This is a genomic window from Nonomuraea cypriaca, from assembly GCF_015645445.1.
In the GTDB taxonomy this organism is placed as follows: Bacteria; Actinomycetota; Actinomycetes; order Streptosporangiales; family Streptosporangiaceae; genus Nonomuraea; species Nonomuraea cypriaca.
In genome coordinates this window covers 1-54593 of the sequence record NZ_JADOGI010000018.1, presented here as the reverse complement: position 1 = coordinate 54593, position 54593 = coordinate 1, and the positions used below count along the sequence as shown (strand labels likewise).

The 54593-nt window shown below is 70.4% G+C and carries 55 protein-coding genes and 1 pseudogene (1 of these 56 running past the window's edge); 25 read left to right on the top strand and 31 right to left on the bottom strand.

Annotated features, from left to right (window positions below; all coding sequences use genetic code 11):
* The 3 genes in view from ITP53_RS08680 to ITP53_RS08670 are tightly spaced (at most 8 nt apart) and all read right to left on the bottom strand, a layout consistent with a single transcriptional unit that may run on beyond the window.
* On the bottom strand, positions 1 to 2376 hold the 5' portion of the coding sequence (locus ITP53_RS08680) for a DNA repair ATPase (RefSeq protein WP_195894816.1). It extends 2466 nt beyond the left edge of the window; only the first 2376 of its 4842 coding nucleotides appear in the window; it begins with the start codon at positions 2374 to 2376; its stop codon lies off the left edge, out of view.
* Between the two features lie 8 nt (positions 2377 to 2384).
* Positions 2385 to 4481 (bottom strand): flotillin family protein, encoded by a 2097-nt coding sequence (locus tag ITP53_RS08675; RefSeq protein ID WP_195894793.1) that lies wholly within the window; start codon positions 4479 to 4481, stop codon positions 2385 to 2387.
* Complete coding sequence (locus ITP53_RS08670; protein ID WP_195894792.1) at positions 4481 to 5032, bottom strand: hypothetical protein; 552 nt, start codon at positions 5030 to 5032, stop codon at positions 4481 to 4483. Before ITP53_RS08670 ends, ITP53_RS08675 begins: the two co-directional genes overlap by 1 nt.
* 150 nt (positions 5033 to 5182) lie before the next feature.
* Here ITP53_RS08670 and ITP53_RS08665 point away from each other — a divergent pair, with 150 nt between their 5' ends.
* Positions 5183 to 6106 (top strand): NADP-dependent oxidoreductase, encoded by a 924-nt coding sequence (locus ITP53_RS08665; protein ID WP_236050596.1) that lies wholly within the window; start codon positions 5183 to 5185, stop codon positions 6104 to 6106.
* Between the two features lie 39 nt (positions 6107 to 6145).
* Here ITP53_RS08665 and ITP53_RS08660 read toward each other — a convergent pair whose 3' ends face one another.
* Entirely contained in the window at positions 6146 to 7060 is a 915-nt protein-coding gene (locus ITP53_RS08660; protein ID WP_195894791.1) for an aminoglycoside phosphotransferase family protein, read from the bottom strand.
* Positions 7061 to 7150: 90 nt separating this feature from the next.
* Here ITP53_RS08660 and ITP53_RS08655 point away from each other — a divergent pair, with 90 nt between their 5' ends.
* Complete coding sequence (locus ITP53_RS08655; protein WP_195894790.1) at positions 7151 to 7984, top strand: hypothetical protein; 834 nt, start codon at positions 7151 to 7153, stop codon at positions 7982 to 7984.
* Between the two features lie 69 nt (positions 7985 to 8053).
* Here ITP53_RS08655 and ITP53_RS08650 read toward each other — a convergent pair whose 3' ends face one another.
* Positions 8054 to 8932, bottom strand: coding sequence for a 1,4-dihydroxy-2-naphthoyl-CoA synthase (locus ITP53_RS08650; protein WP_195894789.1), 879 nt, complete (start codon positions 8930 to 8932; stop codon positions 8054 to 8056).
* Between the two features lie 125 nt (positions 8933 to 9057).
* Complete coding sequence (locus ITP53_RS08645; protein WP_195894788.1) at positions 9058 to 9390, bottom strand: ArsR/SmtB family transcription factor; 333 nt, start codon at positions 9388 to 9390, stop codon at positions 9058 to 9060.
* An 86-nt stretch (positions 9391 to 9476) separates the two neighbouring features.
* On the opposite strand from ITP53_RS08645, the gene ITP53_RS08640 reads away from it, so the two are divergent.
* The gene (locus ITP53_RS08640) at positions 9477 to 9647 is read left to right on the top strand and encodes a DUF3073 domain-containing protein (protein ID WP_195894787.1); all 171 of its coding nucleotides are present in this window, start codon (positions 9477 to 9479) and stop codon (positions 9645 to 9647) included.
* Between the two features lie 137 nt (positions 9648 to 9784).
* On the opposite strand, the gene ITP53_RS08635 is transcribed toward ITP53_RS08640, so the two are convergent.
* The 6 genes from ITP53_RS08635 to ITP53_RS08610 all read right to left on the bottom strand — a co-directional run bounded on the left by ITP53_RS08635 (position 9785) and on the right by ITP53_RS08610 (position 14801).
* Positions 9785 to 11188: an LCP family protein gene (locus ITP53_RS08635; protein ID WP_195894786.1), complete on the bottom strand. Its 1404-nt coding sequence runs from the start codon at positions 11186 to 11188 to the stop codon at positions 9785 to 9787.
* 152 nt (positions 11189 to 11340) lie between these two features.
* Entirely contained in the window at positions 11341 to 11607 is a 267-nt protein-coding gene (locus ITP53_RS08630) for a DUF6510 family protein (protein WP_195894785.1), read from the bottom strand.
* A 1-nt stretch (position 11608) separates the two neighbouring features.
* Positions 11609 to 12331, bottom strand: a complete 723-nt coding sequence (locus tag ITP53_RS08625; RefSeq protein WP_328814315.1) for a ferredoxin reductase — start codon at positions 12329 to 12331, stop codon at positions 11609 to 11611.
* 1 nt (position 12332) lies between these two features.
* On the bottom strand, positions 12333 to 12932 hold the full coding sequence (locus tag ITP53_RS08620) for a sulfite oxidase-like oxidoreductase (RefSeq protein ID WP_195894783.1): 600 nt from the start codon (positions 12930 to 12932) through the stop codon (positions 12333 to 12335).
* Positions 12933 to 12984: 52 nt separating this feature from the next.
* On the bottom strand, positions 12985 to 13647 hold the full coding sequence (locus ITP53_RS08615; protein ID WP_195894782.1) for a response regulator: 663 nt from the start codon (positions 13645 to 13647) through the stop codon (positions 12985 to 12987).
* On the bottom strand, positions 13644 to 14801 hold the full coding sequence (locus ITP53_RS08610; RefSeq protein ID WP_195894781.1) for a sensor histidine kinase: 1158 nt from the start codon (positions 14799 to 14801) through the stop codon (positions 13644 to 13646). The genes ITP53_RS08615 and ITP53_RS08610 overlap by 4 nt, the downstream gene beginning before the upstream one ends.
* 227 nt (positions 14802 to 15028) lie before the next feature.
* On the opposite strand from ITP53_RS08610, the gene ITP53_RS08605 reads away from it, so the two are divergent.
* Together ITP53_RS08605 and ITP53_RS08600 are read left to right on the top strand one after the other, a co-directional pair.
* Positions 15029 to 15433, top strand: a complete 405-nt coding sequence (locus ITP53_RS08605) for a hypothetical protein (protein ID WP_207755683.1) — start codon at positions 15029 to 15031, stop codon at positions 15431 to 15433.
* On the top strand, positions 15430 to 16941 hold the full coding sequence (locus ITP53_RS08600; RefSeq protein WP_195894780.1) for a multicopper oxidase family protein: 1512 nt from the start codon (positions 15430 to 15432) through the stop codon (positions 16939 to 16941). The genes ITP53_RS08605 and ITP53_RS08600 overlap by 4 nt, the downstream gene beginning before the upstream one ends.
* Here ITP53_RS08600 and ITP53_RS08595 read toward each other — a convergent pair.
* Complete coding sequence (locus ITP53_RS08595; RefSeq protein WP_195894779.1) at positions 16934 to 17434, bottom strand: MSMEG_6728 family protein; 501 nt, start codon at positions 17432 to 17434, stop codon at positions 16934 to 16936. The genes ITP53_RS08600 and ITP53_RS08595 overlap by 8 nt on opposite strands.
* Positions 17435 to 17507: 73 nt before the next feature.
* On the opposite strand from ITP53_RS08595, the gene ITP53_RS57120 reads away from it, so the two are divergent.
* Complete coding sequence (locus tag ITP53_RS57120) at positions 17508 to 18011, top strand: hypothetical protein (protein ID WP_236050595.1); 504 nt, start codon at positions 17508 to 17510, stop codon at positions 18009 to 18011.
* Positions 18012 to 18038: 27 nt separating this feature from the next.
* Positions 18039 to 18389: pseudogene (locus tag ITP53_RS57115) on the top strand (molybdopterin cofactor-binding domain-containing protein); the annotation flags it as partial.
* Positions 18390 to 18402: 13 nt separating this feature from the next.
* Here ITP53_RS57115 and ITP53_RS08585 read toward each other — a convergent pair.
* On the bottom strand, positions 18403 to 18567 hold the full coding sequence (locus tag ITP53_RS08585; RefSeq protein ID WP_195894778.1) for a hypothetical protein: 165 nt from the start codon (positions 18565 to 18567) through the stop codon (positions 18403 to 18405).
* Positions 18568 to 18763: 196 nt separating this feature from the next.
* Between ITP53_RS08585 and ITP53_RS08580 the strand changes: the two genes are divergently transcribed.
* Positions 18764 to 19231: an ATP-binding protein gene (locus tag ITP53_RS08580; protein WP_195894777.1), complete on the top strand. Its 468-nt coding sequence runs from the start codon at positions 18764 to 18766 to the stop codon at positions 19229 to 19231.
* 167 nt (positions 19232 to 19398) lie between these two features.
* Here the strand turns inward: ITP53_RS08580 and ITP53_RS08575 are convergent, their stop codons facing one another.
* Positions 19399 to 20145 (bottom strand): SDR family NAD(P)-dependent oxidoreductase, encoded by a 747-nt coding sequence (locus ITP53_RS08575; protein ID WP_195894776.1) that lies wholly within the window; start codon positions 20143 to 20145, stop codon positions 19399 to 19401.
* A gap of 55 nt (positions 20146 to 20200) precedes the next feature.
* Between ITP53_RS08575 and ITP53_RS08570 the strand changes: the two genes are divergently transcribed.
* The 4 genes from ITP53_RS08570 to ITP53_RS08555 all read left to right on the top strand — a co-directional run bounded on the left by ITP53_RS08570 (position 20201) and on the right by ITP53_RS08555 (position 22659).
* Positions 20201 to 20554, top strand: a complete 354-nt coding sequence (locus tag ITP53_RS08570; protein ID WP_207755681.1) for an ArsR/SmtB family transcription factor — start codon at positions 20201 to 20203, stop codon at positions 20552 to 20554.
* Between the two features lie 67 nt (positions 20555 to 20621).
* Positions 20622 to 21248, top strand: a complete 627-nt coding sequence (locus ITP53_RS08565; RefSeq protein WP_195894775.1) for a TetR/AcrR family transcriptional regulator — start codon at positions 20622 to 20624, stop codon at positions 21246 to 21248.
* Entirely contained in the window at positions 21245 to 21922 is a 678-nt protein-coding gene (locus ITP53_RS08560) for a VC0807 family protein (RefSeq protein WP_207755680.1), read from the top strand. Before ITP53_RS08565 ends, ITP53_RS08560 begins: the two co-directional genes overlap by 4 nt.
* Positions 21919 to 22659 carry an SDR family NAD(P)-dependent oxidoreductase gene (locus ITP53_RS08555; RefSeq protein ID WP_195894774.1) on the top strand — a complete coding sequence of 247 codons (741 nt, stop codon included), beginning with the start codon at positions 21919 to 21921 and terminating at the stop codon, positions 22657 to 22659. The genes ITP53_RS08560 and ITP53_RS08555 overlap by 4 nt, the downstream gene beginning before the upstream one ends.
* Before the next feature lie 55 nt (positions 22660 to 22714).
* Here the strand turns inward: ITP53_RS08555 and ITP53_RS08550 are convergent, their stop codons facing one another.
* Complete coding sequence (locus ITP53_RS08550) at positions 22715 to 23695, bottom strand: threo-3-hydroxy-L-aspartate ammonia-lyase (RefSeq protein ID WP_195894773.1); 981 nt, start codon at positions 23693 to 23695, stop codon at positions 22715 to 22717.
* Positions 23692 to 24345 (bottom strand): helix-turn-helix transcriptional regulator, encoded by a 654-nt coding sequence (locus ITP53_RS08545; protein WP_195894772.1) that lies wholly within the window; start codon positions 24343 to 24345, stop codon positions 23692 to 23694. The genes ITP53_RS08550 and ITP53_RS08545 overlap by 4 nt, the downstream gene beginning before the upstream one ends.
* A 226-nt stretch (positions 24346 to 24571) precedes the next feature.
* On the opposite strand from ITP53_RS08545, the gene ITP53_RS08540 reads away from it, so the two are divergent.
* From ITP53_RS08540 to ITP53_RS08525, 4 genes are all read left to right on the top strand, one after another.
* The gene (locus tag ITP53_RS08540) at positions 24572 to 27466 is read left to right on the top strand and encodes a M36 family metallopeptidase (protein WP_328814314.1); all 2895 of its coding nucleotides are present in this window, start codon (positions 24572 to 24574) and stop codon (positions 27464 to 27466) included.
* 206 nt (positions 27467 to 27672) lie between these two features.
* Positions 27673 to 28683 (top strand): LacI family DNA-binding transcriptional regulator, encoded by a 1011-nt coding sequence (locus ITP53_RS08535; RefSeq protein ID WP_195894770.1) that lies wholly within the window; start codon positions 27673 to 27675, stop codon positions 28681 to 28683.
* A 46-nt stretch (positions 28684 to 28729) separates the two neighbouring features.
* Positions 28730 to 29302, top strand: a complete 573-nt coding sequence (locus ITP53_RS08530; RefSeq protein WP_195894769.1) for a TetR/AcrR family transcriptional regulator — start codon at positions 28730 to 28732, stop codon at positions 29300 to 29302.
* On the top strand, positions 29286 to 30413 hold the full coding sequence (locus ITP53_RS08525) for an alpha/beta hydrolase family protein (protein WP_195894768.1): 1128 nt from the start codon (positions 29286 to 29288) through the stop codon (positions 30411 to 30413). Before ITP53_RS08530 ends, ITP53_RS08525 begins: the two co-directional genes overlap by 17 nt.
* Before the next feature lie 9 nt (positions 30414 to 30422).
* Here ITP53_RS08525 and ITP53_RS08520 read toward each other — a convergent pair whose 3' ends face one another.
* The 3 genes from ITP53_RS08520 to ITP53_RS08510 form a co-directional block, all read right to left on the bottom strand.
* Complete coding sequence (locus ITP53_RS08520; protein WP_207755679.1) at positions 30423 to 31277, bottom strand: hypothetical protein; 855 nt, start codon at positions 31275 to 31277, stop codon at positions 30423 to 30425.
* Between the two features lie 215 nt (positions 31278 to 31492).
* A complete protein-coding gene (aroQ, locus tag ITP53_RS08515) occupies positions 31493 to 32047 on the bottom strand; it encodes a gamma subclass chorismate mutase AroQ (protein ID WP_207755678.1) in 555 nt (184 codons plus the stop codon).
* Between the two features lie 211 nt (positions 32048 to 32258).
* Positions 32259 to 33707, bottom strand: a complete 1449-nt coding sequence (locus tag ITP53_RS08510; RefSeq protein ID WP_195894765.1) for a transposase — start codon at positions 33705 to 33707, stop codon at positions 32259 to 32261.
* A gap of 187 nt (positions 33708 to 33894) precedes the next feature.
* On the opposite strand from ITP53_RS08510, the gene ITP53_RS08505 reads away from it, so the two are divergent.
* Positions 33895 to 34377, top strand: coding sequence for a DUF1203 domain-containing protein (locus tag ITP53_RS08505; protein ID WP_207755677.1), 483 nt, complete (start codon positions 33895 to 33897; stop codon positions 34375 to 34377).
* Positions 34378 to 34438: 61 nt separating this feature from the next.
* Here the strand turns inward: ITP53_RS08505 and ITP53_RS08500 are convergent, their stop codons facing one another.
* The gene (locus ITP53_RS08500) at positions 34439 to 35053 is read right to left on the bottom strand and encodes a hemerythrin domain-containing protein (RefSeq protein ID WP_195894764.1); all 615 of its coding nucleotides are present in this window, start codon (positions 35051 to 35053) and stop codon (positions 34439 to 34441) included.
* A gap of 73 nt (positions 35054 to 35126) precedes the next feature.
* Here ITP53_RS08500 and ITP53_RS08495 point away from each other — a divergent pair, with 73 nt between their 5' ends.
* Positions 35127 to 35768 (top strand): TetR/AcrR family transcriptional regulator, encoded by a 642-nt coding sequence (locus ITP53_RS08495; protein WP_195894810.1) that lies wholly within the window; start codon positions 35127 to 35129, stop codon positions 35766 to 35768.
* Positions 35769 to 35868: 100 nt separating this feature from the next.
* Positions 35869 to 36171, top strand: coding sequence for a hypothetical protein (locus tag ITP53_RS08490; RefSeq protein WP_195894763.1), 303 nt, complete (start codon positions 35869 to 35871; stop codon positions 36169 to 36171).
* A gap of 2 nt (positions 36172 to 36173) precedes the next feature.
* Here ITP53_RS08490 and ITP53_RS08485 read toward each other — a convergent pair whose 3' ends face one another.
* Genes ITP53_RS08485 through ITP53_RS08460 form a run of 6 tightly spaced genes read right to left on the bottom strand, consistent with a single transcriptional unit; the run spans position 36174 to position 43116 of the window.
* Positions 36174 to 37526, bottom strand: a complete 1353-nt coding sequence (locus ITP53_RS08485; RefSeq protein WP_195894762.1) for a dihydroorotase — start codon at positions 37524 to 37526, stop codon at positions 36174 to 36176.
* Positions 37523 to 39007, bottom strand: a complete 1485-nt coding sequence (locus ITP53_RS08480) for an aldehyde dehydrogenase family protein (protein WP_195894761.1) — start codon at positions 39005 to 39007, stop codon at positions 37523 to 37525. The genes ITP53_RS08485 and ITP53_RS08480 overlap by 4 nt, the downstream gene beginning before the upstream one ends.
* Positions 39004 to 39987, bottom strand: coding sequence for an amidohydrolase family protein (locus ITP53_RS08475; protein WP_195894760.1), 984 nt, complete (start codon positions 39985 to 39987; stop codon positions 39004 to 39006). The genes ITP53_RS08480 and ITP53_RS08475 overlap by 4 nt, the downstream gene beginning before the upstream one ends.
* Complete coding sequence (locus tag ITP53_RS08470; protein WP_195894759.1) at positions 39984 to 40604, bottom strand: cysteine hydrolase family protein; 621 nt, start codon at positions 40602 to 40604, stop codon at positions 39984 to 39986. Before ITP53_RS08470 ends, ITP53_RS08475 begins: the two co-directional genes overlap by 4 nt.
* Positions 40601 to 41848 carry an alpha/beta hydrolase family protein gene (locus ITP53_RS08465; protein WP_195894758.1) on the bottom strand — a complete coding sequence of 416 codons (1248 nt, stop codon included), beginning with the start codon at positions 41846 to 41848 and terminating at the stop codon, positions 40601 to 40603. The genes ITP53_RS08470 and ITP53_RS08465 overlap by 4 nt, the downstream gene beginning before the upstream one ends.
* Positions 41848 to 43116, bottom strand: coding sequence for an MFS transporter (locus tag ITP53_RS08460; protein WP_195894757.1), 1269 nt, complete (start codon positions 43114 to 43116; stop codon positions 41848 to 41850). Before ITP53_RS08460 ends, ITP53_RS08465 begins: the two co-directional genes overlap by 1 nt.
* A 97-nt stretch (positions 43117 to 43213) precedes the next feature.
* Here ITP53_RS08460 and ITP53_RS08455 point away from each other — a divergent pair, with 97 nt between their 5' ends.
* A complete protein-coding gene (locus tag ITP53_RS08455; protein WP_195894756.1) occupies positions 43214 to 44248 on the top strand; it encodes an asparaginase in 1035 nt (344 codons plus the stop codon).
* A 10-nt stretch (positions 44249 to 44258) separates the two neighbouring features.
* Entirely contained in the window at positions 44259 to 44933 is a 675-nt protein-coding gene (locus ITP53_RS08450) for a GntR family transcriptional regulator (RefSeq protein WP_195894755.1), read from the top strand.
* Here the strand turns inward: ITP53_RS08450 and ITP53_RS08445 are convergent.
* Complete coding sequence (locus ITP53_RS08445) at positions 44923 to 45459, bottom strand: AAA family ATPase (RefSeq protein ID WP_195894754.1); 537 nt, start codon at positions 45457 to 45459, stop codon at positions 44923 to 44925. The two genes, ITP53_RS08450 and ITP53_RS08445, sit on opposite strands and share 11 nt — an antisense overlap.
* A gap of 196 nt (positions 45460 to 45655) precedes the next feature.
* Here ITP53_RS08445 and uppS point away from each other — a divergent pair, with 196 nt between their 5' ends.
* Both uppS and ITP53_RS08435 read left to right on the top strand, forming a co-directional pair.
* Positions 45656 to 46414, top strand: coding sequence for a polyprenyl diphosphate synthase (gene uppS / locus ITP53_RS08440; RefSeq protein WP_328814313.1), 759 nt, complete (start codon positions 45656 to 45658; stop codon positions 46412 to 46414).
* A complete protein-coding gene (locus tag ITP53_RS08435) occupies positions 46411 to 47826 on the top strand; it encodes an EF-hand domain-containing protein (protein WP_195894752.1) in 1416 nt (471 codons plus the stop codon). The genes uppS and ITP53_RS08435 overlap by 4 nt, the downstream gene beginning before the upstream one ends.
* Before the next feature lie 9 nt (positions 47827 to 47835).
* Here ITP53_RS08435 and ITP53_RS08430 read toward each other — a convergent pair whose 3' ends face one another.
* Positions 47836 to 48294 carry a MarR family winged helix-turn-helix transcriptional regulator gene (locus ITP53_RS08430; protein WP_195894751.1) on the bottom strand — a complete coding sequence of 153 codons (459 nt, stop codon included), beginning with the start codon at positions 48292 to 48294 and terminating at the stop codon, positions 47836 to 47838.
* A gap of 57 nt (positions 48295 to 48351) precedes the next feature.
* On the opposite strand from ITP53_RS08430, the gene ITP53_RS08425 reads away from it, so the two are divergent.
* On the top strand, positions 48352 to 49158 hold the full coding sequence (locus tag ITP53_RS08425) for an alpha/beta fold hydrolase (RefSeq protein ID WP_195894750.1): 807 nt from the start codon (positions 48352 to 48354) through the stop codon (positions 49156 to 49158).
* Here the strand turns inward: ITP53_RS08425 and dnaE are convergent.
* Entirely contained in the window at positions 49115 to 52687 is a 3573-nt protein-coding gene (dnaE, locus tag ITP53_RS08420; protein WP_195894749.1) for a DNA polymerase III subunit alpha, read from the bottom strand. The genes ITP53_RS08425 and dnaE overlap by 44 nt on opposite strands.
* Positions 52688 to 52818: 131 nt before the next feature.
* Here dnaE and ITP53_RS08415 point away from each other — a divergent pair, with 131 nt between their 5' ends.
* Positions 52819 to 53769, top strand: a complete 951-nt coding sequence (locus ITP53_RS08415) for a LysR family transcriptional regulator (RefSeq protein ID WP_207755675.1) — start codon at positions 52819 to 52821, stop codon at positions 53767 to 53769.
* 21 nt (positions 53770 to 53790) lie between these two features.
* Here ITP53_RS08415 and ITP53_RS08410 read toward each other — a convergent pair whose 3' ends face one another.
* Positions 53791 to 54510, bottom strand: a complete 720-nt coding sequence (locus tag ITP53_RS08410; RefSeq protein WP_195894747.1) for a YoaK family protein — start codon at positions 54508 to 54510, stop codon at positions 53791 to 53793.
* Positions 54511 to 54593 lie beyond the last annotated feature (83 nt).

Genomic DNA, 54593 nt, shown 5'->3' with positions numbered 1-54593 from the left:
GGTGGCGAAGTACGTGTTGACCTCGTCCATCGAGGCCAGCGTGCCGAGGCGGCGGGTGACGCTGCCGAGTACGCGTTCCGCGGAGGCGAAGATGCGGTCCGCGCGGCGGGCGAGGTCGTCGAGCTGGGTCTGCTTGCGGGCGGAGAACGCCTCGTAGACGTCGTCCCGCTTGGCGGAGAGCTGTGCGGCGAAGTCGTCGAACTCGCCGAAGCGCGACTCCAGGTTCTCCAGCTGGAGCATCAGCCTGCCGAGCTGTTCGTCGCACTTGTCCGGCGTGTCGGCGATCGCCAGCGCACCCGTGATGGCCTGCCCGAGCAGGGCGAACTCGGCGGCGAACGCGGCCCGGCCCTCGGTGCCGAGCAGCTCGCGCCGGCGCCCGTCCAGGATGGCGCGGGCCCGGTTCACGCCCCCCAGGACCTCGGCGATGCGGCCCAGGATCGAGGTGCGTACGGTGGCGTCTGCGATGTCCAGCGAGCCGACCACCTCCGTCACCACCTCAAGACCCTCCGCCTGCTCGGCCAGCCGGTCGGCGACGGGGGCGGCCCCGGCCACCGTCTCGATCGCGGCCGCGTCTGCGGCCAGCCGCTCGACGGCGGCGTGGTAGCCGGTGAACGCCTCCGCGCCCTCCAGGAAGGCCACGGCCCGCCGGCCCGCCGCGGTCAGTTCCTCCGCCACGGAGCCGGCCAGGGCGTCCAGCGCGGCCAGATCGATGTGGCGGACCTCGCGCAACGTCACCAGGTGGCCCTGGGCCCGGCGCAGGGTGGCCAGCGTGGTCACCCAGGCGTCGGCGGTGACCGGATCGCCGGCTCTCGTCCGGCGGACCAGGGCGGTGGTCTCCTCGGTCGCCGTGGCGAGGGCGCGGGCGGCCTGGGTGGTGAGCTGCTCGACGTTCTCGTACTCGTCGAGCACTTGCTCGGCGGTGGCGCGGACGTCGGCGAGCGGCCCGCGCAGGCCGTGCTCGCCGAGCCAGTGGTAGGAGTCGAACGCCCGCGTGCAGGCGGCGATCAGCCCCTCGAACGTGCCGGCCGACGGCGCCATCTCCTCGACCATGCGGGACACGGACAGGCAGTCCGAGATGCCGCGCACCAGCTCCGCGTTGCCGATGCGCTCCAGCGGGCCTGTGCCGGCGGGCTGAGCGGCGGCGTAGGTGTCGGAGACGTACGGGGTCTGCCAGACCTGCATCGGGTGGACCCTGGTCGGCTCCTCGGAGGTGGCGCGGAAGACCACCATCGTGCCGTCGTCGAACAGCGAGTATCCATGGCAGACGATGGGGGTGGCCACCTCCTTCCTGATCACGTTGTACGGCAGCAGCAGCGAGCGCCCGTCGCCCCTGGCGTGGAAGACGTACAGGACGTCCTCGCCGTTGGGCGAGCGGATGACCCGCTCGAACTCCAGGTCCGTCACGTCCGTGTCGAACGTCTTGCTGAGCCCCGTCTCGAGGTAGTAGCCGCCGGGGAAGATCAGCCCCTGGTCCTCGGGCAGGCGCTGGCAGGCCTGGCCGATGCCGTCGAGCCGGACGACGGACCTGGTCCGGGTGTTGAAGACCAGGTGGCGCCGGTCGTTCTCCTTGTACGGCCTGATCCGCATGAGGATGAGCGGGCCCACGCGGGCGTACTCGACGTCGGCGTCCGCCAGGCTCTGCAGCGGCTCGCTGACCGGCTCGGAGTAGATGCCCGCGCCGGTCTCCGTGTTGTCCTCGATCTTGATGGTGAGGTCGCCGCCGAGGGTCTCCACGAAGACCTCGCCGCCGATGGAGATGTGCGGGTGCCGGCCGAGCACGTGGTCGTCGCGCGTGGTGGGCGTCCACTCGAAGTCGTGGGACGGCGGGAAGGCGTGGTCCCGCTCTCCGCGATTGTCCAGATATTTCGGGACTCCGCCGGTGCTGACCGCCCAGCGCAGCACCCGCAGGTCCGCAGGACCCGTCTGGAAGACCGCGAGCAGCTTGCCCTCCACGCGCCTGAGCTGCTGCAGCCTGGACTCCTTGTAGTACCGGTAGAGCTCCGCGAAGTCCTTCATGAACGCCGGGTCGTCCAGCGCCGCCAGCGTGTCGGCGTCGAACCTGAACGCGTCCCCGTCCCTGGAGAAGCGGTGCACCGCGAACACGTCCGCCACCGTCGTCTCCGGCTTGAGCCCGATGAAGACGTTGTAGCCGAACAACATCACGTCGCCAAGGGAGACGATGTCCCTGGGGACGCAGTTGTTCTCGGTACGGATCCGCTCGGTGCCGAGCAGGCGCAACTCCGCCCCGCCGAACACCTTCAGCCGCTCCCCGTTGACCGTCTCGGCCGCCGTCGCGAGGACCTTGGCCTGGGCCTGGAGCCGGTTCCTGAGGACCTCGTACGTCCCCGCCTCCAACTCCACGCCCGCCTGCACCATGGTCACAGTCAGCCCTTCGCGCCGGCCAACGCCGCCACCGGCGAGTCGGCCACGCCCAGCCGGCGGGCCGTCTCCAGCAGCTCACCGAGCGCCGACGACTGCGGGCCGCCGTCCTGGATGAGCCGGATGAGCAGGGCGGACACGGTCAAATTCTTCAGGTCCTCGGTACGTACGCCGCTGACCAGGTGCGCGAGGTCCCCCGCCAGGCTGGCCGAGCCGTTGACGTACGGCGCGGCGATCGCGCCCGCGACCTCTGAGTGGCCCACGAACCCGTCGACGACCTTGCCCGCGGTGATCGAGCCGACCACCTTGTCGAAGAACATCGTGTCGCCGCCGACGATGTCGATGTTCGCCTGGGCCAGCCCGGCGGCCAGCACGCTCGCCTGCGACTCCGCCACCTGGCGGGACACGTCGATGTGCTTGAGCCGGATCTCCTTGTCGGCCTCCAGGCGCAGGCGGTACTCCTCGTGACCCCTGCTGGCGTCGTCCAGCGCCGCCATCGCGGCCGCCTTCTCGGTGAGACCCTCGGCCTCGGCCTTCAGCTTCTCGCCCACGGCCGCCGCGCTCGCGAGCGCCATCGCCTGCTCGCCCTCGGCCCTCGCCTTGAGCCGGTCGCCCTCGACCAGCGCCATGGCCCTGGCGCCGTCCGCCTCGGCCCCGAGCTTCTCCTTCAGCACCAGCGCCTCCGCGCGGCCCACCTTCTCGATGGCCTCGGCGTCGCGCTCCTTGACCTGCACCTGTGCCAGCCCGCTCGCGGCCGACTCGGCCTGGACGCCCTCGGCGAGGCGGATCTTGGCCCGGGCCTCCAGCTCGGCGGCCTGCTGCCTGGCCTCGGCCAGCACGAGCTCCTCGCGCGCCCTGAACTTCGAGGCGGCCTCCGCGGCCTCGGCCGCCTTGATGTCCTTGACCAGGTTCTCCTGGGCCTCGGCCTCGGCGGCGATGATCACCTGCTGGCGGGTGCGCTCGGCCTCCTCGACCACGCGCAGCCGCTTGATGCTCTCCTCCTGCTCGGCCACCGTCTTGTCGACGGCGATGCGCTCGCGGATGACCTCGGCGATCGTCCGCTTCTCGGTCTCGACCTCCTTGTCCTTCGCGATGCGCGACAGCTCGGTCTCCCGCTCGCGGGCGATGACCTCCAGCATCCGGTCCTTCTCGATGCGCTCGGACTCGATGGCGATCACGCGCTCGCGGTTCTTCTCGGCGACCGCGACCTCGCGGGCCCGGTTCTCCTGCTGCACGCCGATCTGCTCGTCCGTCTTGATGCCGGCCGACTGGGCGCGCAGCCGCTCCTCGGCCTGCACGCGGGCGATCTCCGCCTCCTCGCGGGCCTTGACGCTCTCGATCTCGCGGCGCTGCTTGAGCTCGGCGTCGGCCTGGCGGCGCTCCAGTTCGAGTATGGCCTCGCGGGCGTCGACGTTCTGGCGGGTGATCTCCTTCTCCTCGCTGCGCCGGAACTCGTTCGTGCGGACGTGCTCGATGGCCGTCAGCTCGGTGATCTTGCGGATGCCCTGCGCGTCGAGGATGTTGCTCTTGTCGAGCTGGAGGAGCGCGGTCTGCTCCAGGTAGTCGATGGCGGCGTCTTCGAGGCTGTAGCCGTTCAGGTCGGTGCCGATGAGGCGGATGATCTCGTCTCTGAACTCGTCGCGCTTGGTGTAGAGGTCGACGAAGTCGAGGTGCTTGCCTGCCGTCTTGAGCGCCTCGGAGAACTTCGCGTTGAACAGCTCCTGCAGCGTCGTCTCGTCGCTGGCCCGTGCGGTGCCGATGGCCTGGGCGACCTTGATGACGTCCTCGGCGGTCTTGTTCACGCGGACGAAGAAGGTGATCTTGATGTCCGCCCTGATGTTGTCCCGGCAGATCAGGCCCTCACGACCGGTTCGCTCGATCTCGATCGTCTTCACCGAGATGTCCATGATCTCGGCCTTGTGGACGACGGGCAGGACCACGGCGCCGGTGAACGTCACGTCTACCTTGTTGACCTTCGACACGATCAGCGCCTTGCCCTGTTCGACCTTGCGGAAAAGGCGGGCGATGAAGATGAGCAGGCCGATCACGATGATCAGGATGACGGCGAGGAAAACGCCGAAGCCGGTTGAGATGACGTCCATCAGAGCTCGCTTTCGTAAGGCATGACCCAGAAGAACTCGCCCTCTGCGTCGTATTCGAAGATGAGTGCGTGGTCGCCGCGGGAAAGGCGGTCCTGTCCGGTCGTACGCACCTGTACGACCGCGGACGAGCCGTCGGCGGCGGTGACCTCGGCCTGGCCGAAGTCGGCGGTGGCCGCGCCGGTGCGGATGACGCACGGCTGGCCGACGAAGTCGCCGCGCGAGTGCCTGCCGCCTTCCGGGAAGAGGCGGCGCAGCGGAACCACCAGGCCACGGGTGGCGAGCCAGGCTCCGGCCACGGCGGCGAACGGCACGGCGATCAGCGCGCCGCCGCTCAGCAACTGGCCGCCGATCAGGCACAGCAGCCAGGCGAGTGCGATCAGCAGCGAAAGTGTGATCCCGGCGGGGACTCCCCCGAGTCCCAGCCAGGTGGCGTCGTCATCCAGTTCGACCAGTCCGATGATGACCACCAGCCAATAGGCGGCGACCACCACGAGAAGGAAACTGAAAATGACGGTCGGAAAGCTCAGTGCGGTGTCTAAGAACTCGGTCATCCCGCCTCGGTGCGCCCCATCCCCCGGTGATGTCCAGACGGACTATATCCACTTAAAGCGCGAGTAAAGGAGAAAGTTCCCGAACCGGTCTCCAGTGCCGGTCTCCAGTGAGTTGACCTCAAGCATGGTTGAGCTAGCAGACTGGCGCGCATGAGCCAGACGATGAGAGCGGCGGCCTTCGGCGAGCCCGGTGGTCCCGAGGTGCTGAAGGTCATGGAGCTGCCCGCGCCCCAGGCGGGCTCCGGAGAGGTACGCGTACGAGTCCGCGCGGCGGGCGTGCAGCCGTTCGACACGGCCGTACGGCAGGGGTGGCCGCCCGCATACCTGGCGGCGACGGAGTACCCGCGCATCCCCGGCAACGAGTTCGCGGGCGTGGTCGACCAGGTGGGCGCCGGAGTGACCGGGTTGTCCCCGGGAGCCGAGGTGCTCGGGTTCTCCGCGTTGAACGCCTACGCCGAGTACATCGTCGTTCCCGCGGCGAACGTGGCGCCCAAGCCCGCCGCCGTGCCGTGGGAGGTGGCGGGCGGGCTGACCGCGGGCGTGCAGACGGCCGAGCTGGCCATCGACCTGATCGGCGTCGCCCCTGGCGAGACGCTGCTCGTGCACGGCGCGGCCGGATCCGTGGGCACGGCGGCCGTGCAGATCGCCAGGATGCGCGGGGCCACGGTGATCGGCACCGCCCGCGAGGCGAACCACGACTACCTGCGCGACCTCGGCGCCGTCCCGGTCGTCTACGGGGAGGGGCTCGCCGATCGCGTCCGCGCGCTCGCCCCCGGCGGGATCGACGCGGCGCTGGACGGGGCCGGGGGACACGCGCTGGAGGTCTCGATCGAGCTGGTCGGGGCGCGCGGGCGCATCGTCACCCTGGTCGAGCACGAGCGGGCGGCCGGGCTGGGCGTCCGGCTGGTCCAGGGCGATCGCTCGGCTGAGCGGCTCGGGCGTTACGCCAGGCTGTACGCCGAAGGCGCCTTCAGGTTCCCGGTGCGGCGGGCGTACCGGCTGGAGGAGGCCGCGGACGCGCACCGGGAGATCGAGACCGGCCACGGGCAGGGCAAGGTCGTCCTGACCGTCTGAGACCTCACCGGCGCCGGCCACGGCAAGCGCAAGATCGTGTCACTGGCGCCGCCGCACGGCCTCGGCGATGGCGAGCTGGATCTCGCTGAGCTCGCTCGCGCCGTCCTCGACGTCCCACAGGCAGTTCTGCAGCACCCGGCCGAGCGTCCAGCCGGCCGCCCGCCGCGGGTCGAGCCCGAGACCGTCGACCATCAGGTCGAAGCGCCGCAGCACCGCCCGGGTCACGTCGCCGGACGCCACGATCTCCTCCCACCGGTTGTGCAGGGCGGGCATCAGGTCGAACCCCGGATCGCCGGCCAGCGGCTTGGGGTCGATGCCCAGCCACGGCTCCCGGTCGGCCGCAAGCACGTTGTCGTAATGCAGGTCCCAGTGCAGCAGCCGGTCGCCCGGCTCGGCGACGAGCTCTGCGACGGCTCCCGCGCACCACCGCAGCCAGTGACGGTCCCGCTCCCGAGGCAGCGCCTCGATGGTCTTGTCCACGTCGTCGAGCATGGCCCGCGCGATGTCCCCCAACCGGCGCATGCCCTCGGGCGCGGGGTGGGCGACCAGGCGGCGCAGCAGCCCGGTCAGGATCTCCAGCGCCTCGATCTCGTCCGGCACGGCCGACAGCGGCCGGTCGGAGTCCAGGCGTTCGAGCAGCAGGGTGCCGGTCCCGGGGTCGGAGTCGAGCAGCAGCACCGACGCGTCCCCGGCCCAGGTGCGCAGCCCCGGAGCCTCGGTGGCGTTCTCGTCGGTGACGGGCTGCAGCTTGAGCGCGGCCTTCGTACCGTCCGCGCGCAGCACGGGCAACACCAGGGACACCACCCCGTGCATGGGCTCGCCGTCGATCCGCAGGTCCCATTCCTCCAGGTACCGCTCGCCCAGTGCGGGCAACCCGGCAGACCAGGCGCGCCCGGCCTCCCCGTCGTACTTCACGTGCGATTCCGTCAACGCCGCCGGCACCTTGATCCTCATACTCCCAGTCTGCCTGGGGGCGAAGTCTGGGGCTTTCCCTTATGCGGACCCTGGGGCGGCCCAGGCGTGTTCGTTCCTACGCTGGCCGGCGTGAGGACGATGGTGTTCATCCACGGTCGCGGCCAGGAGGGCAAGAACCCGCGCGAGCTGCTCGGCGAGTGGCGTACGGCCCTGGCCGCCGGGCTCGGCACGACCGATCTCGCCGTCGAGACCGTGCTGCCGTACTACGGCAACGTGCTGCACCGGGTCACCGCCGAGGTCGCCGGGCGCCCCCAGCCCCTGGAACCGGCGGACGACCCCGAGGAGATGCCCCTCCACCCCTACCTCCCCGAGGACACCGCGGAGATCGAGCGCCGTCTCATCGCGGACATGGCGCTGACGACGGGGGCCCAGGCGCAGGCGGACCTCGGCGACGTACTGACCTGGGCGGTGGCCCGCCGGATGCTGGCCTGGCTCTCCCGGCACACCAGGGTGGACAGGGAGATCATCAAGATCTTCCTGCAGGACGTCGCGGTCTACCTGAGCCACGGGAGGGAGCCGGTGCTCGCCGAGGTACGCCGTTCCGTGCCCGCCTCGGGGGAGATCGTGCTGGTCTCGCACAGCCTCGGCACGGTGGTCGCCAGAGACCTCCTCGTGGACGACGGTCTGCGCCGGCGCGTCGTGCTCTGGGTGACGGCAGGCTCGCCGCTCGGCCTGCCCACGATCCAGCGCAACCTGCTGGCCAGGGGCACGATCCATCCCGGCGTCGCGTGGCTCACCGCGTACGACGTGAACGACATCGTCGCGCTCGGCCACCCCCTGGAACGCGCCTGGGGCGTGCCGCTGGACCAGGTGGAGGTCGAGAACCTCGACGCACCGCACGCCATCGACCGCTACCTGAGCCACCGCACCGTAGCCGCCCCGATCGGCGCGGCCTGCCACTGACATCGTGGGCCCGTCATTTGGTAGCAGTCATCTACGTAGACGCCATCTCCTTTCGAGGCGGTGGCGGTTTCAGTAGTGCCAGGGGTACGGCGACCAGTCCGGCTCGCGCTTCTCCAGGAACGAGTCGCGCCCCTCGGCCGCCTCGTCCGTCATGTACGCCAGCCGCGTCGCCTCCCCTGCGAACACCTGCTGCCCGACCAGCCCGTCGTCGATCGCGTTGAAGGCGAACTTCAGCATCCGCTGCGCCGTCGGCGACTTGCCGTTGACCTTGCGCGCCCACTCCAGCGCCGTCGACTCCAGCTCCGCGTGCGGCACCACGGCGTTGACCATGCCCATGCGGTGGGCGTCGGCCGCCGAGTAGGTGTCGCCGAGGAAGAAGATCTCTCTGGCGAACTTCTGCCCGACCTGTCGCGCCAGATAGGCCGAGCCGAACCCGCCGTCGAAGCTCGCCACGTCGGCGTCGGTCTGCTTGAACCTGGCGTGCTCCGCGCTGGCCAGGGTGAGATCCGCCACCACGTGGAGGCTGTGACCGCCGCCCGCCGCCCAGCCGGGCACCACGCAGATCACGATCTTGGGCATGAACCGGATCAGGCGCTGCACCTCCAGGATGTGCAGGCGGCCGGTCGCGGCCGTGCCGTCGGAGTATTGGTAGCCGTCCTTGCCCCTGATGCGCTGGTCGCCGCCCGAGCAGAAGGCCCAGCCGCCGTCCCTGGGCGACGGGCCGTTGCCGGTGAGCAGCACGCAGCCGACGTCGGTGGTCTGCCTGGCATGGTCGAACGCCCGGTAGAGCTCGTCGACCGTCTGCGGGCGGAAGGCGTTGCGCACCTCGGGGCGGTTGAACGCGATGCGTACGGTGCCCTGGTCGACGGCCCGGTGGTAGGTGATGTCGGCGAAGTCGAATCCCCCGACCGACTGCCACGCCTTGGGATCGAACAGCTCGGAGACCATGGCGAGAGCCTAACGGATCCCACTCCCGCCCCCTGGGCGCGGTCACGCCGGCCGCGCCAGAAGACCTCGGGCACCGTCCACGCCGGCCGCGTCAGGCGACCTTGGGCACCGTTACGCCGGCCGCGTCAGGTGACCTCGGCCCGCAGCTCCGCGAGCAGCTCGCCCTGGTCGGCGAGCATCTCGGTGAGGATGCGGCGGGCGGCGCCGAGCAGATCGGCCAGCTCCGGTGTGGCCAGTGTGTAGACGACGGTGCTGCCTTCACGGATGGCGCTCACGATCCCCGCCCTGCGCAGGACCGCGAGCTGCTGTGAGAGGCTCGAAGCCTCGATGTCGATCTGGGCCAGTAGGTCCCTGACGGGTAGTGGCCCTTCCTGGAGTAGCTCCAACACTCGGATGCGAGCGGGGTGGCCGAGCGTCCGGAAGAAGTCGGCCTTGGCCTGGTGGACCTCCACGTGCATATTGCAAGACTAATCCAGTTCAGTTGCATAATTCTTCAAGTCGTAACGTTGTTGGATAGCATGACAGCGGGGACTAGGGAGTAGCCATGGGCCGAGGAAGAGCCAAGGCGAAGCAGACGAAGGTCGCTCGCCAGCTGAAGTACACCAATCACAACATCGACTATGACCGGCTCCGCGAGGAGCTGGGCGCGGACACCGGGCATGAGGAGATCCACCCGCCCGCGGCGTCCGAGCAGGAGTCCGAGCACGGGCGATGACGCGGAGGCGCCGGACGTGTGGCATGTCCTCGACGACCGCGTCGAGGTAGGGCTCGTCGTCCGGCAGCCGTTCCACCTGGCGTAGTGATCATCGCCCGCCTCGGCACATACCGTGCCGGGGCGCGGCGGTTCGTTGATCAGGTGGCGCAGGTGTCGTGGGTGGCGTCGAAGCCCCTGAGCGAGTCCGTGTCGTCGGAGCGCAGCGGCTTCAGCCCCGTCCAGTCGTCGCCGATGACCAGCACCAGGCGGTTCGTCCGCGCGCCCGCGAGCTTTCTCGGCGCGGCGGCGGGCAGGTCGTTCGCGAGGGTGGGCACGCGGGTCTCGCCGTTGGGGCCGTAGAGGACGGTGGTCTTCGCCTGCGGCTTGCGCGCGGTGTTACCGATCTTCGTGATGTGGTAGCCCCGCTGCTCCAGGTACGCGGCCACCTCCGTGCCGAGACCGCTGCGCCAGGTGCCGTTGCGCAGTTCGACCTGGATCTGCGACCGGCTCACCTTCGCCTGGCCGCCCTTGATGCCTTCGACGCTCCGATCCCCGGCCACGATCTGGAACAGCCGGCCCGCCTGCGGCTGCACCCACTCGACGCGGCCCGGCTGGGTGAGTGAGTAGTGCCACGGGGTGGTGATGAAGCGGATCCGGCCCGCGTCCAGCCCCTGGAGGCTGGTCGCCAGGTCTCTCATGACGCCCACCGACAGGCCCTCGTCGGTGGTCACCGCCTTGGTGCCGGCGTCGAGGATGGCGTAGAGCCTGGCCGGGTCGGTGAGCGTCTCGCCGCTCATCGCCTTCTTGACCATCGAGGAGATGAACATCTGCTGCCGCTGGATGCGCCCGATGTCGGAGCCGTCGCCCAGGCTGTAGCGGGCGCGTACGTAGCCGAGCGCCTGCTCGCCGTCGAGTGTCTGCTTCCCGGCGGGCAGGTGCAGCAGCGCCTTCTTGTCGTTCACGGCCTCGGGCAGGCAGACCTCCACACCGCCGACGGCGTTCACCATGCTCTTGAAGCCGGAGAAGTCGATCTTGACGAAGTGGTCGATGTGGATGTGGGTCAGGGATTCGATCGTCTTCCAGGTGCAGGCGATGCCGCCGGAGTTGAACGACTCGTTGATCATGCCGAGGTGGGCGTGCTGTCCAGGCAGGCCCCTGGTGGCGCGGCAGGTGGGCAACTGTACGAGCGAGTCGCGCGGGAAGCTGACCACCATCGCGTTGTCGCGCTCGGACGACACGTGGACCAGCATGATCGTGTCGGTGCGCTCGCCGGCGACCCGGCCGTATTTGGCGTTCTTGCCGTCACGCTGGTCTGAGCCGACGACGAGGATGTTCATCGCGGTGCCCGCGACCTTGGGAGGGCGGGTGGCGCCGAGATCCTCGGCGGTGACGTCCTCGTGCTTGATGTTGCCGCTCAGGCGCGCGAAGACGCCGACGACGACCCCCCCGACCAGGAGGACGACGGCCACCGTCACCGCCACGACCCAGCGCAGCCAGCGCCGGCGGCGTCGTGGTGGCGCGCTCGGACCGGAAGGGGGCGCGTCGACAAGCCCACTGCTCACGTGACTCCAGTAGGACGGGGGCCGACGGGCCGCCGCCCATGGCCAAGAGCCTCGCCGTACAGATCTCGGCCGTTGATCGTCCCGAGTGTACTCAGTCCGGCACGATCACGCGCCGGTAACCACAGCCGGTGGTGGTCGCGTCGGCATGTGGGTCAGTCGGGGACGTTCACGCGGAGGGACACCGAGCCGCGCAGGTCCAGCCAGGCCGTGCCGGGGCCGCGTACCAGTCTGATGACCACCTCGTCACAGCTCGGGCAGCGGCCGACCAGGCCGGGATCGGGGCCGTACACGCGTAGCTCGGCGAGCGGGCCGGTCAGCCCGCAGCTCGCGCAGCGGCCGGTGGCGGTGGTGACGTCCACGGCGAAGATCTCGCCGAGCGGGCCCCCCAGGGCGTTGCCGTCCAGGTGTTCTGCGGTCATGTCAGCCTCCGGTCGGGCCGAAACGTTCGGTTCTGATGCGCTGGGGCGGGTGCCCGAGCGCGAGCAGCAGGTCGGCGGCCGTCTCGACGAAGCTCGTCGGCCCGCACACGTAGCAGTCGGGGCGGCCGGGCTCGAAGCCGGCCTCGGCCAGGTCGCCCAGGGCGATCCGCCCTGGCGGGCGGGCCGCGCCGGGCGGCGCGGTCCTGGTGTAGAGGTAGGTGACGTCCAGCCCGGGGTCAGGGCGGCGCAGCTCGCCGGCGTAGTAGCGGCGGTCCTGGTCGCGCAGCGAGTAGATCAGGCGGAACGGCACCGGGTTGCCCGCCTGCCGGCGCGCCCTGATCATCGCCATCAGCGGCACGATCCCCGACCCGCCGCCGACCAGCACCACCGGCGTCTCGCTCGCGGACCGCCAGACGAACCAGCCGCCCACCGGGCCGCGGACCTCGATCTGGTCGCCGGGCTCCATCACCTCGGTGAGGTACGGCGAGACCTCACCGTCGGGCACGTTCTCCACGGTCAGCTCGACGAGGTCGCCGTCGGCGGGCGCGGCCAGCGAGTAGCTGCGCTGCGCGGTGTAGCCGTCCTCGGCGGTCAGCCGTACGTCGACGTGCTGCCCCGGGAGGTGGCCCGGCCAGCCGGGCACCCGGAAGGTCAGGGTGTGGGCGGTGGCGGTCTCGGCCACGGTCCTGACGAGCTCGGCCGGCCGCCAGACCAGGCGGCGCACCTTAGTCACCCTCGTAGCGCTGCTCACGCCACGGGTCGCCGTAGTTGTGGTAGCCGGCGGTCTCCCAGAAACCCGGGTAGTCCTCGTCCATCAGCCGGATGCCGCGCACCCACTTGGCCGACTTCCAGAAGTACAGGTGCGGCACGATCAGGCGGGCGGGACCGCCGTGCCTGGGCTCCAGGTCCTCGCCGCCGAAGCGGTGCACGATCCACGCCTTGCCGTCGAGCAGGTCCTCCAGTGGCAGGTTGGTGGTGTATCCGCCGTACGAGTAGACCAGGGCGTGCTCGGCCGCCGTGTCGACGTCCTCGAAGAGCACGTCCAGCGAGACGCCCTCCCACGTGGTGTCCAGCTTGGACCACTTGGTGACGCAGTGGATGTCGACCGTGGGCGTCTGCCTGGGCAGGGCCAGGAACTCCTCCCACGACCAGCGGTGGGTCCGCTCGGCCTCGGTGTCGATGGCGAACTCCCACCGCTCAGGCGGGATCCGCGGCGTCGGCCCAGCCGACAGCACCGGGAAGTCCTCGACCAGGTACTGCCCGGGTGGCAGCCGCTCGTCGCCCCCTCTGCGCTTGCCGCGGAAGCCGCGCGAAATGATGCCCACGAGTCCTCCCAGTGATCAGGAGGTCATTCCACCACGAACCTGCCCGCGGGTGTCAGCGGCGCGCCCGTGGGGCGACCAGGCCGGACTCGTAGGCGAAGACCACGAGCTGGGCGCGGTCGCGGGCGCCCAGCTTGGTCATGGCCCTGCTGACGTGCGTCTTGGCGGTGGTCGGGCTGATCACCATGTGCGCGGCGATCTCGTTGTTGGACAGGCCGCGGGCGACCAGCGCGGTCACCTCGCGTTCGCGGTTGGTGAGCACGTCGAGCCCTACCGGCGCGGGCTCGGGGCGGCGGGCGACGTACTCGCCGATCAGGCGGCGGGTGATGGCGGGGGAGAGCAGCGCGTCGCCGCGGGCCGCGACCCTGACGCCCTGCAGCAGGTCGGCGGGCTCGGTGTCCTTGACCATGAAGCCGCAGGCGCCGGCCCGGAGGGCGTTGAAGACGTACTCGTCGAGGCCGTAGTTGGTCAGGATCACGACGTGGACCTGGTTCAGGCGCTCGTCGGCGGCGATCCGCCTGGTCGCCTCGATCCCGTCCACGACCGGCATCTGCACGTCGACGAGGGCGACGTCGGGCAGGTGCTCCAGGGCGAGGGCGACGGCCTGCTCGCCGTTCGCGGCCTCGGCCACCACCTCGATGTCGTCCTCGGCCTCCAGCAGGGCGCGGAAGCCGCCGCGGATGAGCGCCTGGTCGTCCACGAGCAGGACACGGATCACGATGGTTCCTCCAGAGGCAGTTCCGCGCGTACGGTGAAGCCTCCCTCGGGGCGGGGCCCGGCGCGCAACCGGCCGCCCAGTGCCGTGACGCGCTCGCTCATGCCGAGCAGGCCCACGCCCGGCACATGTGGCGCGTCGGAGCAGGCCGTGCCGTCGTCGTCCACCTGGACGGCCAGCGCGTCGCCGCCGTAGTCGATGCGTACCGACGCGGAGGCGCCGCCCGCGTGCCTGGAGACGTTGGTGAGTGCCTCCTGGACGATCCGGTACGCGGCCCTGTCCACCTCGGCGGGCAGCTCGCGGAGCGCCCCGGAGATCGTCACGGTGGCCGGCTGGCCGGTCGAGCGGGCCCGTTCCACCAGGTCGTGGAGCCGGTCGAGACCGCTGGCCACGGGTTCGCCGTCCGCGCCCTCCGAGCCGTCGGAGTCCCGCAGGACCTCCAAGGTGGCGCGCAGCTCGCGCATGGCGTCGCCGCCGGCCTCCTGGATGGCCAGCAGCGCGGCCGGCACCTCCTCACCGTTCTTGCGGGCCAGGTGAACGGCCACCCCCGCCTGCACCTTGATGATCGAGATGCTGTGGGTGAGCGAGTCGTGCAGCTCCCTGGCGATGCGCAGCCGCTCCTCGCTCGCGCGGCGGCGCGCCGCCTCCTCGCGGGTGCGCTCGGCCTCCACCGCCCGCTGCTCGACCTGCTCCAGGTACGCCTGCCGGTGCCTGGCCACCGTGGCCGTCACCCCTGCGGCCACGAACCAGCCGATCAGCAACGACGTCTGCTGGACGATCTCCCTGGGGTTCTGGTCGGTGGCGGTGGACAGGTTCACCGCCAGGCTGACGATCAGGAAGCCCGCGCCGGCCAGCGCGGCGATCACGCGGTGCCCGGCCCTGACCGCGCCGAACACGGAGACCAGCACGGGAAAGGCGGAGGGCGGTCCCGGCTCGGCGTGGAGGGAGTAGTAGAGCATGCACACCGTGCTGACGGCCAGTGACACCAGGGGAGCACGACGCCAGGCGACCAGCGCCGCCGAGCCGGCCAGGACGGCGACCAGGTCGAGCGCTCCGGCGTCCGGCGTGACCAGCACGGTGAGCGACAGGACTGCGGCCATCACGGCGGCGAGCGCGGTGTCCAGGGCGAGCGGGCGCCATCCGAGCATTGGGCTCATTCCTGCACATTAGAGCCTGGTGGTGCCGTCCTCCTCCGTACCAGGTGGGAAACCGCCACTACTCCCGGCGTCGTAGTGCGGCCCGCTGTGCTTCGCGCGTCGTAGGCGCAGGAGTCTTCCCCGGCACGATGCCCAGGGGCCGGGCCGGACACCACGATGTCGTGCCATGGAGAAGATCTGCGCCATCACCGCGACAGAGCACTTCGACGCACTCATAGGAGACTGAGATGGTCACGCAACAGTTCGATGCCCGGCCCGTACGCACCTCCCCCTGGGCCATGCAGTGGCTCAGGGCCGCGGTGGTCCTGCATGTCGTCGCGCTGCTGTTCCAGGCCGTGACGGCGGGCATGCTGCTCTCCACCCCTGGCGGGCGGTCGCTGCACATGGCCTCGGCGGTGGCCCTGCTCGTCGTCGGGATCCTCCACCTCCTCGCGGCGATCCTGGTCTGGCGGCCAGGTGGCGGGTCCGCGGCGTTCATCGTCCCGGCTGCGCTGCTGCTGGTCCTGACGGTCGTGCAGGCGGTGCTCGGCGAGATGGGGGTGAAGACCGTTCACCTGCCGCTCGGGGTGCTGCTGTTCGGCGGTGGCGTCGCCCAGCTCGGCAGGGTGTTCCCCCGCCGGGCCGTGGCATGACCCGGATCGGCGGCGGCCAGGCGGCCACGACCCGGAACGGGCGCGGGGCCGGGCCGGGGAGACGGGACGTGCTGCGGTTGCTCGGTATCGGTGCGGTGGCGGCGGTGGGGGTGCCGGGGTGCTCGCTGCTCGCCGGCACCCCGCAACCGCAGCTCCTGGCCGGCGCGGCGCCGCAGCCCAAGCCGTACGCGGTGCCGCTGCCGTTGCCCGAGGTGGCCAAGCCGGTCAGCAGCGCGGGCGGGGCCGACTTCTACGAGCTGACCGAGCGGGTGGCGGAGGTGGAGGTGCTGCCGGGGCTGCGTACCCCGATCTGGGGATACGGCGGGACGTTTCCCGGGCCGACCATCGAGGCGCGCAGCGGGCGGCGGACGGTGGTGAAACTCGTCAACCAGCTCGGTGAGCCGACCGTCCTGCACCTGCACGGCGGGCACACACCGCCGGAGTCCGACGGCTTCCCCACGGACCTCGTCGCGCCGGGGGCCGCGCGCGAGTACGTGTTCCCGCTGGAGCAGCGGGCCGCCACGCTCTGGTACCACGACCATCGCATGGACTACACGGGGCCGCAGGTGTGGCGCGGACTGGCCGGGATGTTCCTGGTGCGCGACGCCGAGGAGGAGGCGTTGCCGCTGCCCGCGGGGGAGCGGGACGTGCCGCTGCTGATCTGCGACCGGTCGTTCGCCGCGGACGGCACGCTGCTGTATCCGGGCCTGCCGGATCGGCCGGGGGTGCAGGAGGGGTACATGGGTGGCGTCCTCGGGGACGTGATCCTGGTGAACGGCGCGCCCTGGCCCGAGCTGCGGGTGGCCAGGGCGCGCTACCGGCTGCGGCTGTGCAACGCGTCCAACGCGCGCGTGTACGAGCTGTCCACCGGCGGCCCCATGGTGCGGATCAGCGGCGACGGGGGCCTGCTGAGCGCGCCGCGCACGGTACGTCAGATCAGGCTGGCCCCTGGTGAGCGCGCGGACGTGGTCGTCGACTTCGCCGGCTACGAGCTGGGCCGGTACGTCGAGCTGCGGAACCTGGCGGGGGAGGGCGCGCAGGCCAGGGTGATGCGGTTCGCGGTGGACCGCGACGAGCCCGACGACTCGGCCGTGCCAGGACGGTTGTCCACCGTCGAGGCGCTCGATCCAGGCAAGGCGACGGTGACGCGGGAGTTCGAGTTCAGCAGCGGGAGCATGCACGGCGGCACCGGGTGGCTGATCAACGGCCGGCCGTTCGACGCCCGTCGGATGGAGGCCAGACCGAAGCTGGGGGACGTCGAGGTGTGGCGGCTGACCAGTGACGTGGCCCACCCCGTACACCTGCACCTGGACCACTTCCAGGTGTTGTCGGTCAACGGCGAGCGGCCGTCGGGGCCGCCGGAGTGGAAGGACACGATCGAGGTGCGCGACGCCCAGACCGTCGAGATCGTCACGCGGTTCACCGACTATCGGGGGCGATATGTCCTGCACTGCCACAACCTCGAACACGAGGACATGGCCATGATGGCCGCCTTCGAGGTCATCTGACCACCGGGAGGCGGTCGGAGCGGGGCCAGACGTAGTCCAGGTCGTCCGGCTCGTCGCCGAACACCGGGCGGTAGAAGCCGGGGTCCTTGCGCAGGAGCGCGGAGCGGTGGCTGCGGTGCAGCGCCTCGTCGCCGAGCCAGGGCGGCAGCTCGCCGGCCGCCGCCAGCTCCTTCTGGCGGCGTACTTCCGGGGTGGCTTTCGGGGTGGCTTTCGGGGTGGCGCGGTGCCTGGCCAGTTCGGTGGTCATGGTCCGGGCGCAGGTGTCCGGCCGGCCCATGGCGCGCCAGCGGTCGCACACCTCGAGGCCGTAGCGGACGAGCGCCTCCTCGTAACCGGCCCACATCTTCACGACCGGGTGGTGGCGCCAGCCGTAACCGGGGATGGTGAGGGCGCGGAGGACCTGCAGGGACTCGATCCGCTGCTTGCCGAGCCGTAGCGGGTCCAGGACCGCAGCCGTTGCGGCGAAGTCCGGAAATGGTAGGAAAGTTTGCATCAGTGCCCCCGCTGACGTGCTCTTTCTCGCGGATCGTATAGACCGTTCGGACGACCGCGCTCACAATCGGACCATGGGAGAGGGGTATGTCGGCGCGAGGACGCCGCGAAGGGAAGACATCAGGCTGCTGACGGGCAGAGGCAGGTACGTCGGCAACGTCCGCCTGCCGGGCACCGTCCACGCGTACGTGGTCCGCAGCCCCACCGCCCACGGAAGGCTGCTCGGCTGCGGCGCCAAGGCGGCCGCGGCGGCCGAGGGCGTGCTCGACGTCATCACCCCGGCCGACGCCGCCGGCCTGTTCCTGCCGTGCGTCAGCCTGGCCCCGGGCCAGCGGATGCTGTCGTACCGGATGCTGGACGACGCGATCAGATACGCCGGCCAGCCGCTCGCCGTCGTCGTCGCCCGCACGCCGGAGGCCGCCAGGGACGCCGCCGACCTCGTGGACCTGGAGCTCGACGAGCTGCCCGCCGTGGTCGGCGCGGAGCGGGCGCTGGAGGCAGGCGCGCCGCTGCTCTACCCCGACTGGGGCACGAACGTGCTCACCGACTTCACGCTGTACGCCTGCGCGACAAGCTGATGGCGATCGCCCGAGGGCTACTGGGCGGTCAACGACTCCGGCGTGCTGGTGAACCCGGCCCTGGTGGAGGGCCAGATCAGGGGCGGCGTGGCCCAGGGGATCGGCATGGCGCTGACCGAGGAGATCGTGTACACCGAGGACGGCCAGCCGATCACCGAATACCTGCCGCCGACCACCAGGGAGGTGCCCGGCATCGAGGTCTTCATGTTGCGGACTCCCTCGCCGCTCACGCCGGGCGGCATGAAGGGCGCGGGGGAGTCCGGCACCATCGGCCCGGCCGCCGCCATCGCCAACGCGGTCGCCGCCGCGGTCCCCGAAGCCGCGGCGAAGATCACCGACGTTCCCCTGACCCCGGCCCGGCTGTGGCCCCTGCTGTAGACGTGGTGTGACGCTAGGTCAGATCTTTCAGGTTCTTGCCTGACTCCGACAGCGCCCGCTCCAGCGCTTCCTGGCCGGCGGGCTTGGGTTTTACCGGACGATCCCTGGGCGGCCGGCGTACGGCGTCGGGCATGGGCTTGGGGTCGTTCTTCGGTGTGTTCTCGTCAGGACTGCTCATGGCTGTGTCCGTACCCGCGAGCGTCCCGGCCGCCCGCGGAGCGCGGCTAAAGATAATGGTGATTTTTCTCGCGGCGGATTCAACCAGAATGCCTTTCCATACGTACATGTTTCGACAGCGGTGTACGTCGACCCTAGGCAGGCACTCCTTGTTGAACGAAACACGCATTCGCTGCCCCGCCCAGGAAAGAGAGGCCATGACCAGGCTGCGATCGGCTCGCCCGAGCGGGAAGCAGTACGTTTGGCCGCTGGTCCAGGACGCCAGGACGGTCCGCCACGCACGAACGATCATTCACCGTGAATTGTCGGCGCTCGCCCTTTGTTCCGATCTCGTCGACGACGCCGTGCTCATGGTCAGCGAATTGGTGACCAACGCTTTCCTGTACGGCGCCGGCCCCTACGAGCTGGCCCTGCACATAGACGCCAAAGAGATCATGTGCGTGGTGGTCGACAGCAGCCCGATCCTGCCCGCCCCGCCGCCTCCCGACGTGAGCGCCGAGCACGGGCGGGGGCTGCGGATCATCGCCAGGCTCTCCGACGGCTTTCACGGCTGTCACCCCCAGCGCTACCTCACCCGCCCGGACCTCGTCGGCAAGGCCACCTGGTTCGCGCTCCCCCGCCGCGTCACGCCCGGCAACGTCGTACCGATCAGGCCAGGCGCCTGACCGCCCTCTCGGCGTTCCGCTCGCTGCCGCGGGTGCTGCGCTGGTTCGGCGAGCTGCGCTGATCAGAAGTCCGGCATATCGTGCGTCCGTGACGGCCACCGTACGGCTGCGCTGATGGACACAGTGATGCATGCGCTGATGGGCACGGACGTCCTGGTGAGAGTCGGTCACACGAGTTCGAGGCCGCCGTCGACGGTGAGGACCTGGCCGGTGAGCCAGGTGGAGGTGGGGTGGGCCAGGTGCAGGATCCAGGTGGCGACCTCGTGGGGCTCGCCGCGGCGGCTCAGGGGGATGCGGCCGGCTTCGTCCTGCTTGATCTGCTCCACCGCGTCCGCGGCCAGGCCGGCCGCGGCCAGCGCCTCGGACTCCGTGGGGCCGGGGGCCAGGGCGTTGACCCGGACGCCGTCGGAGGCCAGCTCCAGGGCCCAGGTGCGGGTGAGCTGTTCCATGGCGGCCTTGGTGGCGGCGTAGTGGGCGGCGCCGGGTAGCGGCCGGTGGCCGTACGTGCTGGAGATGTTCACGATCGAGCCGCGGGTGCGCCGGAGGTGGGGCAGGGCGGCGCTGGCCAGCAGGCTGGGCGCGGCGACGTTGAGCCCGAAAAGCTCGCCGATGCGCTCGGCGGTGACGTCGGCCAGCGGCATCATCGCGGTCGCGCCGGCGTTGTTGATGAGGACGTCGACCCGTTTCCAGCGGGCGAGCGCCGTGTCGACGATGGTTTGGGGCGCATGCGCGTCGCGGAGGTCGATGGGCAGGATCTCGATGTTGGGGTGACCCTGGGCGGTCTCCTCCAGAGCCTCTTTGCGGCGGCCGACACCCAGGACGTACGCGCCGGCCTGGGCGAACGCGATGGCGGTCGCGCGGCCGATCCCCGACCCCGCACCCGTGACGATGACCACCAGATCTGTGAATGCCATGACAGAACCCTTCATTCGATGTTCGTCAAACATCGAACAAGGTATCATAGGCAGCATGCGACGAACCGGGCACCCTGAGCTGGAGGAGATGACCCTCACCGGAGTGATGGCGGCCCTCGGCGACCCGATCCGGGTCGGGCTGGTGCGAGTGCTGGCCGACGGGGCCGAGCGCGGCTGGGGTGAGCTGCGGGCGCCGGTGGCCAAGTCGACGCTCAGCCACCATCTCCGGATCCTGCGCGACGCCGGCCTGACCCGCACTCGCAAGGAGGGCACCCGCTGCTATGTGACCCTGCGCCGCGAGGATCTCCAGGAGCGTTTCCCCGGTCTGCTGCCGGCGGTGCTGGCCGCGGCCGACGTCGAGGACGTCGGCCGCCACGTCGGCCTGGCGACCACTTCGCCGACGTCCTGACCCCAGAACACTTCAGCGTGCGGCGACGCTGGACAAGAAATTTATCTGGGCATACCATTTTTTATCTATGCAGATAAAACCCTCCCGCGACTCGGCCACCAACGCCGTACGTCGTGCGCAGATCATCAGGGCGGCCATCGACACCATCGGGGAGCTGGGCTATGACAAGGCGTCCTTCGCCCGCATCACCGAGCGTGCCGGGCTCAGCAGCCCGCGGCTGATCTCGTACCACTTCGCCGGCAAGGAAGACCTGATCAAGGCGATCGTCGAGGACGTCTACCGGTCGGGGGCCGTGTACATGATCGAACGGATGGAGGCGGAGGGCACGGCGCCAGGGCGGCTGCGGGCGTACCTGGAGGCGAACCTGGAGTTCCTGCGTGACCACCCCAAGGAGGTCGCGGCGCTCACGGAGGTCGGCAACCACCTGCGCAACCCGTCAGGAGAGCGGCACACGACGGCCGAGTACCAGGAGCCGGGCGTGCGGGGGCTGGAGGAGTTGCTGCGTGACGGGCAGCGCTCGGGGGAGTTCCGCGACTTCGACGCCAGGTCCATGGCCGTGATGATCCGCGGGGTCATCGAGGCGGCGGCCGCACGGATCGGCGGGGACCACGGGATCGACGTCGCCGCCTACACCCGCGAGGCGGTGGCGATCTTCCTCATGGCCACCACGGGAGAAGCGGAGGAGTCACGATGACCGCGGCGACGGCGTCGAGGTCCTCTCGCCGGGCGATGCTGGGTGTGCTGGTCTTCGAGTTCGCGGGCCCGCTCGCGATCTTCTACGGGCTGCGGGCGGCGGGCGTGAACCAGTGGCTGGCGTTGCTGTGCGGCAGCGTCCTGCCGGCCGGGCGAGCCGTGCACGGCATCGTCACCGAGCGCAGGGTCAGCGGCACCACCATGTTCGTCCTGGGCGCGATGGCGCTGACGGTGGTCATGTCGTTCGTGACGGGCAGTCCGAGGGTGCTCCTGATCCGTGATGCCTGGGGCAGCGCCGCCCTGGGGCTGTGGGCCCTGATCAGTCTGCTGGGCCGGCGGCCGTTCCTCTACGAGGGCACCAGGATGTTCCTCGACCCGGGCAAGCAGGAGATCTGGGCGTCGAACTGGGAGCGCTTCCCCGAGTTCCGGCACGCGCTCAGAGCGGTCACGGCCGTCTGGGGAGTCGCGTTCCTCGCCGACACGGGGGTGCGCGTGGTCATGGCGATGGCCCTGCCCATCGATCTGGTCCCGCTGCTCGACGACGTGCTGCTCGTCGTCACCCTGTTGGTCCTGGTGGCCTTCCAGCGCCTCTACGGCCGCGTCTGCCTGCGCCGGCACGGCCTGCGCATACGAGGAGTCGAAATGTCGCGCATCGCGGAACCGGAGCCGTCGTGACCACGCCAGTGGCACTGATCACCGGTGGAGGCAGCGGAATCGGTGCCGCCACCGCCCGCAGGCTGTCCCGCGGCGGCATGCGCGTCGTGGTCGCCGACCTCGACGCGAGGTCGGGAGCCGCCGTCGCGGCCGAGACAGGCGGCCTGTTCGTACGCCTCGACGTCGCCGATCCCGGCGGCAACCACGCCGCGGTCGCCGAGACGATCTCCGCGTACGGCCGGCTGGACGTCGCCATGTTCAACGCCGGGATCCCGGGCCGCTGCGGACTCCACGACTTCACCGTCGAAGGCTACGGCGAGACGATGCGCACCGATCTTGACGGCGTGGTCTACGGAATCCACGCCTGCCTGCCCCGGTTCCGCGCCCAGGGGTCGGGCTCGATCATCGTCACCTCCAGCCTCGCCGGCCTGACCGCCTCGCCCGACATCTTCTACGCGACCGCCAAGCACGCCCTCATCGGCCTCGTACGCTCGGCCGCCATGCTTCTGGCCGGCGACGGCATCCGGGTCAACGCCGTGTGCCCCGGCCTGGTGGACACCCCGATCATCGCGTCGTTCCGCGCCCCGCTGGTCGAGGCGGGACTGCGACTCGCCGACCCTGAGGAGGTCGCCGCGGCGGTGGAGACCATCCTCGCGGACGACCGCACCGGGCTCGCCTGGGTCGTGCAGGCCGACCAGCCCCCCACGCCGGCCGAGTTCCCGGCGATCACGCTCAGCGGCCTCGAGCCCTCCGGCTAGGAACCCGTCGGATTCCACCAGCCCGCCGGTCGGCGGGGAAGCGGCCGCCGAGCAGTCACGCCGGCGGCGCGTCCGCGCACAACTCGGCGAAGCGGCGGGCGTCGATGTTGCCGCCGGAGACGATCAGTCCGATGCGCGGCGGCATGGGGGAGAGCCGGCCGGCCAGCAGGGCGGCCAGCGGGGTGGCGCCGCTGGGCTCCATGACGATCTTCAGGCGTTCGAACGCCAGCCGCATCGCCGTGCGGATCTCGTCATCGGAGACCAGGACGATCTCGTCGACCAGGTGCTTGTTGACGGAGAAGGTCAGCTCGCCGGGGATCTCGGCGGCAAGGCCGTCGGCGATCGTCCGGGAGACGGGGATGGACACCCGCTCACCCGCCGCCAGTGACCGCCTGGTGTCGTCCCCGGCCTCGGGTTCGACACCGATCACGCGGATGCCGGGACGCAGGCCCTTGGCCGCGGTGGCGCTGCCCGCCATGAGCCCGCCGCCGCCGATCGGCGTCAGCAACGCGTCGAGGTCGCCGACCTCCTCGATCAGCTCCAGCGCGGCGGTGCCCTGCCCGGCGATGACGTGCGGATGCTCGTACGGGGGGATCAGCGTCAGTCCGCGCTCGGCCGCCAGCGCCGCGCCGATCGCCTCCCGGTCGCCGGTGTAGCGGTCGTAGGTGACGATCTCGGCGCCGTAACCGGCGGTGGCCGCCCGCTTGGACGGCGGGGCGTCCTCGGGCATGAGGATCACGGCGGAGCTGCCCAGCTCGCGGGCGGCCAGGGCGACGGCCTGGGCGTGGTTGCCCGAGGAGTACGCGGCGATGCCCTTCGCGAGCTGCTCGGGCGAGAGCCGGGAGATGGCGTTGTAGGCGCCGCGGAACTTGAACGCGCCGATGCGCTGGAAGTTCTCGCACTTGAGGAAGACCTGCGCGCCGGCGAGCGCGTCCAGGGTCCTGGAACGCAGTACGGGCGTGCGGTGGGCGACGCCCTTGATCTGGACCGCGGCGTCGCGGACGTCGTCGAGGGTGACCGGGAGTGCGTTCGTCATGCGTGGTCCTCCAGCGAGGTGTCGGTGCGCGATTGGGCGAGGTAGTTGTAGGCGGACGCGCGGGAGATGCCGAGCCTGGCCGCCACCTGTGGGACCGCCCGGCGCACGGCGAACACGCCGCGCCGGTCCAGGCCGCGGAACAGCCGCAGCCGCTCCTCCCTGCTCAGCGAGCCCCAGGGCTTGTTCTGGTCGAGCTGGTACGCGTCCACGACGGCGTCCAGGACCGAGTCGACGTCGTCGCCGAAGGTGGTGGTGGGCACGGCGGCCGGGGCGGCGGCGAGCTCGCCGATCAGCGCGTGCGCCTGGCTGAGCGCGGTGATGTCGAGGTTGACGCACAGGGCTCCGAACACGGCCCCCTCGCTGTCGCGCAGCACCATCGTGGAGGACTTGACGAGCTTGCCGTCCTGGGTGCGGGTCACGTAGTTGAGCTCGTCGCCCGCCTCGTCCCCGCGGGCCAGTACGCCCATGCCGATCTCGCTCATCGACCCGCCCACGTTGCGCCCGGTGACCGAGCCTGCGATGGCCACCACGGAGTTGTCCGGGCGGCGGAAGTCGTGCACGACCACCTCGCAGACCGAGCCCAGGGTGGCCACGATCCCGTCGGCGACCGGGGCGAGCGCGGCGATGATCGCATCCTGCTCCTGCTCCATGAGCCCCTCCAGACCGGTTGGACATATCGTATATGTCCTGGATGAAATGTCCAAGCAGCCAGATCGCAAGCGCCCGTCCCCAGGTGAGACGACCGTACAAGCCCGGCGAAATCCGCCTATACGCTGAAATGTCACGCTTTACAAGATCTTGTCAGCCTCCATGAACGGGTGTTACCTCTTGCGAGATGCGCGCAACCTGCGCATCCCTGACACGCAGGAGGGATTCGTGTCGACCAAGTCCTGGTTACGCAGCGCTCTCATCGTCGTCGCGGTCACCGCGACGACCCTCCCCCTCACCACGGCAGCCCGGGGAGAACCCGGCGGGCAGGCCGTGGGAACCCATGATTTCCAGGCAGAGACCGGTCAGCCAGACGTGGACAACCGCCAGGGCCGGGTGCCCCCGCCCGCCGGGGTCAACGCCCGCAGGGCCGGTCCCGAGGCCGAGATCCGATGGAACGCTCTAGGCACCCCCGCCTCGGTCACCAGCGCGGAACCGCTGGCCGAGGGCCTGAGCTCCGACTCGGAGCAGGCCGCGCGGGCCTATCTCAAGGACAACGAGGCGGTCTTCGGACTGTCCGCCGAGGCCGTCGACGCCCTGGAGAGGGTCGCGGTCAACCCCATCGGCGCAGGGCACGCCGTGCTCCTGCGTCAGCGCTTCGGCGACCTGCCGGCCGGCGTGGACGGTCTCGTCGCGATCGGCGTGACCGGCGGTCAGGTCAAGCACGTCACCTCCTCGCTGTCGCGGGAGACGGCGGCGCCCCCGGCCGCGGCGATCACCGCGGAGCAGGCCATGGAGGTGGCGGCCAGGGACGGTGGCATCGACCTGGCCACGGCACGCACCAAGCAGGCGACCCCGGTCGCGGTGCCCGCGCCCGACGGGGTGCACAACGCGTACCAGGTGGTGCTGATCGCCGGCGGGGAAGGCGAGGCGGCGGGGTACACCACGCACGTCGACGCGGTCAGCGGGGCCATTCTGACGCGCGACAACCTGGTCGACCACTTCGAACCGGAGAACCCGCAGTGGTCGGTGTTCCCGTCGAACCCGCGCGACGACTACTCCTCCAAGGACACCCGTGAGACCTGGTGCGCCGCGCCCGGTCGCGGCTGTGACTTCGTGAGCGGTGTCGACCCGGGGACGGGCAAGGCCTGGGACGTCGACCACGCCACCGGAGAGTCGACGAACACCAGCATCGGCAACGCGGCCAAGACCTTCGAGAAGCGGGCGAGCGGCAGCTCGTCGGCCGTCGGCACCCGTCCGAACGTGATCACGCCGAGCAGGAACTACACCTTCCCGTGGAACAACACCTGGCACGAGGCCAAGTGCGACCCGGCGACGTTCGACCAGGAGGGTGAGGCCGACCTCGAGGCCGCCATCGCCAACCTGAACGCCATGCACAACCGCCTGCACGACTGGTCCTACCGGCTCGGCTTCACCGAGACCGCCTGGAACATGCAGGGCGACAACGGTGAGCGCGGCGGGCTCGGCAACGACCCCGAGCAGGGCAACGCCCAGGCGGGCGCCCGGGTGCTGTCCGTACGCAACAACGCCAACCAGATCACCGGGCCCGACGGGGTCGCGCCGATCACGAACATGTACCTGTGGCAGCCCCAGGCCGGCGCGTTCTACTCGCCCTGCGCGGACGGCGACTATGACATGTCGGTCATCGGCCACGAGTACACCCACGCGATCTCCGGCCGCATGATCGGCGGGCCGAACTCCGGCTGGAGCGGCGCCCAGGCCGGGGCCATGAACGAGAGCAACTCCGACCTGGTCGCGATGGAGTACCTCAACGAGTACGGCTTCCGCCCCGCCGGGCTGACCCCGTACGTCACGGGTGGTTACGTGACGGGCGACAAGGCGGCCGGCATCAGGAACTACGACATGTCCAAGTCGCCGCTCAACTACAGCGACATGAACTACGACATCGTCGGCCAGCAGGTGCACGCGGACGGCGAGATCTGGTCGGCCACACAGTTCGACGTACGCGAGGCCTTCGTCAAGCGGTACGGCAAGGGCTCGGCCAAGCAGCAGGAGTCGTGCGCGGACGGCAAGACGCCGGTCGAGCGGTGCCCGGGCAACCGGCGCTGGATGCAACTCTCGTTCGACGCCCTGCTGCTGATGGCCTCTGGCGCGGTCAGCTACGTCGACCACCGCGACGCGCTGCTCGCGGCGGACCGGATGCGCTTCGACGGCAAGAACCAGGACATCATGTGGCGCGCGTTCGCCGAGCACGGCCTCGGCGAGGCCGCGGCCAGCAACGGCCCGAGCGACCCCGACCCGACCCCCAGCTTCGTCAACCCGGCGGGCAAGAACGGCTCGCTGCAGCTCAAGCCGCTGGGCGAGGCGAAGGACGCGGCGCTGCGGCTCTACGTGGGCGACTACGAGGCACGCGCCGTCCCGGTCGCCGACACCGATCCCGCGACGCCGCTCGGCGACACCGTGGAGATGACCCCCGGCATCTACGACTTCGTGGTCGCGGGCGCCGGATTCGGGCACAAGCGGACGAAGTTCGTCGTGGTTCCGGGTGTGAAGCTGCCGCTCCCGCTGCTGCTGACCCGCAACCACGCCTCGGCCGCGAGCGGGGCGACCGCCACGGGAGACGGCGTCAACCAGGCCAAGCTGATCGACGAGACCGAGGCCACGAACTGGGCCTCGCTCACCGGCGCGCCCGCGGGCAAGTCGGTCGTGGTGGACCTGGCGGGTGACGACCCGGTCAAGATCCGCAGGGTGCAGGTGAGCGCGATGCTCAGGCCCGGCTCGGATCCGGCCGATCCCGCCACGCAGAACCGCTTCTCGGCGCTGCGCTCGTTCGAGGTGCTGGCCTGCGCCAAGGACTGCGCCGACCCGGCGCAGTTCAAGAAGGTCTACACCAGCAAGTCGAACGCGTTCGACGCCACGCGGCCACGGCCACGTGGCGCGGACATGCTCATCGAGTCGTTCGACGTGCGGGCCACGAGCGCCACGCACCTGATGTTCAGGGCGCTCACCACGCAGTGCACCGGCAACCCGGTGTACGCCGGCGAGCAGGACAACGATCCGAACTCCGCGACGGACTGCGCCACGGCCAGCCCGCAGCGGGAGCATGTGAGGGCGGCCGAGTTCCAGGCGTTCTCGTACTGACGGCCGATCTGACCGGCTGATCTGAAGGGGCACGGCCCGCGCTATCGGGGGGGCGCGGGCCGTGCTCTGCGGTTTACTGGTACATGAACTCCGCGTCGACGCCCTCGGCGAGGGCGGTCGGCGGCTCATTCATCGAATTCTCCTGAGAGACTCCTGACCAGACCCGGCGGCCGGACGCGTGTTTAGGATCTGCTGTGGAGGAATCTATGCCGACCAGACCCAGACGTGCCACGCTGGCCACCGTCGCCGCTTCGGCGGGAGTGTCGGTGGCCACCGTGTCGAAGGTGCTCAACGGCCGCGCGGACGTCGCGCCGGCCACGCGGGCGCTGGTGCGCTCGCTGCTCGCGGAACACGGCTACGTCCCACGCCCGCCACACCGGACTCCGGTGGAGGGGCTGGTCGAGGTGCAGCTGGACGAGGATCTCTGCTCCTACTCGGCTGAGATCATCACCGGCGCGATCGAGGCCGGCGCCGCGTCGGGCGTGGGGGTGATCGTCACCCAGGAGAAGGGCACGCCCCGCGACGGCACGTCCTGGGCCCACGACCTGGTCGCCGCCGGCCGGCGCGCGGTGATCACCCTCGCCGAGCCGACCCAGGCGCAGCTCATCGCGCTGTCCCAGGCCTGCCTGCCGCTGGTGGTCATCGACCCGGTCAACCTGCCGGGCATCCCCATGGTCAGCATCGGCTCCACCAACTTCGTCGGCGGCCTGTCCGCCACCCAGCACCTGCTGGCCCTCGGCCACCGCCGCATCGCCTACCTCGGCGGCCCCGCCGGCGCGGCCCCCAACCAGGCGCGCATGCACGGTTACCGCGCCGCGATGGAGGCCGCGGGGGTGCCCGTACGGCCGGAGTACGTACGCGCCTCCGGGGGTTTCTGCTATCCAGACGGGCTGAAGGAAGGGGCGCTCCTGTTCGACGTGGAGCCTGTGCCGACGGCCGTCTTCGCGGTCAGCGACGGGGTCGCGCTCGGCGCCATACAGGCCGCCAGGGCCCGCGGACTGCGCGTCCCCGAGGACCTCAGCGTCGTGGGCTTCGACGACACCGACCTCGCCGCCCTGACCTCGCCGCCGCTGACCACCGTCCGCCAGCCGCTGCGCGAGATGGGCAGGGTCGCCCTGCGCACGGCGCTGCGCCTGGCCGCCGGCGAGACGATCGAGTCCCACCACATCGAACTCGCCACCGAACTCGTCGTACGCGGATCCAGCCTGGCCGCCTGACCTCCCGGGGTATACGTCGTACACCTCCGGGGTGTACGGTGTATACATGAAGACGGCCGAGAGGATCGCCGACGCGGCGCGGGACATTCTCGTGAGCGAGGGTGCCGACGCGGTGACCATGCGGCGGGTGGCGGACGTGGTCGGCGTCACCGCGATGGCGATCTACAAGCACTATCCGAACCGTCAGGCCCTGCTCGACGCCGTGGTCGATCGAGCCTTCAAGCGGATCGCGGAGGGCTGGGGGACACGGATCCAGGACGGGGACTGGGAGAGCCGGGTGTTCGGCCTGATGGACGACTTCCTGGACTTCGCCCTCGGGACTCCGCATCTGTACACGTTCCTCATGACCGATCGGCGGGAACGCGCCCGGCGGTTCCCCGACGACTTCGAGGGCCGCGGGTCCCCGGCGTTCGCCCCGGTGGTGGCCCTGGTCGACGAGGGCATGCGCCTGGGCCTGCTGCGCGCCGACGATCCGCTGGAGGTGGCGCTGGTGCTGACCTCCAGCACCCAGGGGCTCGTCCACCTCTACATCGGCGGGCGCATCGGCCTGCCGGAGGACGCGTTCCGAGAGCTGTGCAGGCGGACGGGGAGGAGGACCCTCGATGGCATCCGGGCGTAGACGGAAGGTGTCGATCGCCCTCGCCGCGTTAGCGGCCGTCCTGGTCTGCGCGAGCGGTTACGCCGCCTGGTGGGGCAGCGACCAGTCCATCAAGGTCGTGCGCTACGGGGAGAACAACACCCGGGTGCTCGCCGTGCGGGGCCACGCGGTGACCCTGACCGACACGGCGGAGACCCGCAAGCCGGGGACGTACTGGCTGGAGTGGACCGGCTCCCACTCGATGCTCGGCGAGATCGTGTCCCGGGCCCCCGGCCAGGTGACACGCGAGGTGCTGCGCGGCTTCATCCCCTCTGTAGGCACCCCCGGCCGCTTCGGCAACGTCCCGCCCGGTGACCCCAAGGTCGCCTGGGGAGTGGACTACTCCGAGATCATGATCCCTACTGAACTCGGCCCCGCTCCCGCGTGGTACGTGCCCGGACGCGGCTCCACCTGGGTCATCGCGGTCCACGGGCAGAACGGGCGGCGCAAGGCGGAGCTGAAGGTGCTCCCGGTCGTACACCAGCTCGGCCTGCCCTTCCTGAACATCAGCTACCGCAACGACGAAGGCGCGCCGCCCTCACCCGACGGGCTGATCCACCTGGGCGACTCGGAGTGGCGTGACCTGGAGGCCGCCGTCCGCGAGGCCCAGCGCAGGGGGGCACGACGCGTCATCCTGTACGGCACCTCCATGGGCGGCGCGATCGTCGGCCGGTTCCTCGCGAGGTCCCCGCTGGCGACCATGGTCGACCGGGCCATCCTGGACGCGCCCATGATCGATGTCGGGATGACCGCCGCGCACAGCGCCAGCGGCTACGGTGTCCCTGCGTTCTTCGGGTCACTCTCCAATCACGTCACCGAGTGGCGTACCGGAGTGGACGTGGACGGGCTCAGCATGATCAACCACCCGCCGAAGGTCAGGCCGCCCCTGCTCCTGATCCACACCGTTCCCGACGAAGCCCATCCGGTGCAGGAGTCCCGCCTTCTCGCGGCCACCGGCCGGCGCCTGAACTGGCCGATCCAGCTGGAGGAGTTCGCGCGGGGGCAGCACACCGAGGCGTGGAACGTCGACCGCGCCCGCTACGACCGCCTCCTGCGCGACTTCCTGGACGACGCCCGAGCGTCGCCCGAGTGAGGCCGGCGGCTAGAACTCGCTGAGCTCGAAGATGCCGATGTCGTCCGCCGAGGTGCCCTGGCTCGGCGAGGTCTGGTTGAGCGACGCCTCGACGGCGACCCAGCCGTGGAAGCCGCCGGCGTTGTCGATGATCTGCAGCATGGGCTTGACGTGCGAGTTGCCGGTGTAGCAGGTCTCGCCGCGCCCGTCCGCCAACGCGCGCCGCCAGTGCCAGATGGTGTCTCTGCGGTCGGTCGAGGTGGCGTTCGCGGTGGACAGGTAGTAGTCAGTGCCGGAGTTGGCGCCGCCCAGGCAGCGGCCGCTCGAACACCGTTGCCACGCGGTCATCCAGAACGGGTTGCCCGCGCCCTCGTCGAGGTACGGCGTGCCCGCGTCGGTCTTCCACAGGTGGTAGTCGTGCTTGAGCCGGGTGTGGTCGAAGGCGGCGATCTCCGCCATCGACGCGCGGTCGCTCCATGCGGCGTTGCTGCCGTAGCCGTACCCGTGCGTCGCGCCGAAGGAGCTGCCCCGGTAGGTGAGCTTGGCGAGTTGCCCGGCGATCGGCTCACTGACCGTCCACTCCTCCCATCCGTTGCCGTCCCAGGTGATCCGCAGCACCGAGCCGGTCGTCGTGTAGGTCCCGCTGAGCTTCTTGGGGGAACTGGTGGCGGGGTAGCCGCCCGCGGTCTGCACCTGGCAGGCCCGCGCGCCGCAGCCGGAGGCGGTGACGCCGGTGTAGCCGCGATTCACGCGTACGCGCTGGGACCAGTGGAAGTGGGAGTCGTATGCCTTGCCGTCGGCGGTCAGCGAGTAGGTGGCGAGGCGCACCCAGTTCTCGCGTGAGGCGGTCTTCAGTCCGCCGATGGCGACCACGAATCTGTACATTCCGGCTGGGGCCGCGGCTGCCGCGGCCGGTACGGCAGGCGGCGCCACCAGTGCCGTCACCGCTAAGGCGAGGAGAACACGCTGGAAGACAGTCAACAGGACCTCCGGGGGGTGGGCGTGTCACCGTTCATGGTGACACGCCCCCTGAACTCACACCCGGCTCGTACCGGTGAGTTCACCCAGATGTCGCTTGGGTTCCTCGCGGCGAGAAAGCGCTAGCGACGTCGGTGGCTGCTGACGGCGGCCATGGCGGCGATCAACGAGGAGTTCGCCTCGCTCGCCCCGGCGCCCGTGACGATCCGGCAGGCGGCCGTGGGCTCGCGGACGCCGAGGGTCGCCTTCAGTTGCCGCAGGATCCGCGTCGTCAGCAGGTCGAGCCGGGGTCTGACCTCGGTGGCGAGCTCCGGCCGCTCGCTCGGTCGCAGCTCGGGATGGGCCTTCCAGTGCGCGTACAGTCCGCGCTGCACCACCTTGGCGGCCTCGATCTGGGCCGTGAAGAAGTCCACGCCGTCCTTGGGGGCGAGTCCGATGCTCCTGGACAAGGTGGCGACCGAGTCGAGCACCTGCCGTTCGCGGGCGGGATCGTCGATCGGGCGGCTGGTTCCGTACTTCGCCGCGGCCACCTGGTCGGCCAGGAGAATGCGCCGGACGGTGAGATCGGTCAGCCGCGCCAGACCGTCCTGGTGGATCGCGGCATGTACGGGCGGCCGGTGGTCGATCGCCGGCGCCGCGGGCGCCCCCGCCAGCACCAGCGACGCGGCCGACAGCATCAGACATGGATACCTTCCGTTCATCCCACATGAACGCTGGGTGAGCACTCCCCGATCGTATTCCGGCACAGCGGGAGCATCCAGGGTCGCGGCGCTCACCAGCGTGATGGCCGTTTTCCGCCAGCGGCCGCCCGGCCGTCGGGCACAGGATGAAGCATGGCTTATGAAATCAGGGCTATTGCGGCTCTTCGAGCTTCGCTGGAATGTGTGATCATGCGGCCACCGGCACTGATCGTTTGACGGTCGCTGTCTGTGACTTTGCGCGGCGTCCTGCGCGGGTTGCGGCGTAGCGGACGCGGCGGTGCTGGTTGGTGACATTGCGGAAGCCGTAGCTGACCCTGGCGACCAGCTTGACGATCCGGTTGACGCCCTCGCTCTTGGCGTTGCTGACGCCCGTGCGCACGGCGACGATGAGTTCGGCGGACCATTTGTCGATGGTGTTGACGAAGGTGGCCAGCTCAGGGATATCGTCGAAGATGGCGCACCAGGTGAAGAACGTGTACAGGCGGTGGCGGATCTGGCTGTGCGCCGGGGTGACCCCGGTTCGAGATGGCGACAGGGCGAGTACCTCGCGGATCAGCTCTTTGGCGACGTAGGCGGCCTTGATCGCCTCCCCGGCCGGGCCGGCGTCGGCCAGCAGTTTCCACATCTTGGCCCGCGCGTCGCCGCTCAGGTCTTCGAAGTTGCGCATGAGCAGGCGTTTCACGGCGTACTCGGGGTCGCCGTCCCGGCCGCGGCGGCCGTACTTGCGGGCGGTCTCCTTGCGGCGGACGGTGGCGACCATCTTGTTGGCCAGTTGCACCACGTGGAACCGGTCGACGGCGATGGCGGCGTGTGGCAGCACTGTGCGGATCGCGGCCTTGTAGGAGGCGCTCATGTCGATCGCGACGATCTCGACCGCGGCCAGCCACCCCTTGGGCTGGCGTTTCAACCAGGAGATCGCGTCGGCCGCGGCCCGGCCCTGCACCTGTCCGAGGAGCCCGTCCTCGCCGTTGATGTCGACGAATCCGGTCTGCCAGCGGTCGGCCAGCACCGTCCAGGTGCCGGTGACGGGATCTTTGCGCAGGCGGCGTTTCCCGCGCCGGGTGTCGTCGATGCCCAGGTGGGCGACCGGAGGCAGGCCGTCGTCGTGGAGTTGACCACCGCGTGCGGCCTGGCTGTCAGGCTCGGCAGGCTCGATCGGGCCGGGGCATGGGTCGAGCGCGGGGATGATCCCGGCGTCGTCGGCGAGTTCGACGAAACAGGCGTGCGCGGTGGGCCAGGCGACGCCATGGGAGCGTGCGGCCTCGGCCGCCGCCAGCAACTGCTCGCCGATGGCCTCCCCGATCGCTCGCCGCAGCCGCCGCGTGGTTCGCATCCCCGGGTTGATCTGCGGGATCGCTTCGCTGAACGTCCGTTTCTGGCAGGCGTTCTCATCGCACCACCAGCGGCGTTTGTGCCACACGAGCCGCACCCGGCGCTCGCCCACAGCCAGGTCACGAGGATGGGTGGCCACCAACTCCAGCGGGCGCCGTGACAGCACCCCACAGCCGGTGCAGCCCCCGGCGATATCCGGCGACGTCGTGACGTACACGGTCAAAGTCCCGTTTGCGCTGGTAGCAGCGTCGAACACGTCGACTCCGTCCAAACCCAGCAGCAGATTCGCAATATGCTGATCCATGCGCCTGTGGTTGAGAGATCGCTAGTTTTAGTCGACAAGCATGATCTCAAACCACAGGCGCTCATCATGCCTGCGTGATCCGCGGCAACACTTCTCCGGTCACCCTCTGTAACCCAGGTTGATCACGCGGCGCGATCACACGAATACGGACTCCAGGGAAGCTCGTAGAGCCGCTATTGCTCCAGATGTGGTGGATCAGCTTCGTAAGAGGGACGACTCCGGGCGGGAGCCCAGGGCGCTCACCGATGAGGGTGGCAACCCGCTGCGCTGCTGCCTGCGGCGGTCGGCGCCGGGGGAGGCCCTGCTGCTGGCCTCGTACGCGCCGCTGCGCCGCTGGGCGATGGAGACCGGTGCCGACCCGGGAGCGTACGAGGAGCTGGGTCCGGTGTTCATCCACGCGAACCCGTGCCAGGAGCCGTCGCCCGGCTACCCCGTCGCCATGGGCGGCGATCGTCGTGTCTTCCGTACCTACCGAGCCGATGGAACGATCCTCGGCGGTCAGTTCGTCGAGGCGCGCCAGTCGGCCGATCCCGTCGCCGCGACGGCGTTGCTCGACGTGCTCTTCGACGACCCCGAGGTGGCCCTCGTCCACGTCCGCGCCGTGGAGTTCGGCTGCTTCATCTTCGAGGCACGACGTCCTCAGCCCCTGGGTCCTCAGCGTCTGAGCTGAACGGGTCAGCGCCGAGCAGACACGGTTCGGCGCCGAACGGGCGGGAGCGCGAGGCGCCGCGTCAGCCGGCCGCCCGCAACGTGTCGAAGGTGGCCTGTGCCTGCTCGCGCAGGGCCGTGCGCACGGGAGCGGGGATGCCGCCGATGAGCATCTCGACCTCCTCCGGGGTGCCCACCTGCTCCAGGAAGCCGACCAGAAGGTGCATTCCCACCTGGGGGGTCGTCGCCATGACGTGCTGGGAGAACTCCGCCCAGGCGGCCTCGGAGACGTGATCGCGCAGGGCCGGGAAGAGCGCCGGTTCCTCGTGTTCCAGATGCAGATGGACCAGGTCGCGAACGGCGACCGCGGTGTCCAGGAGCGCGGTGCGGTCGGAGTCGTCCATCGGGGCCGCGCCGAGCGCGTCGAGTGCCGCGTCCAGCCGGTCGTGCTCGTCGCTGAGGCCGGCGAGCGGGTCGGCGGCGGTGGGGGCCTTGGCCTTGATCATGGGCCAGAGGATGTCGTCCTCGGACTCGTGATGGTGGTGCAGGTGCGCGACGAGGAAGTCGCGGACCTCGGCCAGGGCGGCTGGCGGGGCCGAGGGCCTGGCGGCGGCTTCGGCCAGCAAAGAAGTGGCGCGGCGATGTATGTCGTGGATGAGGCGGGTCTCGAGAACCGCTGTCACCTGGGAATCCGTCATGCGGGGAAGTTATTGGATAGAGGTGACTATGGTCAATATAGTCGACTATGCCGTTTGGTAATGTTCACCGGTGATGCGTTCGTACAACTCGCCTCGGCGCACGGACGCGGCGCTCTCCACGCGCGCGGCGATCCTGGACAGCGCGCGCAGGCTGTTCCTCGCCGACGGCTACGCGAAGGTGACCGTGGCGGACATCGCCTCGGCGGCGCGGGTGGCCGTCCAGACCGTCTACACCAGCACCGGCGGCAAGGCGGCGATCTTGGCCGCGCTGCTGGCGCCGGTGGTCGAGGACCCCGCCGTCGAGCAGACCCTCATCGCGATCGAGCGGACGGACGACCCGCGCGCGATCGTCGCGATCACCGCGGCCGGCACCCGGCAGGCGCACGAACGGCACTGGGAGATCGACTGGGGCCTGATGCACCAGAACCTCGCGGAGCCCGCCGTCGCGGCGGTCAAGGAGGCGGCCATGGCGGCCTACCTCGCCGCACTCACGGCGGTGGCCGACCGGCTCACGGCACTGAACGCGCTGAGACCCGAGCTGGACCATGCCGACGCCGTCGACCTGCTCTGGTTCTACCTCGGGGAGCCGGCCTGGATCACCCTCGTGGGAGAGCGCGGCTGGGGCTTCGACCGGGCCGAGTCCTGGATGGCCGGCGCGGCCCAGCAGGCCCTGCTGCACACCCCTTCCATCCCATCCGACCAGGGCGCCGGCTGAAGGTCTCGTAAAGAGAGAGCCAACTTCTTTTTCCCGCCCAGATTCGTGACGGGTCTATGCGGCCGGTGATTTCGGGGATCGCTCGTATGAAGGGGGAACGATGACATCTACCGCTGAGCACCAGCAGCACACCGAACACGATCACCGGCATGACGAGAGTTGCGGCCACGTCGCCGTACCGCATGGGGACCACACCGACTACGTGCACGACGGGCACCTGCACCGCGCGCACAACGGTCACTTCGACGAGTGCGATTCCGCCGGGCACGTCGAACATGCCGATCACCCGCACCAGCACGAGGCCGGCTGCGGTCATGTGGCGATCCCGCACCAGAATCACATCGACTATGTGCATGACGGGCACCGGCACGCTTGGCATGACGGCCATTGGGACGATCACTGACACTAGGCGGTGAGTGCGGCTCCGGCGCCCGGGAGGAAGCGGCCGGCCCGGGCGTCGAGCGGCCTGCCGTCCTCGGCGATGAGCCCACCACGGAGGTACGTGCGGACGATCCGCCCGGTGACCTCGCGGCCGTGGTAGGGCGTCCAGCCGGCCTTGGAGATCACGTCCTCGTTCCGCAGGGTACGCCGGGCGCCCGGATCCACGAGGACGAGGTCGGCGTCCGCGCCCGCCGCCAGGCGGCCCTTGCGCGGCCACAGCCCGTAGATCCTTGCGGGGTGCTCGGCGTGGACGGCCACCACGTCCTCGTAGGAGAGGTGACCGCGGGCGGCGGCGTCCAGCAGCAGGGCCATGGTGCTGTCCAGGCCGGGCAGGCCGAAGTGCACGTTCCAGATGTCGCCGGCGCGCTTCTGCTCCAGGGTGGAGGGGGCGTGGTCGGTGGACATGTGGGTCAGCGTGCCGTCGCGCAGCAGCCGCCACATGCCCGCCTCGTCCTCCGCCGTCCTGGCCCGCGCGGGCGGGGTGAACTTGCGCAGCGCGCCCTCCGTCATGGCCTCGTCCTCGCGCAGCAGGAAATACTGCGGACAGGACTCGGCGGCCAGCAGCGCGCCGCGCGACCGTTCCGCCGCCACGTAGGAGGCGACCTCGGGGTGGCTGACGTGCGCGACGACCGCCCGCGCGCCGGTACGGCGGACCAGCAGCGCGGCCACCGCCGCGGCCACCAGTTCGGCGTCCCTGTTGCGCCAGTCGGGCAGGATGCCGCCGTCGTCGCGGCCTTCCGCGCGCAGCAGCCGTTCGGCGTGCTCGGTCAGGGACTCGTCCTCGCAGTGCATCAGGGTGACCCCGCCGATGAGGGCGGAGGCCGAGAGGTGCGCCTTCAGCGCCGCCGCGTCGTGGCCGGGCACGCCGTGCGTGGTGCAGGTGAACAGCTTGAAGAAGGCCGCGCCGGCCGCCCACAGGCCGGGCAGTTCGCCGGTCTCACCGGGCCAGGCGTGCGCGGCCAGACCGTAGTCGACGGACGAGCGCCCTTCGAGGTAGCGCCGCTTCTCCGCCAGGTCGCCCGCCGTACGGACCGGGCGCCCGTGGGCGTGCTCGATGATCGTGGTGACCCCGGAGGCCGCGGCGGCGGCGGTGCCCGTCGGGAAGTCCTCCCGCTCGGTGCTGCCCGGGTCCATCAGGTGGACGTGGGTGTCCACGCCGCCGGGAAGCACCAGGAGGCCCGAGGCGTCCACGACCTCCCTGGCGGCCGGGCGGTCCGGGCCGACATCGGCGATCAGCCCGTCGCGGACGGCGACGTTGGCCCGCCGCCGGCCGTGCGGGGTCACCACGGTGCCGCCCTCGATGAGAAGGTCGATCATGAGTACCGGAGTTCCTCTGTCCCGGCGAACCAGTCGAAGGGCTGGTCCGCAGTGTTGACGATCATGCTCTGGGCGCGGGTGTAGGAGCGGTACGCGTCCAGCCCGTTCTCCGAGCCGATGCCACTGGCCTTGGTGCCGCCCCACGGCGAGGCGGGGTCGATCCGGTGGTGGTCGTTGATCCAGACGATGCCGATGTCCAGCCGTTCCGTGACCCTGACCGCGCGGGCCACGTCGCGGGTCCACACCGAGGCGGCCAGGCCGAACGGCGAGTCGTTCGCCTTGGCCACCGCGTCGTCCTCGTCCTCGAACGGCACGACGACGGTGACCGGGCCGAAGACCTCTTCGTACCAGATGTCGCAGTCGGGGGTGACGTCGGTGAGCACGGTCGGCTCGTAGAACCAGCCGGGCCCGTCGGGGGCGCGTCCGCCGCACAGCACCATCGCGCCCTGGGCGCGGGCGCGGCCGACCGTCTCGGCGACCTTGTCCCGCTGCGCCTTGGAGACGAGCGGGCCGATCTGCGTCTCCAGCTCGAGCGGGTCGCCCAGGCGTAGCGCCCGGGTCCGCTCGGCCAGCGCGGCGGCCACGTGCTCGAAGCGATCCCGGTGGACCAGCACCCGAGCGCCCTGTACGCACGTCTGGCCGGTGGCGATGAAGGACGCGAACAGCGCGCCGGCCACCGCCTGAGCAGGGTCGGCGTCGGGGAAGACGATGACCGGCGCCTTGCCGCCCAGCTCGGCGGTCACGGGGATCAGCGCGCGGCCGGCGTTCGCGGCGATCACCCGGCCGGTTTCCGTGCCGCCGGTGATGTCGAGCTTGTGCAGGCCGGCGTGCTCGGACAGCGCACGTCCCGTGGTGGCTCCCATTCCCGTCACCACGTTGACGACGCCCGGCGGGACGCCCGCCTCCTCCAGCAGCACGGCGAGCTCGCGCGGCACCAGGGGTCCCAGCTCGCTCGGCTTGACGACCAGCGAGTTGCCCGCTGCGAGCGCGGCCGAGAGCTTCTTCATGGTGATGAGCAGCGGGTGGTTCCACGGCGTGATCAGGCCGGCGACGCCGAGCGGGAACCGGCGTACCACGTTGAGGTAGCCGGGGCCGAAGTCCGGCGCGCTGCCCTCGGCGGTCTGCGCGACCGCGCCGAAGTACTCCAGCCACTCCGGCAGCCGGGCGAGCTGCGCCCGCATCTCCCGCAGAGGACGCCCGATCTGCCGGGTCTCCAGCCTGGCGTAGTCGCCGACGCGCTCGGCGAGCAGCGCCGCCGCGCGATTCAGCACGCGGGCCCGCTCGCGGGCCGGCCGGCCGTGCCAGCGTCCGTCGGCGAACGCGGCCGTGGCGGCGGCCACCGCGGTGTCCACGTCCGCGGACGTGGCGTGCGCGACCTGGTACAGCAGCGTGTCGGTGGCGGGATCGCGCACCTCGAACGTGCCGCCGTCGGCCGCCGGGCGGTCCTCGCCGCCGATGCGCAGCGGCACCACGTCGGTCATGAGGTTCCTTCCTTCAGCGAGTACAGCCGTTCGGCGTTGCGGTGGGCGATGCCTGCTCGGTGCGCGCGGTGACCTGGGCCGAGCTGGCTGTCGAGCGGGCCGCCGCCCATGTCGAACGGCATGTCCGTGCCGTACAGGACGCGGTCCGCGCCCACCAGGTCGATGAGCCAGCCGGTCGCCGCGCCGCTGTGGGTCAGTGTGTCGTAGTGGAAACGCCGCAGGTAGGCGCTGGGCGCCTCGCGGCACCCGCGAGTCTCCGGCCGCACCCGTCGCCCGTGGTCCAACCGGCCGATCTGGTACGGCAGATGCCCGCCGCCGTGGACCAGCACCAGGTCCAGCCCGGGAAGCGCGTCCAGGGCGCCGGACAGGATGAGCCGGGAGGCGCACACGGCGGTCTGCCACGGGTTGCCCTGCAGGTTGGTCAGGTAGAAGTCGTCCAGACCCGGGGTCGAGCCGACGTAGTAGGGGTGGATCGTCAGCGGCAGACGCAGTTCCTCGGCGGCGGCGAGCACCGGCCGCAGCGCGGCGTCGTCGAGGGGCGTGCCCTCCACGTGCGGCCCGATCTGCGCGCCGCGCAGGCCGAGCGCGGCGCACCGGCGCAGCTCGGCCACGGCCGCGGCGGGGTCGCGCAGCGGGAGCGTGCCTAGCCCGGCGAACCGGTCCGGGGCCTGCGCGACCATCGTCGCCACGGCGTCGTTGACCACCCGCGCCGCGTCCACTCCCTCCTCGGTCCAGTAGAGGAACAGCGTGGGCGCGGGGGACAGCACAGCCAGGTCGATGCCCATGGCGTCCATGTCGCCGAGCCTGGCCTCGACGTCGTGGAACGCCGCCGCCAGCGGATACCGGTAGCCCTGCCGGTGGACGACCCACTCCTGGCCGTCCACGTGTTCGGTGCGGATGCCGTCGGGGGCGTCGCCCGCCCGCGCCGCCGTGACGAGGGCGGGCGGGAAGACGTGGGCGTGCACGTCGATGGTTCTCATAGGGCCGCGAGCACCTCCTCGGTCGTGGCGACCCAGCCGAATGCCTGGCGGATCACCCGCAGCGCGGCGTCGTGCAGGGTCCGGTCCATGGTGTCGACGCACTCCTCCACCACCACCGCCGCGTAGTCGCGGGTGTTGGCGGCGACAGTGGTGGCCAGCACGCAGCTGTTCGTGTTGACCCCGGTGAGCAGCAGCGTCTCCGCGCCCAGGGCGCGCAGCGCGTGGTCGAGGTCGGTGGCGGCGAAGCAGTCGTACCGCTTCTTGGTGGTGACCACCAGGTCGTGTCCCGGGTCGTACACGTCGGGCATCAGTTCGAGCCCGGGGCTGCCGGGGAGTTGGTGCCGCAGGACGTTCGTACGGGTCGCGTCGGTGCCGGCCACCGCCGCCCACCACGGGTTCGAGGCGATCTCCGCCACCGACCGGTAGGAGGTGACGACGTGGATCACCGGCACGCCCCTGCTCCTGACCTCCGCCAGGAGCCGCGCGTTGGCCGCCGTGACCCGCTTCGCCGCCGGCTCGGGCAGCGGCATGGTCGCCGCCTCGGGGTCGAGGTGGCCGCGGTGCAGGTCGATGGTGACGACGGCGGTCCTGTCACGGGTCAGCGCGGGCAGGCTCATCGGGCGCTCTCCTTCGGGTGCGGGCGGCGCTCGATCTGACCGGTGGACAGTACGTAGTCGACGTAGTCCTCAGCGGGCACGCCCTTGGCGCGGTCGAGGAGCCAGTCCGCCGCGTACGTCACCCAGTTCGGCCCGAGCGCCACCGAGGGGGTGGGCAGCGACAGGGCGTGCCTGCCCTGCTGGTAGACCAGCAGCGGGGCGGGGACCGGCGAGCGGCGGGCCAGGTCGTAGCTGTGCTCCATGGGTGACAGCTCGTCCTCGTCGCCCGCGATGACGAGCCAGGGCACGCGCATCTCCGGCATCAGCGGGCGCAGGTCGATCTCCCGCGCCATCCGGTCGAACGCCTCTTCGTCGTACTCCAGCCCGGACATCCACATGTACCTGGCCTTGAAGCTGGGCGAGGCCATCTCGAAGATCATGTGACCGCCGGGCTCGTGGCACACCAGGCCGACCGCCGCACCGCGCAGCGCCGGCTGGGTGGCGGCGATCTGCGACATCCAGTAGGAGCCGAAGGAGAGCCCGAAGCCCACGATCCGGTCGTCGTCCACCTCGGCCCGGTCACGGCACCACGCCATGATCCGCTCTCCGGCGTCGATCCACGCGGTCGGGGTGAACCTCACCCCGCGGATCGGCGCCTCGCCCTGGCCGGGACCGTCGAAGGCCAGTACGGCGAAGCCGCGCTGCAGGAACTTGTCGCCGTAGAGGTTGACGTTCAGCTCCTTTGGCGCGTCCATCCCGCCACAGGAGATGACCGTGGGCAGCGGCCCTTCTGTGCATCCAGGCGGCAGGTGGAACCAGGCCGGTATGTACGAGTCGCCGAACGGGATCTCCACCCGCTCCACCCGATGGTCGGCGAGCCGGGCGTAACCGGTGTAGCAGGCGTTCTTGCGGTCGTCCAGCTCGACGAGCGCCGGGGTGTCCTCCCAGATCGGCCACTCGGCGGTGGCGTACAGCAGTGCCGCGTGGAAGTAGTGCTCACGGGCCGTGACGTCGCGCCCGTCCCGCTCGGCCTCCAGCGCCAGCCGTTCGCGCCGCCCGGCCAGCTCGGCGAAGACGGGGGTCATGTCGGCGAACTTGTGGATGCGCGACTCGGCCACCCTGAAGTCGGCGACCGCGTCCACGCCCATCGGCCGCAGCGTGTACGCCACCCGGGGCTGGTCCCATTCCAGACCGTCGGTACGCAGGATCGAGTCGATCAGCCAGCGCTGCTCGTGCCAGCGCCTGGGTCCGGGCTTGTTGACCATCAGTGAACCTCCACCCTGCGGGCGTTGCTGAACTTGGAGACGTCGACGAAGAGCAGCGCGACCACGCCGGCCAGCGGGAGCACGGCGAGCTGCCAGAGCGCTGCGCCGCCCCAGCCGGTGGACTCGACCAGCGCCGAGAACAGGTAGCCCGCGATGGCCGCGGGGACGTAGAAGCTGGCGACGTAGAGGCCGGAGGCGCGGCCGATCATGACAGGTCGTACGGCGCGCTGCATGGACGAGTAGATGTTGACGAAGAGGAAGCCGCTGGCGATCGCGCCCTCGGCGAAGGACAGGAAGATCTGCGGCCCGGCCGTCGTGGGCCCGTTGAACAGCAGGTAGCCGACCACAGAACCGGCCAGCAGCGAGACGATCATCACGGTGCGCTGGTTGAGCCGGTCGCCGAGCCAGCCGGCGGGCAGTCCCACCAGGGCGCCGATGCCGAACATGCTGACCGCGAGCCCCGCGTCGCCGGTCGACAGGCCCAGCTCCTCCTGCAGGTAGGTCGGGTAGAGGCCGAGGTAGCCGTACATCGCGAGCCCGACGACGACGGCCGTCACGGCGAGCAGCACGATGTTGCGGTTGAGCAGGGCGGCGGGCACGTGGTCATAGCTGCGCGGCGTGTCCTCCCCTGGGGCGCCGTCGCGTCGCTCGGTGAACGACTTCCTGATGCCCAGCAGGATGAGCAGCGCGAAGCCGAAGCCGATCGCCCCGTAGACCCAGAACGGCGTGCGCCAGTCTCCGGTGGAGGTCGCCATGCCGGCCCCGAACAGCGGGCCGAAGAAGCTGCCCAGGCCGTAGGCGAAGTTGAGGCTGCCGAGGGCGAGAGCGCGGTTGGCGAAGAAGTAGGCGCCCACGGCGGAGAAGAGGGCGGCGTTCTGCATCGCCTCGCCGACGCCGGACAGCGCGCGGTAGGCGAACATGTCGAAGAAGCCTGCGGATACCGCGGTCAGCAGGGTGAACGCCGAGTAGATGACGATCCCGATCAGCATGACCGCCTTGCGGGAGAGCCGGTCGAGCAGGTAGCCGGTGGGGACGCCGGCGAGGCCGATGCCCAGGGTGAAGATCGTGGCGAGCAGGCCGCCCTGGCCGAGGGAGAAGCCGTACTCCTCGCGGATGTGGGGGACCAGGACGGGGAAGACCTGCCGATCCATGGCGTTGACGACGTAGGAGCCGGCGAGGACCACCAAGCTGATCAGCGCGACCGACTTGGTCAGCCGTACGGCACCTTGCCGTTGCTCCTGGGGTCTCCCGGCTCGTGTTTCCGACATGTTTCTTCCGCCCTTCCTGGAACCTTCCCCCCGCCTGCAATAATGGTGCATCCTATAAAATGCACAATGCATGACGTCAAGGCGGAGGACTGTGAGAATGAGTAGGCCCCTCGTGGCCCTTGCCTCACTCGGAGGCACGATCACGATGACCGGGAGCGGCACCGGCGGGGTCTCCCCCTCGCTCACCGCCGCCGATCTGGTGTCCGCGGTCCCCGGGCTCGCGGACGCGGCCGATCTGCGGGCCACGACCCTGGCCACCTCGCCCGGCGCCTCGCTCGGCACCGCCGACATGCGCCGCTGCCTCGCGTGGGCGGCCGAGTCGGTACGCGCGGGCGCCGCCGGCGTCGTCGTGGTGCAGGGCACCGACACCATCGAGGAGACGGCGTACTTCCTGGACCTGCACTGGGACCATGACGAGCCGCTGGTGGTGACCGGCGCCATGCGCACCCCGCAGGCCGCGGGCCCCGACGGCCCCGCCAACCTGTACGCCGCCGTCATCACCGCCGCGGAACCGGCGTCCCGCGGCCTCGGCGCGCTCGTCGTGATGAACGACACCGTGCATGCCGCCCGCCGGGTGCGCAAATGCCACACCAGTGCTCCGCAGGCGTTCGTCTCGCCCGGCTTCGGGGTGCTCGGCCACGTGGTCGAGGGCCGGGTCCGCTACGGCAACGCGGTGGCGCGGCACCCGGTGCTGCCGCTGCCGCAGGAAGGCCCTCATCCCCGGGTGGCCATGGTGGAGACCTGCTTCGACGACGACGGCGGCCTGCTCGCGTACGCGGCGGCGCAGCACGACGGCATCGTGCTGGCCGGGTTCGGCGTCGGCCACGTGCCCGCCGCCCTGGCCGGCACCGTCTCGGCCGCGACCGCGCGCGTCCCCGTGGTGCTGGCCAGCCGTACCGGCGCGGGCAGCACGGCACGCGAGACGTACGGCTTCGCCGGGTCCGAGCGCGACCTGATCGCCCGGGGCGCGATCCCGGCCGGGTTCCTCGACGCGCGCAAGTCACGGATCCTGCTCGGGTCGCTGCTCGCGCTCGGCGTGCCGCACGAGCGGATCCTGGCGGAGTTCGGGGCGCGCGGAGCATGGGCGCAAGGGCCTACAGTTGCTGATTCTGGCGGATCCGAATCCGTATGAAGGAGGCGCAGTGGCGCTTGGCAGGTTCGCGACGGCCAACAGGTCGCGCACCGCGCACGAGTACGTCCTGGGTACTCTCCGATCGGCGATCCTCGGCGGGACCCTGAAGGGCGGCAGCCGGCTGGTTCAGGCCGAGCTCGCCGCCGAGCTGGGCGTCAGCACGACCCCCGTACGCGAGGCGCTGCGTGACCTCGCCACCGAGGGCCTGGTCGTCATCGACCCGCACAAGGGCGCCGTGGTGCGGCCGCTCGACATCGCCGAGGTGCGCGAGATCTACGAGCTGCGCATGACGCTGGAGCCGCTCATGGTGCGGCGGATGGTCGCGGCCATCGGCGACGCCGAACTCGACGAGGCCGAGCGGCTGCGGCAGGCCATGGAGACCGAGACGGATCTGGGCGCGTGGGTCGATCTCAACCGCCGCTTCCACGCGGTCTTCAGCGAGTCGGAGGACGGCAGCCGCCTGGCGGGCATCCTGGCCGGCCTGCGGGACAGCGCCGCGCCCTACATCAGCCTCTCCCTGGAGGCCCGCCCCCTCCAGGTCCCCGAGGCCAACGCGGAGCACAAGCAGCTGGTCGAGCTCTACCGGCGGCATGACGAGGCCGGGGTCGTCCAGCTGACCCTGGACCACCTGGCCTCCACCCTCGCCGCCATCGAACAGGCCCACGAGGCCGGCCTCATCGGCTGAGGCACAGGTGTTTCGTGATCGCCGCCGCCCGGTCCGCCAGCGGGCCGGGGGCGATGGGCACGCACTCGTAGCCGAGCGAGGTGTAGGCGTCCCGGTGGATGCGCTCGAATCGCAGCGACTCCTCGTACGTGATCCGTCTCGCGTCGGTCGGGGTGACGAACCCGAGGTTCTCGATGAAGAAGACCTTCCTGTCGTAGATCTGCCGCGCCTGGACGCGTTCCACTTCGCGGGACAGGGTCGGCGGGACGGGATGGCCGAGATAGGTGGCCAGGGCGTGGGTGCAGACGGGTGAGCGGTCGTAGAGCTGCACGTCGCCGGGGGCCTTCTCCTGCCGCTGGCGCTGCAGGGCGACGATCGCCTCGAGGAAGGACGGTTTCGTCCACGGCTCTGGCTCACCCTGAGCCTGTCGCAGGGCGATGACGTCGGTCGCCGCCTCCTCGACGACTGTGTGGCCGTCGACCTCCAGCCACCGCAGGATGGCCGTCTTCCCCGCTCCGGGGGCGCCGGTCAGGATGTAGCGCTTCATCGATCTTTCCTTTCTGGCATACGGCGAATTCCCCGGGCGGCGATGGGCAGCCGGGGCCGTCGTCTGGGGGCGCCGCCATGAGATGACCGAATGGATGGCGGGCGGCGTTTCACCGGGCCCCGCGGGCGGCGCAGGTCGATGGTATCGGGACGGTACGGTCTCGCCCCCCGCCGCGACTTCGCGGGCACCGTACGTAATGTTAGAGTTACGCTCAGCCATGGAAACGATAACGGGATTGCCACGTCACGTGGCTTGCGTGATGGATGGGAACGGCCGCTGGGCCGCGCGGCGATCGCTGCCGCGCACCGCGGGCCACGAGGCGGCCGAGGCCGCCGTGATCGACGTCATCGAGACGGCACGTTCGGCCGGCGTCAAGTGGCTGAGCCTCTACGCGTTCTCCACCGAAAACTGGCGGCGGCCGATGGGCGAGGTCGACGTCCTGATGAGGCTGGTGCGCCGGGTCATCCGCAAGCACGCGCCGGTGCTGCACGCGCGGGGCGTCCGGTGCAGGTTCCTGGGCATGACCGACCCGCGGATCCCACCGCCGCTGGTCAGGGACATCACCGATCTGATGACGATGACCGGCGACAACAGCCGCATGACGCTGACCGTCGCCTTCGATCACGGGGGGCGCCGAGACATCGTGGAGGCCACCCGCTCGCTGATCCGCTCAGGCGTGCCGGCCGAGCAGGTCACCGAGGCCGGCTTCGCCGCGCACCTGCCGTACCCCGACACGCCTGACGTGGACCTGGTCATCCGCACGTCCGGGGAGCAGCGGATCTCCAACTTCATGCTCTGGCAGGTCGCCTACGCCGAGTGGGTCTTCCCCGAGGTGCTGTGGCCCGACTTCCGCGCGACCCACTTCTGGGAATGCCTTGACACCTACCGGCGGCGCCAGCGCCGGTTCGGCGACGTCCGCCGGCCGGCCGCCATGACAGGAGAGGGACTTCGATGAGCCAGACCACCGCTGAGGAGACCGTCGACGTCTTCGGGCCCGACTCGATACTGCGCCGTCTGGTCAACGAGGCACGCTGGAGCCTCGCGGTGGCCCGCGCCACGGTGCTGGAGGCCGCGCATCCGCAGGTCGGCGCGGCGTTGATGGAAAACTCGACGTTCGTCACGCATCCGTGGCGGCGCCTGCGCAACACCGTGGTGAGCACGCGGCGGGTGCTCGACCCCGACGCGTCCGTACGCGCTCGCGAAGCGGCCAGGCTCAACCGCCTGCACGCCCGCATCTCCGGCACCGACGCGCAGGGCCGCGGTTATGACGCGACCGACGCCGAGGCACGCGCCTGGGTGGTGGCGACGCTCTTCGAGTCGACGGTGACGATGTGCCGGCTGAGCGGCGAGGCGCTCGACGGTCCCGTGCTGGCGCGGCTCTACGCCGAGTTCCGCACCTTCCTGGCCCTGCTCGAGGGCGACAGCGACCGGCTCCCCGCGACGTTGCGGGAGTTCTGGCCCTACTACGACGACATGATCGACCATCGCCTGGAGAACACCGAGGCCGTGCGCGTCATCCTCTTCCGGCTCTTCGCCAACGTGCCGGCCCCACCGGTGCTGCGCGGTCAGCCCGCGGTGTGGGCCGCGACCCGGGCCCTGGCAGGCCCCATGGCCGCCGCGATCACCATCGCGTCGCTGCCTGACTCCTTCTGCAGGCGAGTCGCCCTGCCCGACCTGCCTGGATCGCGGGCGCTCATGCACGGGACCTACCTGACTGCCGGACTCGCCACCCGCGTGCTTCCTGAGAGCTGGATGCAGGTCGGCTCGGTCATGAGGCTGCTCGATCCCGCTCAAGGGGCCGAGCCATGGGAGACCCTGCGCCGCAAGGCGGGCCAGGCCGCGGCCATGCTCCGGCTCATCACCCCGGCTCCAGGCGAGGACCACCCGACCACCCTGTCGGCCGACCGGTTCTTCGCCGAGGTCCTCGACCAGACCGGCAACGGCTATCTCGACTGGCCGGATCTGGCCGCCATCGCGAGGGAGATCGCCACCCGGCTCGACCTGGGCGAGCGCGACGAGGAGCGGCTCTACAGCGCCTACGCCGCCTGGTGGCGGGAGCTGCAGGCAAGCCTCGACGGCGACGGCGACGGCCGCGTCACCCGCCGCGAGTACGCCACCTCGGCCGCCTCCCTGCCCAGCGCCGGACTGATCAAGATCGCCGACGTGTTGTTCGACGTCACCGACGTCGACGACGACCAGGCGATCGACGCCCAGGAATACCAGAACCTGTTCCGCACGGCCTTCCACCGCGATCTGGCCGACAGCGGCGACGGCTATTCACGCAGTGCTTTCGTCCGGCAGTTCCTGTCCTTCATGTCCGGTCAGCAGCACTCGACCGCCTACGATTCCCTGCTTTCCCAGGCGTGACCTCACGACTCATTCCATGTCGACGTGGTCCAGGAATCGGAGGAGGCTCGACAGCACCCGGAGGCAGGCGTCGATCTCGGCGTCGTCGAGGTCGGCGCCTGCCTCGCGGAGCATCGCGCGCTCGCTGTCGATCAGGGCGGTGATGGCGGACCGGCCCTCCCCGGTCAGCCGGATGAGCGAGGACCTCTTGTGCGCCGGGTTCGGGACGGCCTCGACCAGCCCGCGCGCGGCCGCGTCGTTGATCATGCGCTGCACGAACTGCCGGCTCAACGCCTGGGCCCGGCCCATCTGGGGGACGGTCATCGGCCCGTGCTCGCGCAGCATGTTGAGCACGGCCCGCACCCCGACCGACAGGCCCATCGTGGGCGCGTACTGCTCCACCTTGCGCTGGGCGCGCCGATACAGCGGCCCCACCAGGTCGAACACCTCGCTGAGCCGGTCGGTCGGCTCGTCCTCTGTCTCGCTCACCCCACCATGATGACACCTAAGTTGCCATTTTCGGCCAATAATGACACTTTGGTTGTCATGAAGGACCTGTTCTGGCTCGACACCGGCACCGGCCGGCCCCTCGTCTTCCTGCACGGCGGCTTCACCGACCACAGCATGTGGGACGACCAGATCCCCGTTCTCGCCTCGCGGTACCGCGTCATCGCGCCCGACGCGCGCGGCCACGGCCGCTCCGCGAACGCCGCCGAGCCGTTCCGGCACACCGACGACCTCGCCGCGCTGCTGCGCCACTTGGACACCGGCCCGGCGATCCTGGTCGGCGTGTCCATGGGGGCGAGCGTCGCGGTCGACACCGCGCTGGAGCATCCTGAGCTGGTCAGCGCCGTGGTCGTCAGCGGCGCCGGGACCAGCGAGCCGTACTTCACCGATCCCTGGACCACCCGGACCTGGGCCGCGTGGCACGCGGCGATGGCCGCGGGTGATCTGGACGCCTCGGTCGAGGGTCTGATGCTCTTCGCCGCCGGCCCGCACCGCACCCTCGGCGATCTCGATCCCGAGGTCGTCGACCGGTTGCGCCGGATGACCCAGGGCACCATGTCCAAGCACACCAAGGACGAGCCCGACCATCTCATCCCGGTGCGCGACACCTGGGACCGCGCCGCCGGGATCGACGTGCCCGTGCTGGCCGTCAACGGCGCCCTCGACTCGCCCGACCACATCGGCATGGCCGAACGCCTCGCCGGCGCCGTCCCCGACGGCAGTGCGATCTCGATCGACGGGACCGCCCACTACCCCAACATGGAGCGGCCGGACGTCTTCAGCGACATCCTCGAGGACTTCCTCACCGCGCGCTTCCCAGAGCGTCGGCGCCGAGCAGAGCCTTGATGTCGCCGTAGAACGCCGGATCCGGCGTGACCTGGAACGGCCGGAGGTCCAGCAGCACGCTCTTGGCGTTGCGACGGTGCATGAGCACGTGTACGGGTGCCCGGCCCGGATGGGTGGTCAGGATGTGTTTGAGCTCCTGGACGAGCCGCGGGTTCAGCTGGGTCTCCTGGACCGAGATCACGACGGGAGGCTCTGTGTCCGGCTGGGAGACGTTCAGGAGGGCGATCTCCTCGCCGTAGACGCTCACCGTCTCGTCGCGCACGTTGATCCGGCCCCGTACGGAGATCACGAGGTCCTCGGCCAGGGCCTCGCCGTACAGGGTGTAGGTCTTGGGGAAGATCAGGCACTCCACCGCGGCGTCGTGGTCTTCGAGGGTGACGATCGCCCATGGGCTGCCCTGCTTGGTGACCTTGCGCTGCAACCCCGAGACGATTCCGGCCACCTGTACGAAGCCGTCCGTACGGCCGGAGGTCAGGAGCCGGGCGATCGTGGTGTCGCGGTTGGCCTCCAGGACCCGCTCGGTGCCGTCCAGGGGGTGGGCGGAGACGTACAGGCCGAGCATCTCCCGTTCGAAGGCCAGCAGTGTGCTTCTGTCCCATTCCTCCTCGGAGATCGCCACCGAGAACACGTCGCCGGTGTCGCTGGCGGGGTCGTCTGCGGGGCCATCGAAGGCGCCGAAGAGGGAGTCCTGGCCGCGGGCCTGGTTGCGCTTGACGTCGATGACGGCGTCGACGGCCTGCTCGTGGACCATGACGATGGCCTTGCGCCGGTGGCCGAGGCTGTCGTACGCGCCGGCCTTGGCCAGCGACTCGATGACGCGCTTGTTGCAGACGATCGGCGGGACCTTGGCCAGGAAGTCGTTGAAGCCGGTGTAGCCGCCCCGCTCACGGCGGATCTGCACGATCGCGTCGACGACGCCCGCGCCGACGTTGCGGATCGCGCCGAGGCCGAAGCGGATGTCGTCCCCGACGGCGGCGAAGTTCAGCTCGCTCTCGTTGACGTCCGGAGGCAGCACCTTGATGCCGAGGTGGCGGCAGTCCGACAGGTAGATCGCCATTTTGTCCTTGTCGTCGCCGACCGAGGTGAGCAGCGCGGCGAGGTACTCGGCCGGGTGGTTCGCCTTCAGGTAGGCCGTCCAGTAGGACACGACGCCGTATCCGGCGGTGTGGGACTTGTTGAAGCCGTACCCGGAGAAAGGGACGAGGACGTCCCAGACGGCCTTGACGGCCTCGTCGGAGAAGCCGCGTTCGCTCATGCCGGCGGAGAACTTGCCCCACTCGGCGTCCAGCACGTCCTTCTTCTTCTTGCCCATCGCGCGGCGCAGCATGTCGGCGCCGCCGAGGGAGTACCCGGCGAGCTGCTGGGCGATCGCCATGACCTGCTCCTGGAAGACCACCAGGTGGTAGGTGTCACCCAGGATCGGTTCGAGCGCCTCCGCCAGCTCCGGGTGGATCGGCTCGACCTGCTGCTTCCCGGTCTTACGTAGCGCGTAGTTGGTGTGGGCGTTCATCTCCATCGGCCCGGGGCGGTAGAGCGCGTTGACCGCGGCGATGTCGGTGAACACCGTCGGTTGCATCAGCCGCAGCAGGATCCGCATCCCGCCGCTGTCGAGCTGGAACACCCCGAGCGTGTCACCGCGCGCCAGCAGCTCGTACGTCCGCTCGTCGTCGAAGGGTACGTCGCGGATGTCGATGTCGACGCCCTTGTTCGTCCTGACGTTGGCGATGGCGTCGTTGATGACGGTGAGGTTCCGCAGCCCGAGGAAGTCCATCTTGAGCAGGCCCATGTCCTCGGCCTGGGTGAAGGGGAACCCGGTGATGACCGGGCCGCCCTGCTTCGGCTTCACCAGGGGGAGCACGTCGATCAACGGCTCGGACGAGAGGATCACACCCGCGGCGTGGACGCCGGTGCCGCGCGTCAGGCCCTCCACGCCCTTGGCGGTGTCGATGATCCGTTTGACGTCGGGCTCTTCCTCGTACATCTTCCGCAGCTCGGCGGCCTCGCCGTGGCGGGGGTGGTTCTCGTCGTGGATGGCCGACAGCGGGATCTCCTTGCCACCGGCGGCGGCGGGGAACGCCTTGGTGATCCGGTCGCCGAGCGCGTACGGGTAGCCGAGCACCCGGCAGGAGTCCTTCACCGCGGCCTTCGCCTTGATCGTGCCGAAGGTGACGATCTGGCACACGCGGTCGTCGCCGTACTTCTTGGTGACGTAGTCGATCATCTCGTCCCGGCGGCGGTCGTCGAAGTCCAGGTCGACGTCCGGCATCGTGATGCGCTCGGGGTTGAGGAAACGTTCGAAGATCAGCTTGTGCTCGATCGGGTCGAGCTCGGTGATGCCCGTGCAGTAGGCGACCATCGACCCGGTCGCCGATCCTCGGCCAGGGCCGAGACCGATTCCGTTCGCGCGGGCGTACCTGCAGATGTCGGCGACCACGAGGAAGTAGCCGGGGAAGCCCATGTCGTCGATCACCGACAGCTCGTAGTCGATGCGGTCCAGGACCTCCTGCGGCGGGTCGCCCTGGTAACGGCGCCGCGCGCCCTCCATGGCCTCCTTCCGCAGCCACGACGACTCGGACTCGCTCTCGGGAACCGGGAACTTCGGCATCAGGTCCCGGTGGGCGAACACCTCGCCGTAGTCACCGACGCGCTCGGCGATGAGCAGGGTGTTGTCGCACGCGCCTGGGACCTCCGCGTCCCACAGCTTCCGCATCTCCCCGGCGGTCTTGACGAAGTAGCCGGTCCCGGCGAAACGGAACCGGTTCTGGTCGGCGAGTTGCCTGCCGGTGCCGATGCACAGGAGCGCGTCGTGCGCCGCCGCCTGGTCCTCGGTCACGTAGTGGGAGTCGTTGGTGGCCAGGGGCGGCAGGCCCAGCTCCCTTCCGAGCCTCAGCAGGTCGTCGCGGACCCGGCGTTCGATGGCGAGGCCGTGGTCCATCAGCTCCAGGAAATAGCTCTCTTTTCCGAATATTTCTTGATATCTGGCGGCGGTCTCGCGGGCCTGGTCGTACTGGCCGAGGCGCAGCCTGGTCTGCACCGCGCCGGAGGGGCAGCCGGTCGTGGCGAGGATGCCCCTGCCGTGCTCGGCGAGCAGCTCATCGTCCATCCGGGGGTACTTCTGCACATGGCCTTCGAGCCAGGCCCGCGACTGGAGCCGGAACAGGTTCCGCAGGCCCTCGGCGTCGGCGGCCCACATCGTCATGTGCGTGTAGAGGCCGCGGCCGGAGACGTCGCCGCCTTCGCCGGTGGCATCGTTGGACTTGCGGAGCGCGAGGTTGTCACTCCAGTACACCGCCTCCTTGCGGAACCGGGACGCGGGAGCGACGTACGCCTCGATGCCGATGACCGGTTTGACGCCGGCCTTGTTCGCCGCGTGGTAGAACTCGTACGCGCCGTGCACGTTGCCGTGATCGCTCATCGCCACGGCAGGCATCCCCTGCCGGGCCACCTCGTCCATCAGCAGTCCGACCTTGGCGGCGCCGTCGAGCATGCTGTACTCGGTGTGCACGTGAAGATGCACGAAGGACCGCACCGGTTACCACCCCCTCTGGTTGTAAGCTCTCTCGCGAACCCGAGCATTCGACCCGAGAGCTGATGGTGTTGTCCAACAATCGACACGGCGCAACCTCACAACCATCGGTTGTTCATGAAGGTGCGGCGGATTTGGATCTCGCCGCGGTCCGCTCCTTTGTCGGCATCGCCGAGGATCGGCACTTCAGTGATGCCGCGGCCAAGCTGGGAGTCAGCCAGCAGGCCATCTCCAAGCGCATCGCGAAGCTCGAGTCTTTCCTCGGCGTGCGGCTGTTCGCTCGCTCGCGTACAGGGGCGGATCTCACCGAGGACGGCCGGGCTTTCCTTCCCCACGCGCGCGCCCTCGTCAGCACCGCCGACCAGGCGCTCGAAACGCTGCGTGCCCGGCGCCGCGCGCTCCGGATCGACGTGCTGGACACCCGGGTGGCGTCCATCGACCTGGTCCAGACGTTCTACGAGACCGTCGAGGGCGTGGAAGTCGAGATCGTCACCTCCCACGGGCTCAGGTCAGCGCGTGGCGCGCTCGCTCGCGGATCCGTGGACGCGGCCTTCTGCCGGGTCGACGGGGTGACGGAAGAGGAGCTCGTGTCGAGTCCCGCGTACCTCGAACCGGTGCATGTGCTGGTCGGCCGCGACCATCCGCTGGCCGGTCTGCGGCGGGTGGAGATGGCGCGGCTGTCCGGATCGACCGTGTGGATGCCGGGCAACGTCGCCGGGAGCGAGTGGGCCGAATACCATCGCTTCCTCGGCCTCGCGTTCGACCTCCGGATCGACACCTCTGGGCCTGACTTCGGCTGGGAGCACTTGGTAGCGGAGGTCGGCTCCCGAGACCTGGTGACCCTCGTCGGTGAGAAGTGCCGGCTTCCCTGGCATCCGGACACCGTCCAGATCCCCCTCATCGATCCGGTGCCCGTCTATCCGTGGTCGCTCCTCCACCACAGCCAGAACCAGCACCCGGCCCTGGACCTGCTCATTCGCAATGTCGCGGACAACCACCGGCCGTTCGACCCGCGGCGCCAGTGGCTCCCCGACGTCGACCGCGCTGCCTTCGCCGCGGACCCGGGGGACCGGCATCGTCTCTGAACCCGCTCGCACCCGCTCAGGTCATCCGGTGTGCCTGCACCTGCGGTGATGGACGGTCGCGGCGGTGACGACGACGGCGACCGTGGCCAGGGGGAGGGCGGGCAGCGCGGCGGGAACATGGGTGATCACGAGTGCCCCCGATGCGGCGCCGGCTGCGACGGCGGCGAGGATGGCCATGCCACGCAGGTGGCTTCTGCCCAGGCGGGTGGGGGTGAGCAGGGCGGAGATGACGCCGGTGAGCGTTCCGGTGAGGTAGGTGGTGGACACCGCCTCCTGACCTCCGAGGCCGCGCATGGCCGCGCTCTGCAGTCCCATGGCCATGGCGGCCAGGGCGAGCAGAACGTACAGCGGGGCCCCGGTGGGGCGGGCACCGGTCAGTTCCCAGCCCGTGGCGAACACCAGCAGGACGAGCAACTCCGTGCCGAGGGTGACCGTGACCCTGGGAGGCCAGACCGGGCCGGCCGGCCGGGACCGGCCGGTGATGAGGGCGCCGGCCGCGACCCCTAGGGCGTAGCCGATGACGGCGGTGGCGGTGCTCAGCACCTGCGCGACGGCGGCGGTGCCGACGGCGAAGCCGAGGACCACCAGGTTGCCGGTCATGACGCTGCTGAACACCCCGCCGAGCACGGCGAAGCTCGCGACGTCGACCGCTCCGGTGCCGACCGTGAGGACGACGGCCAGCGCGGTCAGCGGAAGGCCGCGCCGTGCGGCGGGTGGAGAGCCGGACGCCGGTTCCTTCACATCACCCTTCCTGCCACACCGGCCCGCCACCGCCAAGCGGGCTCGCCGCACCCCACCGCCGCACCGCCTCACCACCCCACCGC

What these genes read in the sequence shown, in the direction of transcription:
- ITP53_RS08675 (WP_195894793.1), bottom strand. Translation starts at nt 4,481, where the DNA reads ATGGACGTCATCTCAACCGGCTTCGGCGTTTTCCTCGCCGTCATCCTG.
- ITP53_RS08670 (WP_195894792.1), bottom strand. Translation starts at nt 5,032, where the DNA reads ATGACCGAGTTCTTAGACACCGCACTGAGCTTTCCGACCGTCATTTTC.
- ITP53_RS08665 (WP_236050596.1), top strand. Translation starts at nt 5,183, where the DNA reads ATGAGCCAGACGATGAGAGCGGCGGCCTTCGGCGAGCCCGGTGGTCCC.
- ITP53_RS08660 (WP_195894791.1), bottom strand. Translation starts at nt 7,060, where the DNA reads ATGAGGATCAAGGTGCCGGCGGCGTTGACGGAATCGCACGTGAAGTAC.
- ITP53_RS08650 (WP_195894789.1), bottom strand. Translation starts at nt 8,932, where the DNA reads ATGGTCTCCGAGCTGTTCGATCCCAAGGCGTGGCAGTCGGTCGGGGGA.
- ITP53_RS08645 (WP_195894788.1), bottom strand. Translation starts at nt 9,390, where the DNA reads ATGCACGTGGAGGTCCACCAGGCCAAGGCCGACTTCTTCCGGACGCTC.
- ITP53_RS08640 (WP_195894787.1), top strand. Translation starts at nt 9,477, where the DNA reads ATGGGCCGAGGAAGAGCCAAGGCGAAGCAGACGAAGGTCGCTCGCCAG.
- ITP53_RS08630 (WP_195894785.1), bottom strand. Translation starts at nt 11,607, where the DNA reads ATGACCGCAGAACACCTGGACGGCAACGCCCTGGGGGGCCCGCTCGGC.
- ITP53_RS08610 (WP_195894781.1), bottom strand. Translation starts at nt 14,801, where the DNA reads ATGAGCCCAATGCTCGGATGGCGCCCGCTCGCCCTGGACACCGCGCTC.
- ITP53_RS08605 (WP_207755683.1), top strand. Translation starts at nt 15,029, where the DNA reads ATGGTCACGCAACAGTTCGATGCCCGGCCCGTACGCACCTCCCCCTGG.
- ITP53_RS08600 (WP_195894780.1), top strand. Translation starts at nt 15,430, where the DNA reads ATGACCCGGATCGGCGGCGGCCAGGCGGCCACGACCCGGAACGGGCGC.
- ITP53_RS08595 (WP_195894779.1), bottom strand. Translation starts at nt 17,434, where the DNA reads ATGCAAACTTTCCTACCATTTCCGGACTTCGCCGCAACGGCTGCGGTC.
- ITP53_RS57120 (WP_236050595.1), top strand. Translation starts at nt 17,508, where the DNA reads ATGGGAGAGGGGTATGTCGGCGCGAGGACGCCGCGAAGGGAAGACATC.
- ITP53_RS08585 (WP_195894778.1), bottom strand. Translation starts at nt 18,567, where the DNA reads ATGAGCAGTCCTGACGAGAACACACCGAAGAACGACCCCAAGCCCATG.
- ITP53_RS08580 (WP_195894777.1), top strand. Translation starts at nt 18,764, where the DNA reads ATGACCAGGCTGCGATCGGCTCGCCCGAGCGGGAAGCAGTACGTTTGG.
- ITP53_RS08575 (WP_195894776.1), bottom strand. Translation starts at nt 20,145, where the DNA reads ATGGCATTCACAGATCTGGTGGTCATCGTCACGGGTGCGGGGTCGGGG.
- ITP53_RS08570 (WP_207755681.1), top strand. Translation starts at nt 20,201, where the DNA reads ATGCGACGAACCGGGCACCCTGAGCTGGAGGAGATGACCCTCACCGGA.
- ITP53_RS08565 (WP_195894775.1), top strand. Translation starts at nt 20,622, where the DNA reads ATGCAGATAAAACCCTCCCGCGACTCGGCCACCAACGCCGTACGTCGT.
- ITP53_RS08560 (WP_207755680.1), top strand. Translation starts at nt 21,245, where the DNA reads ATGACCGCGGCGACGGCGTCGAGGTCCTCTCGCCGGGCGATGCTGGGT.
- ITP53_RS08550 (WP_195894773.1), bottom strand. Translation starts at nt 23,695, where the DNA reads ATGACGAACGCACTCCCGGTCACCCTCGACGACGTCCGCGACGCCGCG.
- ITP53_RS08545 (WP_195894772.1), bottom strand. Translation starts at nt 24,345, where the DNA reads ATGGAGCAGGAGCAGGATGCGATCATCGCCGCGCTCGCCCCGGTCGCC.
- ITP53_RS08535 (WP_195894770.1), top strand. Translation starts at nt 27,673, where the DNA reads ATGCCGACCAGACCCAGACGTGCCACGCTGGCCACCGTCGCCGCTTCG.
- ITP53_RS08530 (WP_195894769.1), top strand. Translation starts at nt 28,730, where the DNA reads ATGAAGACGGCCGAGAGGATCGCCGACGCGGCGCGGGACATTCTCGTG.
- ITP53_RS08525 (WP_195894768.1), top strand. Translation starts at nt 29,286, where the DNA reads ATGGCATCCGGGCGTAGACGGAAGGTGTCGATCGCCCTCGCCGCGTTA.
- ITP53_RS08520 (WP_207755679.1), bottom strand. Translation starts at nt 31,277, where the DNA reads ATGTACAGATTCGTGGTCGCCATCGGCGGACTGAAGACCGCCTCACGC.
- aroQ (WP_207755678.1), bottom strand. Translation starts at nt 32,047, where the DNA reads ATGCTGTCGGCCGCGTCGCTGGTGCTGGCGGGGGCGCCCGCGGCGCCG.
- ITP53_RS08510 (WP_195894765.1), bottom strand. Translation starts at nt 33,707, where the DNA reads ATGGATCAGCATATTGCGAATCTGCTGCTGGGTTTGGACGGAGTCGAC.
- ITP53_RS08500 (WP_195894764.1), bottom strand. Translation starts at nt 35,053, where the DNA reads ATGACGGATTCCCAGGTGACAGCGGTTCTCGAGACCCGCCTCATCCAC.
- ITP53_RS08495 (WP_195894810.1), top strand. Translation starts at nt 35,127, where the DNA reads ATGCGTTCGTACAACTCGCCTCGGCGCACGGACGCGGCGCTCTCCACG.
- ITP53_RS08490 (WP_195894763.1), top strand. Translation starts at nt 35,869, where the DNA reads ATGACATCTACCGCTGAGCACCAGCAGCACACCGAACACGATCACCGG.
- ITP53_RS08485 (WP_195894762.1), bottom strand. Translation starts at nt 37,526, where the DNA reads ATGATCGACCTTCTCATCGAGGGCGGCACCGTGGTGACCCCGCACGGC.
- ITP53_RS08480 (WP_195894761.1), bottom strand. Translation starts at nt 39,007, where the DNA reads ATGACCGACGTGGTGCCGCTGCGCATCGGCGGCGAGGACCGCCCGGCG.
- ITP53_RS08475 (WP_195894760.1), bottom strand. Translation starts at nt 39,987, where the DNA reads ATGAGAACCATCGACGTGCACGCCCACGTCTTCCCGCCCGCCCTCGTC.
- ITP53_RS08470 (WP_195894759.1), bottom strand. Translation starts at nt 40,604, where the DNA reads ATGAGCCTGCCCGCGCTGACCCGTGACAGGACCGCCGTCGTCACCATC.
- ITP53_RS08465 (WP_195894758.1), bottom strand. Translation starts at nt 41,848, where the DNA reads ATGGTCAACAAGCCCGGACCCAGGCGCTGGCACGAGCAGCGCTGGCTG.
- ITP53_RS08460 (WP_195894757.1), bottom strand. Translation starts at nt 43,116, where the DNA reads ATGTCGGAAACACGAGCCGGGAGACCCCAGGAGCAACGGCAAGGTGCC.
- ITP53_RS08455 (WP_195894756.1), top strand. Translation starts at nt 43,214, where the DNA reads ATGAGTAGGCCCCTCGTGGCCCTTGCCTCACTCGGAGGCACGATCACG.
- ITP53_RS08445 (WP_195894754.1), bottom strand. Translation starts at nt 45,459, where the DNA reads ATGAAGCGCTACATCCTGACCGGCGCCCCCGGAGCGGGGAAGACGGCC.
- uppS (WP_328814313.1), top strand. Translation starts at nt 45,656, where the DNA reads ATGTTAGAGTTACGCTCAGCCATGGAAACGATAACGGGATTGCCACGT.
- ITP53_RS08435 (WP_195894752.1), top strand. Translation starts at nt 46,411, where the DNA reads ATGAGCCAGACCACCGCTGAGGAGACCGTCGACGTCTTCGGGCCCGAC.
- ITP53_RS08425 (WP_195894750.1), top strand. Translation starts at nt 48,352, where the DNA reads ATGAAGGACCTGTTCTGGCTCGACACCGGCACCGGCCGGCCCCTCGTC.